A 57671-nucleotide genomic window follows, 5' to 3' on the forward strand; every position below is an offset into this window, starting at 1 on the left:
CTCAAAACGCCTACAACTTTCATTCCTGCATTTAATCCTGCTGTAACGCCCGAAAAAGAATCTTCGAAAACCACACAATCAGACGGAGAAACACCAACACGCTCTGCCGATTTTAGATAAACTTCGGGATTTGGTTTATGAAGTGTTACGTCTTCGCTGGACATCATCGAATCCATTTTGTCTGAGATTTTTAAAGCGTTTGCAATCAAATCCAGATTCGCACGCGGTGCCGATGTTGCAACAGCCGTTTTAAATCCGCGTGATTTTAATTCGCTTAAAAAATCCAAATAATGCGGAATCGTATCGACTTTATCTTTATAAATTTCGCGAAACATTCCTTCTTTTTCGTCTTCGAGTTTCAGCAATTCTTCTCCCGCAATTGGGCGCTTGAAGAAATGCGTCATGATGTAACTGTTATGTTTTCCGTACATATGTTCTTCGAATTCTTCATTTGTATAAGGAACATTATATTTATCGAAAAACGCCTCAAAAGCCTTCACATGATGCGGATTGGTGTGTGAAATCACGCCATCCATATCAAAAATTACACATTGCTTTTTCATTATTGTATTTTGTTTTTTTAACGGTTGCAAGATAGGGTAATAAAGGGTTATTTCACAGAGATTCTCGGAGGTTTTTCGCAGAGATTCGCTAAGAATTTTTTTTTGCTGCTTACTATTTGTCATTTCGACGGAGGAGAAATCACACTAGTGAATCTACAAAGAGAATCGCCAATCTTTGTCGAGCTTCTAGTGTGATTTCTCCTCCGTCGAAATGACATAAAATGCGGAAAAACTTGAAACCTGAAACTTGAAACAAAAAATCAGCCAATCCATATCTTACTTTTAACCAATGTCATAGTCTGTCTCAAATGCTGATTACACGCGATTAGAATAATCAAAACCACCAAACCGTAACCAACAATGGTATAAATCTCCATATCGGCTAATAAAGTCGCTTGTTTCGTAACTGTCCCGAAGACTTTTTTAAGTGCCAAAGTATTTGCTTTATCTGCAGAATATCCTTTTGCCATAAAACTTTGCGCTGTTGCAGTTATGGTTTGCTGTGCTTCGGGATTATCGCCTGTTACAAACTGACTTAATTTTAAAAAGTGCTTTTTGTTTAAAAATACAACTGCATTCTGCATCACGCAAAAACCAATTGTACTTCCCCAAAAACGTCCCGAAACACCAACAATTCCTGAAGAAACCGCCATTTTTGCCGGAACCGATGATGTGGTAAATAAGATGAGCGGAACAAATAAAAATCCAACACCGATTCCTTGCAAAATATACGGAATTATAATATCTGACAAAGCCACATCGGGCACAAAAAGAAACGTAAACCAAAAATGAAATAACGCAATAAGAGAAAATCCAATAATGAAAATAACTTTGGTCGAAACGGATTTCATCAGAAAATAGGCCGCTAAAATAAGTCCGATTACATTTCCTAGTCCGTTTATGTATTGCACGCCCGCCACTCGCGACGGATCCCAATTCCAAATCGAAAACATTGCCGAATGGCATAGACTCAGCGTTGCCCTGCTGATATAGAAAAGGAAAAATAATAAAAACCCTATTCGCAGATTGGCGTATTTAAAGACTTCAAAATCGAAAGTCGGTCTTTTTACCAAGCGTTCTTTAAAGATAAATAAACCTCCTGAAATCAGAGCAATCATTAACATAATAACCATTTGAGAAGAATCAAACCAATATTTTTTCTCTGCATAAACAAAAAAGTAAGCACCGCAAAGAATCGCAGTTAAAACCAAAAAATAACTCATCCAGTCGATTTGATACAACGGAATTTTCTTTGTGATTCGGTGCCCGCGAAAAGTAACTAAGATTAAAAAGACATTCAAAACCTGCAAGCCGCCCGAAACGTACAACATGTATTTCCAGTCGTAATGATCTAGAAACCAAACCGCAATATTCATAATAAAAGGCGTTGACAATAACAGCGAACCGTAGTAAAACGAAAAACCAATTATAATGGCATTTTTAGAATTAAACTGCTCAATCAACAATTGTCTGATTGTAATTACCGGAAGCGCCATTAAGATTCCCTCGGCAATTCTCAGCAATAAAAAAAGATAAAAATTGCTAATATACGCCGATGAAACAATCGTAATCCCGATTAAGGAATACACCGCCATCAAGTAATTTTTTGCAGGGAAAAAACTCGAAAATCGGCTTTCGATTAAAATTGTGGCGAGCAAAGTTCCGTACGTAACACACATCGCAAACTGCAAATCTTCTGGTTCGATGTCCAGAAAACTCGCTGCGTAGGTTACGTTTGAAGTATAAACTCCCAATAAAATCATGGAATGCAAAAGACAGACAAACAAAATAATAATGATTGCCCATTTTGGAACCCAGGATTTAAAAATACTTTTATCTTCCATTTTAGTGTGCCGCGATCACGGTGATATTCATTCCCGCTCTTAAAAAATCGGTTTGTTTGTCAGTGTCTTTTAACTGAATTCGAACTGGAATTCTTTGTTCGATTTTAACGAAGTTTCCGGTTGCATTATCTGGCGGAAGCAATGAAAATCTTGCCCCGCTCGCGGGCGATAAAGAAGCAATTGTACCTACGAAAGTTTTGTCGCTCAAAGCATCGGCTTTTATTTCGACTTCCTGCCCAACGGTTAAATACTGCAATTGCGTTTCTTTAAAATTGGCTGTAATCCATTTTTCTTTGCTCACGATTGAAAGCAGTGATTGCCCTTCTTTTACCAATTGTCCAGGCTGTAAAGTTCGTTTTCCAACCCAGCCGTCGTAAGGCGCTGTAATTATAGTGTACGAAAGAAATAATGCAGCATTATCTGCAACGGCTTGTTTAGATGCTATATTGGTCTGCGTTGTCGGAACATTGGCCTCGGCCACAGAAGTGCTTAAATCTGCAGAATGAATTCTGTTTTTCATTTCCTGAAAATGTGCCTGCGCCGATTCGTAATCTGCCCTAACTTTTTCTAATTGCTGAGACGTAGCGGCTTCCTCTTTTACCAAAGCCTGATATCTTTCGTATTCTAATTTGGTTTTCCAAAGATTCGATTTTGCACCGTCTAATTGCGATTCGGTTATCGCTGTTGCGCTTGCTGTGTTTACAGCATTTTTCTGAGCAACAACACTGTTTTGTTTCGCATTTTGAACATCGGCCAAAGCCACATTCAATTTTGATTGATATTCTCTGTTGTCAATTACAACCAAAGTATCGCCTTTATGCACAAACTGATTTTCATTAAAACGAACTTCCTGTACATAACCTGTAATTCTCGACATAATTGGCGTTACATATTGTTCTACTTGTGCGTCATTGGTTTCTTCGTGATTTCTGTTGAAAACGTAAAACCAAATTCCCAAAACAACCCCGCTGGCTACAAGCGCACACGCAATAACCGTTATTAGTATATGAAACGTTTTGTTTCTTCTAGTTTCATTTTTTATCTTAACCATAAACTCTATATCTTTTCTTGTCTATTTTCTATTATCACTCTTAAATCTTGCTTCTTTCTTCTAACTTCTAACTTCTAACTTTTCACATCTAACATCTAACATCTAACTCTGTGGCATAATCCCCGCTGTATGAAGCAATTCATAATGTTTCAGAACTGCATCCAATCGGGTAGAAATTTTGTTGTATTTCGCCTGAAGCAAAGCATTATCAGCATCGACCATTTCGGTTATTAAAACCAATTGGTTTAAGTATTTCAGCTTTACAATGCGATAATTTTCATTGGCCAGATCCAAAGCTTTGTCGACCACCACAAATTTTTCAAGGATTTCCTGATATTGTGTATGTTCTTTATATAGTTGATCTTTAATTTCATCTTTTATAATTTCAGACTGCATTTGCTGCCATTCGATTTTTTTATTCGCCTGTTCTACTTTGGTTTTATTTTTATACAAAGCCGAAATATCAAAACGCGCTTCGATTCCAACTTGTCCTAAAGTGTACAAATACGGATTTGGCGGAAAAAATTTGTAGTTAGGATAATAAAAACCATAATTTCCGAAGAAGTTTACCGTTGGCAGATAATTTCCTTTCACCAATTGCAATTCCGTTTTTTTGATGTTTAATTCCTGACTTGCAATACGCATTTCTTCATTCTGAGAAGCTTTTTCCAGATAAAAATCATACGGATCCAAACCATTCATTTCATCAATATTTGAAGCAGTATCAATCGCTATTTCTTCGTTTTCTGGAATCTGAATTAAAGTTTTCAAATCGTGAAGCGCAATTTTAATGTTTTTGGAGTTTGTAAGCGCATTCAATTCACGATCCGAAAGCTGCAATTCGGCACGAATAACCTCGTTCTTTGTAACCGTTCCGTGTTTTTGTAGCGACTGTACTTCTTTCAATCGGCTTTTTTCTTCTTTTATGTTTTCCTCAAAAATCTTTTGAAGTTCCATCATTTTATAAATCGAAAGATAATTGGCTACCACTTCGAGCTCAATATCATTTTCGGTTTTTTCGGTTTTTATTTTAGCAATTTCGCTTTCCTGATTCGCAATTTTGATGGCGTTATTGATTTTATTTCCCGCATAAATTGGCATTTTAAAAGTCGAATTCACCTGATAGATTTCAGGAATTGCTTTCGTTACTTCTTTTCCATTCAAGAAACCATTCCCTTTGAATTCGGTGATATTAGTAATTCTGGAATACTCGCCGTTTAATTCGATATCCGGCAGGCGGAGTTCTTTACTTTCTTTTATGTTTTGCTCTGAGAGCGTGATCTCCAATTGAGATCGAAGGATTTTTTTGTTGTTTTCTTTGGCCATTTTCACCGCTTCTTTTAACGAAATCGTGTGAATTTCCTGTGCTTGTAAACTAGTGAATGCCAATAAAATTAGCAATAGCACTAGTTTTTTGAGAAAACAATCGTCTGTAGAATTTGTTGTTTTAAGGAACATGAATACATAAATATTTTATGCTGCAAAGTTCCTTCATTTTTACGATGACTGATAATTCTAAAAAGTCAATAACATATTCATTTCGGACAAACGTTAAAATCTCGTTTTTCGAAAACGTTATATTAAAATACTGAAAAACAATTTAATACAAATTGTATTGGGTTTGTGATATTTCAAGCAGATTTAAAAAAACTACAGAATATCTTCTCCATTTAAGTAATCGGAAGGCCTTTGTCCTAAAATCTTGAAAAACGTATTGCTGAAAGTCGGAACGCTATTGTAACCCACTTCTAACGCTACTTCTTTTACAGAAAGTTTTCTTTCTAACAAAAGTTCGATTGCTTTTAAGATTCTTCGAATGGTATAATATTGAATAAAAGACATTTTGAGATCTTTTTGGAATAAGCGATACAAAGAGCGTTCGCTGTAACCAAATTCGTGAGCAACATCGGCAAACAGAATCGTTTCGCCTAGATTGTTTTCAATGAAACGCAGAATTTTACTAAGTCGTTTGTCTTTTGGCTGCGGTAATTCTAATGGCAAATTATTGGTGCAAATTTGTGGCAGAATCGCTTTTATTGCTTTGGCAATGGTAAAGTTGGGAGTTCCTTTTTTAAGATCGCCATTCCAACGATTGGTAAAAAGCATCATTTGCAACAATAAATTATTGACGGGATAAATACCTTCAACCTGATAAAATTCATCTTCTCCTTTTTCAACCGGAAAATATAAATTTCGCATCATCACATTTTCAGATTTCGGCTGAATACTGTGTTCCACTCCACTCGGAATCCATATAAAATGTCTTGCGGGCAGAAAATAGGTTTTGGTCTCCGTTGTTACAAAAACGACATTGCCTTCTGCATAAAGTAATTGGGCTTTATCATGTTTGTGTGTAGGAATAAACAATTCTCCCATCAAATCGTGGTGGCAGTAAATGCTTTTTTTATCAGCATCTACTTTCTTGATGTAATACTTATCTAGTTTCTGACCGGAATGTTCCATTGAAAATTGTTCTAGCCATTATTTCTAGGACAAATTAACGACTATTATTTAGCAGATAATCTAGTTTTAGATTTCTCATAGCTTTTAAATATTTCTCTATACATAATTAAGTGAGCTTCTTCATTTCCATGTATAGAATCTGAAATACAAAGATTCTTTTGCCACTTAAAACTATCTAAATCTGCAATGAAATTATAAATCTCTGTATATCTTTCTCCATAAATTTTTTCTAACTCCCTATTCAAATCATATAGCGCCTTTCTTCTCTCAAAAGGCAATGGATTCCTTGGTGCCGTGCTAGTTACAATATATTCTATTTTATTAGCAACACATAAATCAGTCATTATTTTCATATTACTAAGATATTCATCAATTGAGTACCCTGAAGCAATATCATTTGTAGTTATTGAAAATATAATAATCTTTGGAGATAATTTAATTGCAGCTTCAATATTATGTTCTTTGTCTGGAACTATATTTCTATAATTAGGTTCATTAGCCGGCAAAAAATGATATGTAGTACTGCCAAGGAAACTTAGATTAACAAGTGTGGTTGATTTTTCATTTTTCAACAATCCCGCCCACGAATCATTTATATTCTTTGGCCCTAAACCATATGCATTAGATGAGCCTAAAACTACCACTAAAGTTTTCTCCTCTATTTCGGGAAGATTTTTATCTTTTGTAGGCTCGCAGCTTTGTAGTAAAAAAATTAAAACACAGAAATAAGTAATATAATTTCCAACCTTATTTTTTAAAAACATATCCCGACATTGTTTTAGATTTAAAGCTAAGTTTAAAAAAAATTTGTTGAATTGCAAACGAAGTTATCAAAACAATTAAAAAATGTACAATATTATATAAATATTGAGAAGGATACTCGAAAATTATACTATTATTCTTAAAAAGAATTACCCAAGTCATTCTTAAAACAAATGGATGTATCAAATAAATGAAGTAAAAAGATATATCAATTGGTATAATAAAATTTGTCTTATTTAATAAAGTGTTCAATAGATAAAACAATGAGAAGGAATAGAGAATATTTCCAATTTTAAGTGTATTGACAAAATCATAGTTGCCATAAGTCATTATAAAAATAGATTCTAGATTCGATATAATATAAGATACTACACTTAATAAAATCAATTTTTTATAATTATTTACAATAGATAAATTCGATATTTTTTCGTTATAAATGTACATTAAGCGACCAAGAGTAAATATAAAGAAAAACCCAATAAACCATACTGTATGCGATGTAATTGCAAATTTTAAATAAATATTTAAATAAGCAATTATCCATATTGGAATAAATATAATAAGTGATTTAAAAAGATATTTAGTTTTAATGAAATAATTAATAATTAACGTTACAAATAGAGCTGGAACAAACCAATAATTAGTAAGAAAAATATTTTTAAATATCCTAACTGCAAAAATAGAAATAGTAAGATTTTCTTTCATTCCTATATTTGGCTCCACTAATCCAGTTATAATAATTGTAGGAATCACAAATATGATTAAATAAGGAAACAATAAGCTTTTTGCTTTCTTCTTAATAAATGTAGAAAAATTATTAAATTTTGAAAATTGCATTTCAAATAAAAATCCAGAAATAATAAAAAACAAAATAGTCCCTGGTTTAAATAAATTATTATAAAGAGCGTGCATTACTAATTGATTAAAATTTTCATGAAACGAATTATCTGTCATTTTCAAAGTAAAATCAACCAATCCAATATTACTTAATGAAGTATGAATTAAAAGAATAAATACAAGGGCGACAGTTCGAATATTATCAAAATTTTTACTATTAATCATTATTTGTGGTATTAAATATCATTTTTTCATAATATAGTTATGAAATCACTAATTATTAAAATAAAACGAAGCCTTTCCGTTAAGAAAGGCTTCTTGAAATATTGCGGTCTGGACGGGACTCGAACCCGCGACCCCATGCGTGACAGGCATGTATTCTAACCAACTGAACTACCAAACCCTGCGTTATTGTGAGTGCAAAAATACAATAGAACTTGGATTCTGCAAGGGTTTTTATGAATTAAAATCCATAAAATTATAATCATCTGATTTTAAATAAATTCCAATCTTTTATCCTGAAGCATCAGAACCAAATTCCAATTTTACAAGCTAAAAAACCAAAATTTAACAGCAAAGAACGCAAGGTTAAAAACGCAAAGTCCGTAAAGCTTTAAAAAAACTTTTCGGACTTTGCGTGTTCCGAGACTTAGAAATTTTGCGCTTTGCGATTAAACCAAAGTGTCTTAAATCAAAAAAGCCATCCACAAAAGTGGAAAGCTTTTCATTGGTCTAACTACTAAACCAGCTACGAGTTACAAAGTCGTAGCAAACAACACAACTAATCTTAGATACCGTATTTGGGCAAAAAAGCCTTTCTGTTAAGAAAGGCTTTTCCCAATATTGCGGTCTGGACGGGACTCGAACCCGCGACCCCATGCGTGACAGGCATGTATTCTAACCAACTGAACTACCAAACCTCTGCGTTATTGCGGTTGCAAAGATAGTACAGAATTTCATTTCTGCAAGTGTTTTTATAAAAAAAATAAATAATTATTTTAAATCTCTAGCCAAAGTTTTGTTTTTCAACCAAATATGTTGTCAATATTTTTTCAAAATTGTCGCCCACATTCACCGGAACGTACTTAATTTGGTTCTTTGCGCAGGTTAAAGCTAGTTTTTTAAAGTATGCTTCGGCCCTTTTTTCGTATTCAACTTTTACATTATCAGCAAAAATCGATACTTCTTCACCTGATTCTAAATCTATAAATTTTCTTGGTGTGTTGTCAAAGTCGAATTTCAGCTCTGTTCCATTATCAACAACGTGAAACAAAACGACTTTATGTTTGTTGTGTTTTAAATGCTGTAACGCATTAAAAAGCTTTTCATCATCTTCAGACTGAAACATATCTGTAAACAAAATAATCATCGAACGACGGTGCATTTTCTCTGCAATTTGATGCAAATACGTAATCGTATCTGTCGTTTTTTTGACTGTGGGCTGTACTAACAATTGTTCTAATTTATTGAGCAGCATTCTATGATGGCGATCGCTTCCTTTTTCGGGAGCGTAATATTCATAGCTGTCTGAAAAAACGCTTAAACCAACAGCATCGCGCTGTTTCTTTAAGATATTCATTAAAACTGCCGAAGCCAAAACAGCAAAACCAATCTTCTTTTCATAAAAAGGCTGATTCGATTTTAGTTCCGGATAATGCATAGAAGACGAATTATCTACAATAAGATGACAGCGTAAATTGGTTTCTTCCTCAAAACGTTTCGTGTACAAACGATCGGTTTTGGCAAATAATTTCCAATCAATGTGTTTGGTACTTTCTCCAGCATTATAGACTTTATGTTCGGCAAATTCAGCTGAAAACCCATGAAATGGACTTTTATGCATTCCAGATATAAAACCTTCAACAACTTGATTTGCCAACATTTCGAGATGCTGAAAACTGGAGACCTTCTCTATTTCCGATTCGATTTTCATTCGGTTTCTTTTTTAATATTTTGAGCACGGTACAAACCGTCTGTCGCCTGCAATAATTTTCTTTTTAATATCGGACTAAAATTAGGGTTTTCTTTTAAGAATCGCTGTACTTCATCAAAAGCAAATTTAGAAGAATATTTTCCAACCGTATTATTCAGCCAGTCTTTTGGAAAGAAAATATCTCCCGTACGCTGAATTTCTTCTACTAAATCTAATGAAAACCTGATATATTTTTGTGCACTTTCCTGACGCAGCGGATGATAAACATTTGACAAACCTACAGCAACCCAAGATTCTTTTTCTCTGTTTTTATCGTCTTTTAAAGATTCTATAAAAGCATTTCGAACCGATTCATCTTTAGATAATGACGGAAGCAAGAACTCAAAACGTCTTTGTTTGTCGGTATTTGTGATTGATGCTTTTGTTATATTTAAAATCTCGTCTGCTTTTTCATGTTTAAAAATAGCCAGATTCATAGCGATATTGGTATAATCATCTTCGTTTAATTTCAAATTCGGAATCACAATTTCTTTGTTCCAAATCTGATATAATTTGGCTTTCGCCGAATCTGAATAAGCAACCGAACTGAATAAATTAAACAAAGTCTTTTTGATATTACCTGGCAAAGCTGTCTGCAAACGCTCATATAAAATATCTTCAAGCTGTTTCTTTACTTTGGTTTGTTGTTTTTTTGTGAGGAATTTCCAGAAAACACTGCTCGTTTGATTGGCAATTATTTTTAGAACCAATTCGTTTTGCTCTTGCTGAATTCCTTTCAAAAAACAGTCAAAAGCTTTTATTGGAGCAACATTTCCAATTAAGGCATTTTCATAAATATTAATATAAGTCGAAGCTCTGGCAACCTCATCTTTTAAACTCAAAACAGATTCTATTGTATTCCCGTCAAGCGGAAAAACTCCGTAACCAAAACCGTTATAATTGTAAATGATGCTAAGCGGTTTTTCAAATCCGATTACCTCTTTCAGAAGAAGGTTTTTATCTTTAATATTAACATTTACAGCCTTCACATGATCTGAATAAACCAAACCAATCTGAAAAATTTGAGGCCAAATATTATTCGATTTGTCTTCTGCGTTTTGCAGGATTTCAAACTTTTTTATTCGGTTTTGAGCATCATATTCTACTTTATTGGTAAATATAGCTCTGCCCGATTTGTTTACCCAGACTTTACTCCATTTTTGCAAATCCATCGGCGTTTCAGCATCAAGAATTTCGACTAGATTGTTCCAATCAGCATTGTCGTTAGCGTATTTTTTAATGTATTTTTCGATTCCTTTTTGAAACGCTGCTTCGCCCATAGAAGCTTCTAATTGACGCATCATAATGGGTGCTTTGTTGTAAATAATAGCTCCGTAAAGCGATCCCGCATCTTTCAAATTAGACAGATTTTGTTTTATCGGATGTGTGCCAAGCGAGCGATCTTCCGCGTAAGCGTTAGCATAATGAGCGGTTAAAAATTGTAAATTATGATTGACTTTCGGAAAAATCGGATTCATGATTTTATCTGCCATAAAATTGGCAAAAACTTCTTTCATCCAGACATCATCAAACCATTTCATCGTTACCAAATCGCCAAACCACATGTGCGAAGTCTCATGTGCAATGAGTTTTGCGCGATCTAATTTTTCGCTGTCTGTTGCGCTGTTATCTAAAAACAATGTCGATTCTTTGTACTGAATTGCGCCCACATGCTCCATTCCGCCATATTGAAAAAACGGAATAGAAGCAAAATCTAACTTCTGAAAAGGAAATTTATAATTCGTATATTTTTCTAAAAAATCTAACGATTGCTGGTGCAGTTTAAAAATCGTATCTGTACTTACCTGAATCTTTTCGGGATTATTTTCGCGATACAGCATTGTCATTTCTAAACCCGGATTTTCTGTAATACTTTTAAATTTTCCGGCAACAAATGAAAATAAATATGTGCTCATTTTATTTGATTCTTCAAAAATGTAAGCTGTAAAATTCCCTTTTTCTGCTTTCTCTTTAACATCGGCTCCAGCCAAAACTGACCAATCTTTTGGGACAGTTAAGGATAATTTATAAGTTGCCTTAAGATCTGGCTGATCAAAACACGGGAAAAGTGTGCTGGCGCGATCTGGCACCAATAAAGTATACAGAAAATCATCGTTGCGGTTTAAAGATAAATTGCCTGCGATAAATGAAATTGCAATTGTATTTTTCCCTAAAGTTAAAACTTGTGTCGGAATTACAATATGTCCGTTTTCGTGAACAATTGGGGTATTTTTTCCGTTTGCCTCAACTGATTTTATGTTTGAAGATTTCTCTTTAAAATCTAAATACAAAGGCTTGCTCAAATCAGACAAATCAAGATTTAAAATCAAATTCGAAACAATATCCTGCTGTTTCTGTTCTGGAATTTCAAACGAAAGTCCGTACGTAACAATTGAGATTTGTTGTTTTCTAAAATGTGCCAAAGCTTCAGAAACGCCATTATCTAAAAGAGGCATTTCTTTTTGTTTTGATTGAGAAAAACCAATTGTCATCAACATAAAAAAACTAAGAAAGCTGTAGCAAATTTTCATTTTAGAGGAATATAAGATTCGTTAAAAATAAAAAATGTTTGCCATGAATTTCATTAATTTCGACTAATTATTTTGATACTGCTTAAAAAGTCATCCACAGATGAAATGATTCTCACAGATTAAAAAATCCATTTTAATTCTTTTAATCTGTGGAAAAAATTCTCAAACAAAAAAGGCTTGACCGCAGCCAAACCTTTTTCCAAACTTACTAATTCAAACTATATCCAAAAAAACAAATTACTCAGTTTGTTGAAATTTAAAAGTAATATCTCCAGCGTAATAGGTATTACGTGCATTTGTAGGGAAAATAGTTTCAGCCGCTGTACTCGATATATAAGCATACCCAGTGATTGTTATATTTCCAGCTACAATAGGATAAGTTGCTGCAGATCCGTCTGTTTTTGTTCTGTTAATCCAGTCATCGCTGTTTACTGTAAAGAAGTATTCTTTGTCTTTAGTCAAAGCGATTGGAGATATTGTTTTTTCTACTGTTACGTTTGCCGTTGCAACATTTAATGTTTCAGATTTTATAACTGTTTTTGTCGCGACATCCCATAACGTAATTCTTAATGCGCTGTTTACATCTGGAATTTTAACGATTAATGATTTTATTTTTCCTGTTACAGTTGGTTTAAAACTGAATCCGTATTCGTAAATTCCTGAGTTTTTTACATCTACTGCCTTTTGGCTAAATCCTGATGCGGCCATATAGGCATCTAACGGATTTTCTTCATTATAAGTAACTTTGTCTTTGTCGTCATCACTGCTGCACGAAAAAGTTACTAATGCAACTGTTAGAATGGTAAAAATGGTTTTAAAAGATTTCATAATAATTAGTTTTAAAAATGATTAAATGACTCTTGCTACTGAATATTAAAATGTGCACAAACTTCTTCGTAACTCATTTTAGAATAATCCAGTTTTGCTGTTTTTGCTGTTGCGGCTACACCTCCAGGAATCAAAATATAGCGCCAGCTAAGCGTTGTTGGAAGATTCACTGTTCCGCCTGCATCATGTCTGAATCTGAACAATTTGATTTTTTGCAAAGTCGAAATAGCTGTAATTGTATTGACAAATCCGCCAGCCGTTGATGTGTAAGGCAATGTGTAAGTACCTGATCCGAACGAAACATATACTAATATGGTTCCTTTTGCCAGAATATCTGCTGATAATTCAGGTGCATTAATAGTTGTTGACATTCCCGACGTACCATCTATTGTTTCTGCTGCTGCTGTTGGCGCTGTTATCCACGCACTGTAAATAACATTTGCTGATCCTGAAGGTCCTGTTGCTCCTGTTTGTCCGTCAACTCCGTCTGCCCCGTCATCGCTGCTGCATGAAACTGTAGAAATGGCAACTAATAAGATTGTAAAAATGGTTTTTGAAAATTTCATAGTAATTTGATTTTAATAATTCATTAAATGGTTAGTTTTTAATTCAATAACATTATTTTTGTAACAGTCAGAATACTTTATTTTTATCTGACGAATTAATTACATGGCAAATTTGCGGGATTAAAACGGGGCGAAAAACCACTAATAGACAAACAGCATTTTAAATAGACAGACGACATAAAACCAAATCAAATGATAAAAAAGTACACTTGTATTATTATTGACGATGACGAAATAGACAGACTGACGGTAGTTTCGTTTGCTAAAAAGTTTCCGATTTTAGATATTATAGGTGTTTTTGAGTCGGCTGAAGAAGCGCTTCCGTTTATCGAAAAAGAAAAAGTCGATATTTTATTTCTGGATATCGATATGCCTGGCTTAAACGGAATCGAGTTTAGAAAACAAGCATTAGAAATTCCCGTTTGTATTTTCATAACAGCACATCCAGAACATGCTGTAGAAAGTTTTGAAATTGAAACCTTGGATTTTATCGTAAAACCATTAAAACTCGATCGCTTTGCACAAACCGTAAGCCGTATTGAAGAATTTATGGAAATAAAACTCAAAGCATTGCTTTTTGAAGCCAGTATTGGCGGTGACACTATTTACATAAAAGAAGGACACGAACAGACCAAAGTAAAACTGCATGATATTTTATACCTCGAAGCTTTAAAAGACTACACGCTGATTATTACCAATAAAAAAAGACATTGTGTTTTATCGAGCATCGGAAATCTTTTGAAAGAAGATCATTTTCAATCTTTTATCAGAATTCACAGGAGTTTTGCAGTTCAGAAACAATTTATCCAAAAAATTAATTCTTCGGAAATTATATTGAACAATAACATTGCCATTCCTGTGGGAAGAAGTTATAAAGAAAATCTAAACCTGTTCTCATGAGAAAAATAGGTTTTTTGGTTTTTGTTTTTATCTCCTTTTCGGTTTTTGGACAACAAGAACCAAATTTAGCGCGTTATAAAACGACACATCAAAAACTTGTTGCCTGGGTTAAATATTGCAATGAAATTAAAAACATCGAAGCATATCCCAAACTTATCATTCAGGCTGACAAAGGAATAAATCTCTCTAAAAATCATCCAGCATTTTTGAGTAAATTCTATTATTTTAAAGGATTTGCATATGAGTTCAGCAATAACAAATATCAAAAAGCGGCTGATAATTACGAGTTATCTCTAAAATATGCCCAGAAAGCGAAACATCTTAAAATAGAAGTAAATACTTTAATGCGCCTCAGTTACATGTATTACGCCCTTAATGCAACTACAAAAAGGGTTCATTTAATTGATTACATCAAAAAAGTCGCAGATACCACAAAAAGCGTTTATGCCCACGCTGTTCTTTACGGAAGTGTGGCTGAATATTATCTCGATAATGGTGCTTATGAAACTTTTATTGGGTATCAGCTGAAGGCTATTGATTATAAAAAGAAAATTCAAAAAAGCCCGACCAATTACGAAAACATCGGAATTTCATACAGCCAGATTGCTGCTGCGTATACCAAAATGAAACAATACGATAAAGCGATCGATTATCTAAACGATGCAAAACCTTATGTAAAAAATTCTCCTTACGTAAGCGCTTTTTTATGCAATTACTACCTGCAATGTTTTGTGCCGTTAAAAAAACTCGACAGCATTCAGAAATATTATCGCTTGATTTATACCTATCCAACCAAACAAGATTCCTTATTTATTAATTTAAGTTTTGCCAACAGAAGCCTGTCTGACTATTATGTTGCGGAAGGAAAGACAGACATTGCTTACAGATATGCCAAAAAAGCGGTTTTATTGGGACAAAAATCTACTGACGAAGATATTATCATGGAAGCCAATACCGTAATGGGAAGGGTTTTATATGAAAAAGGAGAATATAAAAAGGCAATTGAAATCTTGACATTGGCCTCTAAAAATGCTTATACCTACGACAAGGAATCGTATGTGATGATCAATAAAAAGCTTTCGCAAAGTTATGCGGCGCTAGGACTTTGGAAAAAAGCTTATGATTTTAATGAAATTTACAGCAAGGCAAATGACGAAATGATGCTGGAATCAGCGAAACAAAGTATTGCGAATGCTGAAGCACGTTATCAAAATAAAGTTAAAGGTCAAGAAATTAAAACGCTTTCGACACAAAATACAATTAAAAACATTCAGATTGAAGAAGCAAAAAAACAGCGTTTCTTTTTAATTGCCGGCTTGATTTTGGTTGGCATAATTGTCTTATTGCTGTTTATGCAGAGCCGAAACCGCAAAAAAACCAATCAGAAATTACAGCTTTTGAATCAGGAATTAGATGATGCAAATAAGACAAAAGCACGTTTCTTTGGTATTTTGAACCATGATTTGCGAAGTCCGGTTTCGAACCTGATTCACTTTTTACATCTTCAAAAAGAGAACCCAGAATTAATTGATGAAGCCACAGCGCAGCGTATGCAAACGAAAGTTATTACTGGAGCGGAGAATTTATTATCTTCTATGGAAGATATTTTATTATGGAGCAAAGGACAGATGGAAAACTTCAAACCTAATGCGCACCAATTTTCGGTTGAGGGTTTATTCGAAGAAACTCTAAAACATTTTTCAAATATCGAAAACATAACGCTTTCATTTGAAGACCCAGAAAAGATCATTTTAAATACAGATGAAAATTATCTGAAAACCATAATGCGAAATCTTACCGGAAATGCTATCAAAGCGCTTGATAAAACTCCAAACGGAAAAATAATCTGGAAGGCTTGGCAAAAAAACAATCAAATTTATCTTTCGATAACGGATAACGGCCCGGGCGGCAGTCAGGAAAAATTCAAAGCCCTTTACGATGATTCTGAGGTTATCGGAATAAAATCCGGTTTAGGATTACATTTAATTCGGGATTTGGCAACCGCAATTAACTGCAAAATAGAAGTCGTTTCAAAACCTGATTTAGGAACCACTTTCCTGATCATATTTCAAAGAAATCATTTAAACACATAGAAACATAGATTTTGTAAACTTAAAAAAGGCATTTCATTTGTTTAAAAGTACATAGTTAAGTGTATTCCTGTAAGTGAAACGCCTTTTATATTCAAATAAAAAGCTATATTTCTATGTGTTTAAAAAATTAAAAGCAATAAAAAAGGCTTGACTTTCGCCAAACCTTCTTTATATAAATCATAATCTTACGATTACAACAAAGCGTCTAAACTATCTGCGTAGGTTTGTTTCGGAGCAACTCCTACTTGCTTTCCTACTACTTCACCGTTATGAAAAACCAAAACGGTTGGTATGTTGCGCACACCATATTTTGCAGCGAATTCTTGGTTTGCATCTACATCTACTTTACCAACAACTACTTTACCTGCGTACTCGTCGCTCAATTGGTCAATGATTGGACCAACCATTCTACAAGGACCGCACCATGCTGCCCAAAAATCTACCATTACTGGTTTATCTGATTTTAAAACTACTTCATCAAAAGTAGCATCTGTTATTGCTAATGCCATAATATCTTATATTTAAATTATCGTCTGAATAGTTAAAAGCTTCAAACTAGACTACAAATTTAAAAATTAAATACGAATCAAACACCATTCGCAAATTAGTTTTGATTATAAATGTATTGTCATTAATTATAAGACTAATAACTCTTTTATTGACAAGCTATTAATTACTAATAAATTGAAAATCATAATTTTAATTAAGAAAATTTTTTATCTTATCTTTAATGATTAAGAAAATTCGTCCAGATGAAAGAAACTTTATATAAAATAAAAGCCTTTTTGCAATCAGCACCTTTTAAAAAATACGCCAAACGTTTTGGCTTTTTTGTTTTAGGACTTGTTGCATTGCTTTTAATTGTCTGTGGCGCATTGTCGGTTTATTTTAATAGAAATAAAACCGAAATCATTGCCAAAATCAACACGAAGATTAATGAAAATATAAATGGAGAATTTCATGTTGGCGATTTTCAGTATAAATTTTTAACGGGTTTCCCGAATTTTACTCTTGCCCTAAAAGATGTCGAACTCAAAGACAAACAATGGAAAACACACCAGCATACTTTATTGAAAGCCAAAGAAATTGAAGCGAGATTGAATGTCTGGAGTTTAATACAAAACGAAATCAACATTCACAAAATACTCATCAACGACGCCGAAATTTATCTTTATAAAGCCGAAAACGGTTATTCGAATTCTGATATTTTTAAACCAAAAAAGAAAAAATCTCCAGAAAATACATCGGATAGAGAAACTACAATTGACCAAGTTGACCTCAGTAAAGTTCATTTTATTTTAGACAACAGAATTGGACATAAATTGTTTGATTTTGATGTGGCCAGTTTAAAAACGAAAGTAGATTATGATGGAGACGATTGGCAGACCAATGTATTTTTAGATACTCAAATTAAAAGTTTGGCTTTTAATACCGTTCACGGAAGTTTTGCCAAAGAAAAACAGCTCAAAGGAACTTTTGATGTTTCGTATTCGTCTGAAAAAGAAAAAATCGATGTAAAAACAGAAAATCTCAAAATTGGAACTGATGCTTTTGACATTGTTGCCTTTTTTAATTTAGCCAAAGGAAATGCGCTTTTCGGAATCAATATTGGAACCACTATTTTATGGAAAAATGCTTCGAATTTACTATCGGGAAACATCAGTTCTAAATTAAACCGATTTGATTTGAAAAAGGAAATTGATGTCAATTGCGACATCAAAGGTGATTTTAATGCCGAAGGAGACCCGAAAATTGTGGTTCAGGCGATAATTAAAAACAACGAATTAAGTATTCCTGACGGATTGCTGACAGACTGCAGTTTTAAAGGCATTTTTACCAATAATTTCAAGCCTTCTGCAGGTTTTAATGACGCAAATTCGGCTGTAATTATAACACACTTGTCCGGAAATTTCCAAAATATTCCCATTATTGTACCGCAAGTAACCATCAATAATCTCGAAAAACCCATTGCAACCGGTCTCGTAAATGCTGATTTTGACGTTACAAGACTCAACGAAATGAGCAATGACAAATGGATTCAGTTTTCAGAAGGACATGCCAAAGCAAATTTAAAATTCCAATTTGATATCGTCGATCTGTATATTACAAAACCCCGATTTATAGGAAATGTAAATGTAGAAAATACGTCTTTTTATTTTATACCGAAAGACATTCACGCTGAAAAAATCAATGTTCAGCTTGACTTTACTGAAAAAGCTTTACTGATTAAAAAAATTGCCTACAAACACAAAAACAACACTGTTTTTATGGAAGGCAAAATCGATAATTTCCTGAATTTATATTATGATGCTCCTGAAAAAATGGTTGTAAATTGGGATATTTATTGCCCAAATCTCGACATGAAACAATTCTTGAGTATTTTGTCGAGTTCGCAAAAAAAGAAAACAGCATCGAAACCTAAAAAAAGAGTTACCATGTCTGAACAACTGCGAAGTACGATCGAAAAATGCATTGTAGACATCAACTTTAAAGCCGACAAAATAGTATACAACCATTTGACGGCCAGCAACACAAAAGCCGAAATCATGATGATTGATTCTAAGCTGATCATCAAAAATGGTTCACTTAACACTTCTGGCGGAAGCATTACTTTTAATAGCGTTGTATCGCCCAATGGCAAGAATTTTAATTTCAGCTCAAACGCGCAGGTTACCCGCGTAGATATTTCTAGTTTTTTAAAATCGTTTAACAATTTCGGCATCACCTCTTTTAGTCCAAAAAACCTAAAAGGCAGGCTGAGCAGTCAGGCAAATGTTACCGGTTTTATTAACAGCCAAGGCGAATTAATTACCAATTCGATGCACGGAAATCTGACTTTCAATGTCAACCAAGGCGCTTTATTAAACTTTGAACCTATTGTAAAAGTGGGCAAATTTGCTTTTCCGTTTCGCGATGTCAAGAATATTACATTCAGCGATTTATCTGGAAATTTTAAATTGCGCGGCGAACAGGTCGATATTAATAATTTAACGATCAGTTCCAGCGTTTTAAATCTCGATGCCGAAGGTATTTACTCTTTCGGAAGCGGAACAAATCTGGCATTGACAATCCCACTCCGAAATTCTAAAAACGATGCTCAATTATCCAGCCAAGCCGAGCGCGATGCCGTCCGCGAAAAAGGAATTGTTTTGCATTTAGTAGCTGTGGATGATGCAGGTAAAATGAAAATTAAGTGGGGGAAGAAGGAGAAGTAGAAAGAAATTCTGTTACTACGCCGTTGATTGAGAGGATAAACCAAGAAATTTTAAATTTTTTATTGCCATGATCGTTGGAACAATTCCCCATTGAACAAAGAAACGAGTATGTATTTTTTTTGCATGTTGACGAGCACTACATAATTTGTTTCGCCAAAAACAAGAGGATTTAATTTAGAATTATTTTTTAAGATTTCAAAATAGATTCTTACTTTTTTAAAAAAGTAAGAATCTTAAACTATATTTACATTTCCCTGGCAGGTGATCTCCAGAAGCTTTATAGTTAAGTTTGAATTTTAAAAATAAAACCAATATTTAATGAATTTTTTCTCAGTTAGAACAAATGACCAAAATACTATTGGTCAAATATTAGATATGTCAACGATGGTAACTTTTGATAGGTTATCTTGGCATAAAGACGAGATTTCCATTAATGATATAGTTTTCATCGTTATCAGTGGTGATAATTCTAATAAGGTTCGTCCTTACACTAATGGCTTGAGAGCGATTGGTAAAGTTGTAAAACTCCCTCAAGATGAAGACGATAAAAAAAATTTTAACTTAGGAGTTGAAATATTTGAATTTCTCTCCAATACACTTACGAAAGATGATTTCTATGTTTACCCTTCATTAAAAGATGCTCCAAACATTGGACCTGACACAAAATCAATTGCCAATCAATCATTTAGAAAAATTACTTCTATAGTAGGACAATCAATCTTCCTTGCAATTCATGACTTATTAGGTGACGATTTTAATATATCAAAATACGATTTTCTTATTGGAGGTAACAAGCAAATAGAAAAACTTAAAATTGATAATGAATTTACGAAATTAGAAGTTGTAGATAATAATTTTATTCAGGATTCTTTTGTAGAATGGTTTAACAATCCTGTTAACTTTTTAAAATCTTATGATGGATTAGTGACTACAAAAGTTTTGAACTTTTGGAATGAAAATTATTTTGATGGATATTTATTTAAGATTGATCCTAAAAATCCTGATGATTCTGTCAATGAAATTGAAAAGCTGATTTCCTTAAAAAGCAACAAAGAAAACCATGAATGGAAAAGTTTTAGTTATGCCACAAATAGAGGGGCTCCAGAAGCCGTTTTAGGAAAGAGAAATTATATTAAATTTTTACGAGAGTTCATCTCGCAAGAAAGCAATTTAAAAAAGATTTCGGATTTAAAATTGAATACAAATGAAATCATAAATTTTTCTGGAAACGAATTATCTTATTATGTATTCTATAAAAAAACGCAAGAATCTAACCTCAATTTTTCATCCTCATTAATCCTTCGTTTCATCGCTTCATTAACTTCTAAACCTTTTCTAATTCTTAGTGGTTTATCAGGTTCTGGAAAAACCAAAATTGCACAAACTTTTGCACAATGGATTTGCGAAGATAATAATCAATATAAAATTGTTCCTGTAGGTGCAGATTGGACTAATCGAGAACCTTTACTTGGATATCCAAATGGTTTGGTTAGTAACGAATACATAACTCCTGACAGTGGTGTAATTCATTTATTATTAGACGCTATTAAACAAGAAAATAAAAACAAACCTTTCTTTTTAATTTTAGATGAGATGAATCTTAGTCATGTAGAACGTTATTTTGCAGACTTTTTAAGTATCATGGAATCTAAAGATACTATAAAATTATACACTGGCAATACAAGACAAAGCTTAGACGGTTTATCAATTCCTTCAGAAATATATTGGCCTAAAAATGTATTTATTATCGGTACAGTTAACATAGATGAAACCACTTATATGTTCAGTCCTAAAGTATTAGACAGGGCAAACGTAATTGAGTTTAGAATTACAGACGATGAAATAAAAGACTTTTTAGCAAGTCCGAGTACTCCAGATTTGCAAAAACTAAAAGGTCAAGGAGTTCCAATGGCAGAAAGTTTCTTGTCGATTTCTTCCCAAAATAGTATTGTTGAAAATGACAATATAGCAGAAGAGTTGGTATTATTTTTTAAACAATTGCAAGCAGTTGGTGCAGAATTTGGTTATCGTGCTGCAACAGAGATTTTGCAATTAGCAACAAAATTGAAAACCCTAGAACCATCAATTAAAAATAACGACTGTTTAGACATTGCAATTATGCAAAAATTGTTGCCAAAATTACACGGTTCTAGAAGTAAGCTGGTAAAAATATTAATTGCTTTGTTGAGTTTATGTTTGGAGGATATAAATAAAGAAGATTTTGAAAAGAAGTTTGATGATTTTTATAAAAACAACTTTGAAGGAATTTCTGCAAAATATCCTATTTCTTTTGAAAAACTAATTAGAATGTACAAAAATGTACTGGCTAATGGTTTTACTAGTTATGCAGAAGCATAAAGAAATATGGAAGAAATCAAAAAACATATTCAAATACCATTAACTTTTTTCAATGAAACTGGTTTTTTAGAAATCTATCCTGAAAATAAGGGGAGACTTTTTGAAATTTCAGAAGAGGAAGCAAACGAGAATGGAGAAAGCAACTTTCAAATCTTGGAAGGTAATTGTTATGAATATGCATTTACAAATAAAAATTATCGTCTAAATTGTAGTATTGATGGTATAGTCTCACAGTCAAAACGCGATCCCTCTTTAGGTAGAATTGTTACTAATATTTATGTGGGCACACTAACTTTATTTGTTACCGATATTACTCAAGAAAGCAAAGAATTTGAAGTTAATATTGAAGTTTTAGCAACTAAATTCGATACCGAGCTCGATAAAAGCTACCGTGAAAACTACCGTTTTATGTTAAAAGACATAACAGATAAGTGTACAGAGCTTTTAATGCAAATCAATTCTCCAGTTGAGCAAAATTTTGAAACAGACTTTTCAAGAGATAATGAAACAATCTACCAAAGATTTAGTTTTGTTAACTCTATCATTCAAAATAGAGATTTTGAAGAAGCTATATTAAAAATTATAGCTTCTCCAAAAACCAATTGGAATACTGAGGCAGAAACAATCGATATTCGTAAAGTAAAAAGATTTAATAACGCTGAAACGAAGCAAATTTCATCAGGCTCAAATAGAATCCCTTTACAAACATCGCATCCTTTATTTCGCGCAGGAATTCAATCGATCCCAAACAAAATAAATAGCTTTAGAAAAGTTGAACACACAGACACATCTGAAAATCGATTTGTAAAACATGCTTTGGATGTTTTTTTAAGATTTGCAGAAGATTGTCAACAATACTTTAAGGATAAAAAATATTCAAGACCACATATAGAAGCATCTAATTTGGTTACAAAACTTGATGGCTATTTAAGCCAATCTTTCTTTAAGGATATTTCCAGACCAAATTCGTTAAAATTAAATAGTCCTGTTTTACAACGAAAAAGTGGTTACCGTGAAGTTTTAAGCACATGGTTGCAATTTGATTTAGCTGCCAAATTAGTTTGGAAAGGTGGTGATGATGTATATAAAGCTGGTAAAAGAGATATTGCTACTTTATACGAATATTGGTTGTTTTTTACATTGTATGATCTATTCAAATCTAAATTTAAAATAAAAGATATCGAACACGAAGAGCAATCTTATAACCATTTGATAGAGCCAACTAAAGACGGTTTGAATGTAATGGTAAAACAAGGAAAACATACTGCTTTGTACGGTGATTTTATTACAGAAAATAGAGTATTAAAAGTAAAATTCTCATACAATCGTTCTTTTAAAGGAGGCACAAAATATACTGATGAGCAAACTGGTAGTTATACAACTACACTGCGTCCAGATTATACATTGTCAGTTTGGCCCACAATGCTAAAAGAAAAAGAAGCTGAAGAGAAGACCTTATCGTACATATTCATTTCGATGCAAAATATAAAATAACACAATTCCAAATTCAAACTTCTACAGATAATGATTTAATAGAACAAGAAGAAAACAACGAGAGAAAGGGAATATATAAAAATGCTGATTTGTTAAAGATGCACGCTTATAAAGATGCAATTAGAAGATCAGGAGGTGCTTATGTTTTGTATCCCGGAACAGAAAAAAAGGAAATAAGAGGCTTTCACGAAATCATTCCAGGATTAGGTGCTTTTTCTATCAATCCAACAGGGCCAAATAACGGCATTACAGAATTATCTAAGTTTATTGATCTGGTTATTGAGCATTTACTAGACCGAGCATCCCAACGGGAAAATATAAATCATAAAGCTCACAATATTCATCAAATTAGTAAAGAAGATAACAATCTACTCCATGAACCAATTCCTGAATATTTAAATGGCTCAAAATTAATACCAGACGAAACTTTTGTGTTAGTGGGGTATTCAAAAACAGCTAAACGATTTGATTGGTATAATGAAAATAAAAAGTATTTTTTCCGAATGAATGATACTATTGGTTCATTAGAATTAACAAATGAAGTTGTAAGTGCGAAATACCTTTTATTAAGGAGAAATGGACAAGAAACAGCTTTCGATTTATATGAAATAAAAAGTAACGGTATACAAGTTTATTCAAAAAATAGAATTATTGAACTCAATTTTCCACAAGCAAATGATTTAAAAGAACATTATTTAAAAATAGATATTGAAAAAGTAACTGATTTAGAATTTGAAAATGTAAGCTGGAATTTTAAAAAATTAGATGAATACAAAAAAAATTTAGAAACAAACAAGAATGTTTACACACAGGCAGGAATGCCTTTTACTGTATCATTAACTAAATTGATGAAGACAAAGGAAATTAAATAATGAATAATCTCCAATGTAAATTATAAAACATTCCCCACACCAACCTATAACCCATTAAATACCACTAATTATTAAATTTAAACACCTTAATAATTATTCATTATGGATTGTTTTACGCCGGAACAGCGCTCCAAAAACATGCGTGCGATAAAAAGCAAGGACACCAAAGAAGAAATCACTTTGGCAAAAGCGTTATGGAATATAGGCTTGCGTTATCGGAAAAACAACAAAAAAGTCTTTGGTTGTCCAGATTTAACTTTTACTCCTCTTAAAATTGCCATTTTTGTTGATGGTGAATTCTTCCACGGAAAAGACTGGGAAACCAAAAAAAAACCAAAAAACAATTCAGAATATTGGATCAAAAAAATTGAACGGAATATGCAAAGAGACATTGAAGTCAATGCCTATTTAGAATCTCACAATTGGAAAGTACTGCGTTTTTGGAGCAACGATATCAAAAAGAATCTAGGCTCTTGCATTATGGAAATTCTAAATATGATTAATTTTAGGAGAGAGCAATTATCAAAAATTCCTCCTTTATGGGAATGACAAAAAATCCCGAAATTTTTCATAATGTTTTATTAACTCGCTTGTCTTTTCATTCTAATTGAGATAGCTTTGAGAAACTATCATTAAATATATACCTTATGAAAATTCAAATCAATACAGATAAAAACATTGACGGACACGAAAGATTAGAAGCTTATTTTTCTGCAGAATTAGAAAAAGGCTTAGCTCGCTTTGAGGAAAAAATTACCCGAGTTGAAGTTCATTTTGGAGATGAAAATGGAGAGAAATTCAGCTTAAACGATAAAAAATGCGTGATCGAAGTGCGCACTGCAAAATTACAGCCTTTAACGGTTACAGAGCATGCTGATACAATCGAAAAAGCTTTTAGCGGTGCTTTAAGCAAAGTAAAAAAATCACTTACTACAACTTTCGAAAAACTGAAAGCGCACTAGGGGAAAAAGGTGCAAAGGTACATAGGCTCAGAGTTTTTCTTTGCGCCTATGTACCTTTATCACTTTGCTACTTTGAACCTTTGTCACTTTGAACCTTTGTACCTTTATCACTTTGCACCTTTGCCACTTTGCCACTTTGTACCTCTAAAATTATGATTTCGGCAACGGAGCTCCAACTGCAATATCGCAACGGTGACCTGGTTTTCCGTGTGCGGGGTTCATTCCGTCTGCTGTTGCTACTGGTTCTTCTGTACTTAATAAAGCTGGAACAGCATTTCCTGCTGGTGGTGTTACCGTAAAGGTTTGTGAAGTGCTTCCTCCTTGTGTTGGAATTGCAGCAACTGGTTTTGCAACTGGAGAATTTAGAGGTGCTCCAACCGGAATATCACATCTGTGACCTGGCTGTCCGTGCGACGGATTCATTCCTTTCCCTACTTTTACCGGCTGCGCAACAGTTGTTGTTGTCGTAATTCTATTTTGCTGATTCGGATTTACTTGAACAGTTTGAACAGGCTGCGCTGTTTGTCCTTGCGCCGGTGCCGAATTCAATGGTGCGCCAACTGCAATATCGCAACGGTGACCTGGCTGTCCGTGAGCGGGATTCAAACCTTTGGTTTCTCCTAAAACTGTATTCGGGTTTGTGGCTGGTGCCTGTACTACAGATTGAACTTTTGCCGTATCTTTTACTAATCCTAATTTAATTAATTCAGAAGTAGGCGTACTTTGTTGTGGTTCTAATTCTTTTTTGCAGGACACAAAAAGCAAAGAAGAAATAACGATCGAACTTATAATGGTTTTCGGATTCATGTTTGTGGTATTTTAGAGCACTCAAATATAAAAAATTAAACTATATAAGTAATGTAAGATCTTTTAAGTTTTTGATTTACTTTATGATTAAATCTCGCAAAAACGGTAAGGCGGGAAGTTTTTTTCTCGCAGATTTTAAACTGAATGAAATATTAGACTATCTGTCTAAATCTGCTAAATCTGGGTGAAACCTTTTATCCTTTAAAAATCATTCCTACCTTTAAACTCAAATAACTTAACTCATGAAAAAATCAATTCTACTCCTTCTATTCGTTACATTTTTTGCAAATGCACAAACTTCTGATAAAGAGAAAATCAATCAAACACTAGACACTTGGCATAAAGCTGCTGCCGATGTGAAGTTCGATGCTTATTTTGATTTAATGGCTGATGATGCCATTTTTATAGGAACAGATGCAACTGAAAACTGGACTAAAAAGAATTTCAAAATTTGGGCGAAACCATTTTTTGACAAAGGAAAAACTTGGAATTTTACTGCTTTAGAACGCAATATCTTTTTTGACAAAACTGGAACCATTGCTTGGTTTGATGAATTGCTAAATACGCAAATGAAAATCTGCCGCGGTTCAGGCGTTTTAGTCAAAATAGGAAACGAATGGAAAATCCAGCATTATGTGTTATCCATGACGATTCCGAATGACGAAGTTGATGCCGTAACTAAAGCTAAAGCGCCGATCGAAGATGTTCTGATTGCAAAACTTAAGAAGAAATAAAACATTTTAGAACTTTCTTATTATAATCCTAACTTTTCTAGCACTTTAGCAAACCTATTGTCAATTTAATTATAATACAATTGATAAAATTCTTTGTAATTTAGAAGTTCAAAATAAGATTGTCTCAAAAAAAAGACCTGTATTTTACAAAATCGACTAAAATAAAAGACTAGCCTCTATTTTTAAAGCCTTAAAAATCAAAATATCTATTTTTTTTTAACTTTGACCCCAAAAAAAATAGGGTTCAATAAAGTATTTGAAAAATGAAAATAGAAAGACGCTGGATCATCTCCTTTATTATTATAAGTATTGTTTGTATTACGGGGGCATTTTGGCCAACAGTTACTAAAAACAGTTATGTATTGTCTAAGTTTGGTACAATAGACCATATCGTTCCTGCAGATGTCGCTTGGATGCTGACTTCCTGCTGTCTTGTTTTAATCATGACGCCGGGATTATCTTTTTTCTATGGCGGTATGGTAGGCAAGAAAAATGTTATTTCAACCATGCTGCAAAGTTTCATTTGTTTGGGCGTGGTAACACTTTTATGGGTTGTTGTCGGATTTAGCTTGGCTTTTGGAGAACCAGTAGGTTTTGGTTCTGGAGATCACTTTTACAGCTTCTTCGGAAATCCGACTACTTTTGCTTTTATGGATTATGTGGGCGTTTTGCCTCATAAACAATTGGCCAGCACAATTCCGTTTATGCTGTTTGCGCTGTTTCAAATGAAATTTGCCATAATTGCTCCGGCAATTATCACTGGTTCATTTGCAGAACGTGTTCGCTTTATATCGTATTTATTATTCATCAGTTTGTTTACTATATTTATTTATGCGCCTTTGTGTCATTCTGTTTGGTATCCAACAGGTGTTTTAGGAAGTTATTTCGGCGTTAAAGATTTCGCTGGCGGAACGGTAGTTCACATGAGTTCTGGATTTGCTGCTTTGGCCGGTGTTTTAGTTCTCGGAAAAAGAAAAAATAGTCAGCATATTCCAACCAATATTCCGTTTGTATTATTAGGAACTGGAATGTTATGGTTTGGCTGGTTCGGTTTCAACGCTGGTTCAGCTCTTGCTGCAAACGGAACTGCCGCAATGGCTTTTGCAACGACAACAACTTCATCGGCAGCAGCCATGTTAACTTGGGTTTTCTTTGATAGAATGAACGGCAGAAAAGTTTCGGCATTAGGCGCTTGTATTGGAGCTGTTGTTGGATTGGTTGCCATAACTCCGGCAGCAGGTTATATTTCTGTTCCTGAAAGTATGTTCTTCGGGTTTATTACTGCTTTGGTTTCAAACTCCGTTGTTAACTGCAGTTTCTCAAAAAGATTCGATGACACTCTTGATGTTTTTGCTTGTCACGGCGTTGGCGGTATTATGGGAATGATCCTTACTGCGATCTTCGCACACGGAGAAAATGCGAGTTTATTACACGGTGGCTGGAACGTTTTTGCGCATCATATGATGGCTTTAGTTTTAGTATCGATATTTACTTTCTTCGGAGCTTATTTCTTGTTTAAAGTAACCAACTTTATTATTCCGCTTCGTGTTTCTGAAGAAAACGAACACATCGGACTTGATTTATCGCAGCACGACGAAACATTAGATCCAAAATCAAAACCCATTACAGAACCGCATTACGGTTGAAAATATACCACAGATTTAGCAAATTAAAATGATTTTTAATTAAATAATTAATCTTTCTAATTTGCGAAATCTATTGTAAAAACTTTTAAAACCTAATTGCACTATTTTCATTCGTTTATATTCCTTAATTTTGCGGAAAATTTTTGTACAAGTGGGAAGTAAAAATAAACTAAAAAGATTCAGAGAAAACGAAACATTTGAAAACGTTTTTCAACCAACAAGAGAAGAAGTTGTAGGCGATTTAATGCCTCTGAAAGGAAAATGGAATTCTGATTTCTTTAAAAATGACAATCCATTAGTTTTAGAATTAGGATGTGGAAAAGGAGAATATTCTGTTGGATTGGCAGAAAGATATCCGAACAAAAATTTTATCGGAATTGATATTAAAGGAGCTCGTTTCTGGAGAGGTGCAAAAACCGCTGTTGAAAACGGACTATATAACGTTGCATTTGTTCGAACTCAAATCGAATTGATCAATCATATTTTTGCTGATAATGAAGTAGATGAAATCTGGATTACATTTCCGGATCCGCAAATCAAATACAAAAGAACAAAACACAGAATGACAAATTCTGAATTTTTGAAATTGTATAAAAAAATCCTTAAAAAAGACGGTGTCGTAAACCTAAAAACCGACAGCGAATTTATGCACGGATATACGCTTGGATTGCTTCACGGCGAAGGACATGAGGTTTTATACGCCAATCATAATGTCTATAAAAATGAAGGAAGTCCAGAAGAAGTTACTGCTTTTCAAACTTTCTATGAAAAACAATATTTAGAAATTAACAAGGCAATTACGTATATTCGTTTCAAAATTAAAGATTAATTTAATTTTGAAAACAGTTTTTTTCTAACCCATCAAATAATTGAATGGCATTACTTACTCCATTACTTTCAGGTTTTATTGCAGCAGTTATAGGGATTATTCCGCCAGGTTTAATCAACATGACAGCAGCGAAAATAAATCTGAAAGAAGGGAAAAAGAATGCAATGTGGTTTGTAATTGGCGCTGTTTTAGTCATTTTTTTTCAGGTTTATGTAGCGGTTTTATTTGCTCAGGTAATTGACAATCGGCCAGATGTGGTTACTCTACTGCGTGAAGTTGGATTCGGTATTTTTTCGGTCTTGACGATATACTTTTTGTTTATCGCCAAAGAACCCAAAGCAAAGAAATCGAAGATTAAAAAAAGCAGTAAAAAAAGCCGTTTCTTTTTAGGAATGCTGCTTTCGGGATTGAACTTTTTTCCAATTCCGTATTATGTTTTGGTAAGTGTTACTTTGGCATCTTACCAACTTTTTGTTTTTGAGAGCAACATCATTTTTACTTTTGTTTTAGGTTCTGTTTTAGGTTCGTTTGTTGTTTTGTACAGCTACATTGCCTTTTTTGGAAGAATAGAAAAGAAAACGGATTATTTGATGCGAAACATGAACACTATTATTGGCAGCATTACGGGTTTAGTTGCTATCCTTACACTTTTTAATATTTTGAATTACTACTTTGGGTAAAACATAAACCACAGATTTGGCAGATTATTTTTGCCACAAATTAAAGTTTTTTGATTTAATTTTAATCCGCTTAATCTGCAAAATCTGCGAGAAACAATTTTAAAAATCAAATTATGACCGAAGATAATTTTTTCGAAAAAGTGTATGCGGTTGCCAGGCAAATTCCGTACGGAAAAGTAACTTCTTATGGCGCAATTGCAAAAGCTTTAGGAACCGCACGTTCTGCACGAATGGTTGGCTGGGCGATGAATGCGTGTCATAATATGGACGATATTCCCGCGCATCGCGTTGTAAACAGAAAAGGACTTTTGACTGGAAAACATCACTTCGACGGAACCAATTTAATGCAGCAATTACTAGAAAGCGAAGGCATTAAAATTGTCGACAATCAAATTATAGATCTCGAAAAACATTTCTGGGAACCGGAAATTTCCACCTTATAAATGATATAAGTTCATTTTAAGTTTGCTTTACTTTATCAATTAATCGCGCAAAGACGCAGAGTCGCTAAGTTTTTCTTTTTTAAGTTTTTCTTTGCGACTCGGCTTCTTTGCGTGATTAAATACAAACAGCTTTGCGTCAAATTTTATACGCAACATTTAAATGAACTTAAATCACTTATATGGTGAGGAAAAAAATCAAATCAAACAAATAACAAAACTCGTTTTATCTTCATCGGTTTGATAGCTTAGATAACCGCCGTGCGCTTCTATAATATTTTTTGAAAGCGTTAAGCCAATTCCCGCGCCGTCTTTTCTAGTGGTAAAAAATGGAAGAAATACTTTGTCCCGAATTTCCGGATCGATTCCTTTTCCGTTATCAGAGAGCGTGATAAAAAAGCGATTGTTTTCTGTATAGCTGGAAAGAATCAGTTTCTTTTCTGTTTTATCTTTTAAAGCGTGAATACTATTGGTAATCAAATTTATAATTACCTGTTCCATTTGGTTTTTATCTATTAAAATAGAACGCGAACTATTAATTTCATTCATCAATTCGATGCCTTCAGCTTTCAAAATCGGATTCATAATGCGCAAACAATCTTCAAACAATCCGTTAATGGGCGTCATCTGCTTATTTGGTGTCGGCAACATGGCCAGTTTTCTGTAATTTTCAACAAAAACCTGCAAATGGTCGCTTCTGTTTATAATCGTAGAAATACTGCTTTTAATGTCATCAAAATCATCTTCTTCGAGTTTTTCCTGATCGACAATTTGGAGTAAGTTCTGCGAAAGCGCACGAATTGGCGTTAAAGAATTCATTAATTCATGCGAAATAATTTTCATCAAATTAATCCAGGCTTCTTTTTCTTTTTTCTCAATAACGCGCTGAATACTATCTAATAAAATAATAAAATATTCTTTGTTATAGGTTTTTGTAAGCGAAGTCTGCAACATAAAAGTCTGCAAATCCTGCTCTTCGATTTTAATAGAAATTGCCGATTTTAACTCGGTAAAACCAACAGTTTCAATTTCGGCACAAAGCGAAGGCAAATAATTTTTAAGGTATTTCCATTGACTGACTTTTGGCACTTTAAACAAAGTCGAAAAACAATCGTTCATCAAAAAAATATCCCAATCCTCATTTTCTCTTTCTAGGATTAAAGTGGCGGTATCAATACTGTTCAAAATCGATTTATAAACTAATTCTTTTGAAGTTTGTTCTTGTTGCTGTACTTTTAAAGTTTCGTACAAAAGGTATAAATTTTCAAAATGGCCTTTTTTGTTCTCCTCTGGAAAATTGGATGAAAAATCATTTTTTAAAATAGAAAGCAAAGTTCTGTCGTAAAAAAGCAGTCGGTTTTTAACATAAAAATACATTTCTGACAACAATATAACGACAAAAACACCAACTACAAGAGCGTTATAATAAAACATATTATAAATTAGAAAAACGCAAAAGAAAAAGAGAATCATAATAAATAAGACTCTCACAAATAAGGCGTTATAGAACTTCCAGTTTTTCATTTTGTTTTTTTTATTGTCAAAGTTTACAAGATTAAAATTTTTAGTTCCTGTAATCTTTCGGAGATTGGGCAGATTGTAAATTAAAAATCATTTTTATCTGCAAGAAAAAAATTAACCTATATTTTTTAAATCGTATTTCTCAATTCTTCTGTATAAGGCTGCTCTTGACAAACCGAGTTCTTCAGCTGTTTTACTAATGTTTCCGTGATGTTTGAATAATGCCTTTTCGATAGCATTTTTTTCCATTTCAGATAACGCATTGTCATCATTTTCCTGAACATCGTCAAATGCTAAAATATCTAAATCGTGAACTGAAATGGTATTATTATCGGCTAAGATTAAAGCACGTTCGATCTTATTTTCCATTTCGCGAATATTTCCTTTCCATGGATATTTTTCTAAATATGGTGCAGCATTCTCTTCAAAATGCCATGCCGAAGCTTCGGGACCATGATTGTATTTTTGGGCAATCTGATCGAGAATAAAATTGGCCATAGGAACAATATCATCTTTTCGTTCGCGTAGTGATGGAAGATGAATTTCCATCGTATTAATTCGGTACAGCAAATCTTCGCGGAAAGTTTTGTTTTTTACCTCCGCTTTAATATCAATATTTGTTGCCGCAATTATGCGGACATTTAAAGGCCGAGGTTTGCTTTCGCCCAAACGCGTAACGGTTTTAGTCTGTAAAACATGTAATAATTTTGATTGCAGATGAAACGGAATATTACCAATTTCATCTAAAAAAATAGTTCCGTTCTGGGCCATTTCGAACCTTCCGGGCGTATCTGTTTTTGCATCTGTAAAAGCGCCTTTTGCATATCCAAAAAGTTCGCTTTCGAATAAATTATCACTTAATGATCCCAAATCTACATGTACAAAAGGTTCGTCTTTTCGTTGTGAATTTTGGTGAATGAATTCGGCAAAAACATATTTTCCTGTTCCATTTTCACCTAAAATCAAAACATTTGCATCCGTTTTAGCCACTCTTTCGGCAATAGAATACGCGTGTTTTATTTTTTGAGAAGTACCAACAAAATACCTTTTTTCTGCTTTTTCAACTACTGTTTTTTTGCTGTTTTTTCGGCTTTCGGCGACAGCCTTATCAATTGTTTCCAGTAGTTTTTCGTTGTGCCAAGGTTTTAAAACATAATCAAAAGCACCTATTTTTATACCTTCGACAGCGGTATCAATTTTGCCAAAAGCAGTCATTAAAATAACTACTGTCTGTGGCGAAAGTGTCTTTATTTCTTTAAGCCAATGAATTCCTTCGCGTCCGTCTTCAAAACCAATTCGGTAATTCATGTCTAGCAAAACCACATTTATTTCATTTTCGCTCAAAAGTGAAATGATTTTTTTAGGGCTGTTTGTGGTAAAAATGGTTTCAAAATGTTTTTTGAGAATCATTTTTGCCGAAAAAAGAATTTCTTCCTGATCGTCAACAATTAATATTTGGGCTTGTTTTTTTCGCATGCTGTCTTTTTTTGTCCGCTTTTGAACGGTCAACTGTTCATTATCGAACAGTCCTTTTTTGGATTCGTTTTTAAAGTTTCTTTAAAATCAATGCTTTACAAATAACAAATTTATTGGCACAGTATTTACCTATTGGTAATCAGTAAATTATTTAAAAAATGGACACGATAATTCCTCGTAAAAATAGAAAATTTAGATATCTGACAATAGCAATTGCTGTTTTTTTAGTTTTGGGCGCCATCATCTTTTTTTCTTTTAATACCAAAAGAAGTCTGAATGTTAAGGCAGAAGAGATAACGGTTCAGAAAATTGAGAAAGCCTTTTTTGAAGATTTCGTTGTTTTTCAAGCCAAAGTCGAACCACTGAACGTAATGCTTGTAAATGTTACAGAAGGAGGATCTGTAAAAGAGATATTTGTAGAAAATGGCGCAATGGTAACCAAAGGGCAATCACTTGCACGTTTGTACAACCCAAATACAGAGTTGAATTATCTAACTCAGGAAACGGCTATTATTGAGCAGATTAATAATTTGAACAGCGGAAAACTAAACATTAGAAATCAAGAGCTGAATTTAAACAAAGACTTGGTTTTGATCGAACACGATTATAATGATGCCAAAAGATTATACGATATGAATTCGAAATTGTTTGAAAAAGAGGTGATTTCTAAAAATGACTGGAATACTTTTAAGGAAAGCCTGCGTTTTCAGGAAGAAAGAAAAAGAACCATTCAGCAAAGTATTCAAAAAGAAAAACAATCGAATCAAGTACAGATTTCTCAAATCAACCGTTCTATCCAGACCATGGAAAAAAGTTTGGATATTTTGAGAAACAACAAAAAGAACTTTTTGATCACTGCTCCAGAATCTGGCCGATTAACTTCATTCGAACCAGTTTTAGGAAAAACATTTCAAGCAGGAGAAAGCATAGGAAAAATTGACTCCAAACAAGGATACAAATTGACTGCTGATGTTGATGAGTTTTATTTAGAAAAGGTTCGCGAAGGCTTAAAAGGGCAAGTAGAATTTAAAGGAAAAACACTTGAAGTTTTAGTAACCAAAGTAATTCCGGAGGTAAAAAGTGGTCATTTTACTGTAGAATTGGCTTTTACCTCTAAAGAACAAATCGTTTTGCAAGACGGACTTAGTTTTGGCGTAAAGCTGATTTTATCGGAGAAAAATAAAACCCTAGTAGTTTCTAAAGGAAGCTTTAATCAAGAAACGGCAGGAAAATGGATTTTTGTAGTAAAAGGAAATAAAGCAGAAAGAAGAAACATAAAACTAGGAAGAGAAAATCCTTCTTATTATGAAATTCTAGAAGGCTTAAAAGAAGGAGAATCTGTTATAACATCATCTTACACAGATTATAAAGATGTTGAGGAATTATCGATTAATTTTCAGTAACAGTTCTCAGTTCTCAGTTTACAGTCACATTTTACATTTTACATCTTACATTTTACATCTTACATTTTACAATTCACAATTAAAAAAAGTTTCAATCATCAATCAAAAAACATTTTAACAACATTTAATTCCAAAACAATATGATAACAATTCAAAATTTAACCAAAGTTTTTAGAACGGAAGAAGTAGAAACATCAGCGTTAAGCGGTATTTCTTTAGAAATTAAAAAAGGTGATTTTTTAACTATCATGGGACCTTCAGGTTGCGGAAAATCTACTTTATTAAACATTATTGGCCTTTTAGACAGTGCTACTGATGGAAGTTACAAATTATTAGACCAAGAAATGATTAGTCTAAAAGAAAAAGGAAGAGCTCAGGTTCGCAAAGAAAATATCGGATTCATTTTTCAGAATTTCAATTTGATCGACGAACTAAATGTTTATGACAATATCGAACTGCCTTTGCTTTACAACAATGTAAAAGCATCAGACAGAAAACAAAAAATTGAGGCTATTGCTGAAAAATTAAATATCTCGCACCGTTTAAAACATTATCCACAGCAGCTTTCTGGAGGACAACAGCAGAGAGTTGCCGTTGCCAGAGCTTTGGTTAATGATCCAAAGATCATTTTAGCCGATGAACCAACCGGAAACCTGGACAGTAAAAATGGTAATGAAGTAATGGAACTTTTAACTGATCTGCACGCAAAAGGCGCGACAATTTTAATGGTGACTCACTCTGATTATGATGCTTCGTTTTCGCAAAGAACGATTCATATGAAAGATGGCGTTATATTTTCTGAAAAACTAAATCAGAGAAATGTTGATGTTTTTATGGACGCTAAATAATTTCAAAATGATAAAATTTATTATAACCGCAATCACAATCCTAATTGGATTTGTTTGCAAAATATTAGCAATGATCTAAAAATCTGTTAGGTACAGAAACCTTTTAGATCTTATTAAAAAAACTAACAATTATAAAAAAATACACCATGATTTTTAACTGGTTTAAAATATTTGTTTATCATTTAAAGCAAAATAAACTGTTTTCGTTTTTAAATGTATTAGGATTAAGCATTGGCGTTGCCGGAGTAATTTTTGCAATTTTATACTGGAACAACGAAAACGCCTACGATCAATGGAATCCTGAAAAAGAGAATGTATATCAATCGCTGAATAAAATTGGTACAACTGGCGATACTTGGGCTACCAATTCAATTCCGTTTGGAGAAACCTGCAAGGCCACGATTCCTGAAATCGAGACTATTTCTTTCTTCAATAATTGGTACAATGAAGCGCCTATAAAATATCAGAATCAAAAAGTAATGGATAAAAAAATTACTGTTTCTGACAATGGCTTTTTTGATGTCTTCCCGTTCCCGATTATAAAAGGAGCTAAAACTAACATTTTAAAGGAGAAAAATAGCGTTGCCTTATCTGAAGAAGCTGCAAAATTGCTTTTTAAAGACGAAGATCCAATTGGTAAATCAATCAACTACAATAGTAAATTTTACATTGTCAAGTCGGTTTATCGCTTAATTCGACCATCGTCTATCGAACCAAATTACGTTTTTGGCGACGTTAAACGCGAACAGGATCAAAACAGCTGGGGAAATTTTAATTATGCCATGATGATTAAAATTAAAAAAAATGCCGATGCTGTAGCAGTTTTAAAGAAAATGCAAAATGTAGATTTTGTCAACAGAACCTTAAAAGATGCCAAAGAAAACGGACAAACTGCAGAAGAATATATTAAAGAAAACGGACAAACGACTGTAATAATAGACCAACTTAAGACGGCCCGTCTATATGGTACAAAATCGTCGGGAGGACGCAATTTTCCAGAAGGAAGAGGTAATTTGCAATTGCTTTATATCATGGTTGGATTGTCCATTCTAATTTTAGCCCTTTCTCTGGTTAATTACATCAATCTGGCGACGGCCTCTGCTATCAAACGCGCTAAAGAAGTTGGTGTACGCAAAATTGTAGGTGCTACTAAAAAACAAATTATTGCTCAGTTTATATTTGAAACAGCCATAATTGTCATTTTAGCTATCATCTTTGCATTAGCAATTGTAGAGCTTTCAATACCGTATTACAACAACTTTTTGAAAAAGAACCTGACTATGAATGGCGGTGAATTTTACCTGCAGCTTATTTTTATATTTGGATTAGTGATCGTTCTTGCGGGTATTTTTCCTGCTATTTATATTTCAAATTTTGAAACTTTAAAAGTTTTAAAAGGTAATTTCTCAAGAAGCAAAAGCGGTATCTGGATTCGAAATTCGATGTTGATTTTTCAGTTTGGAATTGCTGCATTTTTTATAATTGGTGCGTTAATTGTAAACTCACAGGTTAATTATATGATGAATAAAGACCTTGGTTTTAGTGGTGATCAGATTATTAGAATTCCTTATAACCTAACTGATTTCCGTACGAAAACAGCTAAATATCAAGTTGCAAAACAAGAAATTGGTAAAATTGCAGGAGTAAAAGGAGTGACAACTTTTGCCGGAAGTTTTGGAAACAGCACCAACTCAAGCTCAGGATTTACACACAATAGTATTTTTGTACAGCCTCGAAATGTAGAAATGGATTTTGGTTTTCTTGAAATGATGAAAATTAAAATTGTACAGGGTCGTGATTTGTCGCCTAAGTTTGCTTCAGACACTATAGACAACTGGTTAATAAACGAAACGCTTGCTAAAAAATTAAACCTAAAAAACCCAATTAATACAATTATCACATCAGGTTGGGGAAATGAAAAAGGAAACATGAAATTTAAAATAGTAGGAGTTGTAAAAGATTTTCACATTACCGGTTTGCAGGATAAAGTGCCTCCAATGGTTTTCATCAACCTTAAAACTTTAAAATGGAATAACTTTGACAATATTTATGTTAAGGTTTCTCCAAACAATTTAAGTGAAACATTGGCCGGTTTAAAAGCGTACTGGGAGAAAAATGTAAATCCGGATTATCCTTTTGATTATGAATTTGTAAATAAAGGTTTTGCCAAGACATATCAGGAACAGGTAAAACAAAAAGACTTGTTTTTTATCTTGAATCTAGTTGTAATAATTATCGCTATATTTGGACTGTTTGCTTTAGCCTCTTTCTCTATGGAAAGACGTTTGAAAGAAATAGCTATCAGAAAAACATTAGGTGCCGAAACTGATATTTTATTGAAAGAATTATCAAAACAATATATCATTTTCTGTTTTATGGGATTTGCAGTCGGAATTATTCCAGCTTATATCCTATTGCAAAAATGGCTTGAAGATTTTGCTTTCAGAATCAATATTTCAGTTATTCCGTTTAGTGTCGCTTTAGTTTCTTTATTGGTTCTGACACTGCTTATAGTGCTGGCAAAAGCCTATCAGGTAACTAAAATTGATGTTTTAAAATATTTAAAATACGAATAAGCTTGTAGACCATTTTTTTTGAAGAAACCCGCGATTACCGAAGCTTCAGTAGTGGCGGGTTTCTCTTTTATAAATAATTGTCGTGTGTGTATTATTGCATGGCAACTGAATCAGAAAACAGTAATTTATCTAAACGCTGATCTCTTTCATAAACATCTTTATAAAAACCTATTTCACCATTTTCATTTACCCAAGCTGTAAAATAACCTATAAATATTGGCACTTTATTTTTAAGTATACAAGGCGTTTCTTTTTCACCGCTCATAGATTCGTCAATTTTAGATTTTGACCATTCTTGATCTTCTTCTAACATAGCAACTGCTAATCCTTTTGCATCTTTAATATTAATACATCCGTGGCTGAAAGTACGTTTTTCAAAATCAAATAAACTTTTTGCTGGAGTATCGTGAAGATATATATCATTAGGATTTGGGAATAAGAATTTTACTAAGCCTAAAGAATTTTTAGGTCCTGGTTTTTGTCTCACTGCTCCATCATTCCACTCCATATTATTTTCTGCCAAATAATTTTCATCGGCAGCCATTTTTTGTTTCAATTCATTATTGACAATACTTGCCGGAACATTCCAATATGGGCTAAATACAATTCGATCAATGTTACCGCTAAAAATAAAAGTCTCTGTCAATCTTGATCCCACAAAAACGTCAGATGTCAATCTGTTTTTTCCATTTTTTATATAATTCAATCTGTAAGCTGGAATATTAACCATTACATATTCAGCTGCCTGACCCAATTTTGCAGGAATCCATCTGCAGCGTTCCATATTCAGCATTATTGTTTTTATGCTGTTTTCGATTGGTTCATTCATTTGGTTAATATGCTCTAATGTAAGAGTATAGTTTAATTTAAGACCGTATCTTTTTTTATAATTTAAAACTCCTGCCATCATTTCTTCATCATAGACATTTCTTTTTGAATCTTGTTTTAAATCACCAATAACAAACAAGCGTTCTCTAATTTGTTTTACGGCAACTGACGAATCAAAAGGTTTTAAATCTTTATAATTTTCAGTATCGATATCAATTCTTTTCCAAAGATTGTTTTTCTCAATGTCACGATATTTTTTCAACATCGCCTGAAGTTTATAATATTGAGTGTTTAAAAGATTAGTATCTTTATTAATTTGAACCGGATTAGTGGCAAGTGAATCTAAAACAGTGTCGTAAGAAACATTTTTAGAAGGCAAAACCCATTCTATTTTTTTCAGCGTTTCTGCATCAACACCAGAATTGTTTGAATAAAAGAAATACATGCTTGAAAGCAAAAGTTCTCCCTCCGTTTTAGAAAGTTTATTTGAAGCTTTATCATCAAAAGCACTTTCAATAACATTCATATAAGCCATATTCGCTTTAATTCCCTGTTCGTTTAAAACACTGACTTTTTGATATAACAAAATTCCATATTCATTAATCGCTGCATCATCGTACCAAATAGAGTTGTATTCTCTTTTTTGATAAAGATCTGAAACCTCATTTTGATATTTTTTTAATTTGGTATACTTTTTAAAAAATTTGTCAATCAACACGCTGTCGAGAGCAACTGCAGAGAACCCTATTTTATTTACTAAAGTACTCTCAACTTCAATTTCATTTGTTTTTACTTTACTTTCATTCGCAATAGAATTAAAAGAAAAAGTTGTAAAACTCACCACAATACTCAAGGTTAAAAAGATAAAACGTTGCATTTTTTTGTTTTTTAATTATTTAGTACAAAATTACTTTTGCAGGTTTATAAAATTATTTATGCATTTTTCAAAATGCTTTAAATCAGAAATTTAGGGTAGTCAAATTTACTTCAGAGGCACGCAAAACTTATTATCATATTACTTTGTAATCTATTAAAATTCGCACGTGGGAATGTTGAAACATCTCGATGTTCTGATTTAAGATTGAAAACCAGCAGGTCTAAAAAACAAGAGTATCATTTTGAATAATTTAGATATCAATAAATACGATTCAAAAAGAGAAGAAATCCAAACATAATCAGTTATCTTTGCAGTCTGAAATGAGTTTAAATTAACATAGTTCTTTAACAACGTTTCATCAATAGAAAAATACCTTATTAAAATGAAATTAGACAGAAAAGAAATTCTTAAAGCTTTAGAAACTATTACTATAGCTGGAGAAGGAAAAAATATGGTTGAAAGTGGTGCTGTTGCCAATGTCCTTACTTTCGGAGACGAAGTTGTAGTAGATTTAGTACTGCATACACCAGCAATGCACATTAAAAAAAGAGCTGAAGATGATATCAAAAAAACGATTCACGAATTGATATCTGCTGATGCAAAAATTAAAGTAAACATTAAGGTAGAAACTCCTGAGAAAAACGAAATTAAAGGTCGTGCAATTCCAGGAATCAAAAATATTATTGCTGTTGCTTCTGGTAAAGGAGGAGTAGGAAAATCAACTGTAACAGCAAATCTTGCTGTTACATTGGCAAAAATGGGTTTTGCTGTTGGCGTTTTAGATGCTGATATATACGGGCCTTCGATGCCAATTATGTTTGATGTCGAAAACGAAAAGCCGGTTTCAATTACTGTTGACGGAAAGTCTAAAATGAAACCAATTGAAAGTTATGAAATCAAAATACTTTCTATCGGTTTCTTTACGGCACCAAGTCAAGCTGTAATCTGGAGAGGTCCAATGGCTGCTAAAGCTTTAAACCAAATGATTTTTGATGCAGATTGGGGAGAATTAGATTTTATGCTAATCGATTTGCCTCCGGGAACTGGAGACATACACCTTTCGATCATGCAATCGCTGCCAATAACTGGAGCAGTAGTCGTAAGTACTCCTCAGGCTGTGGCACTTGCTGATGCAAAAAAAGGAGTTGCCATGTTTATGCAAGACAATATTAATGTTCCTGTTTTGGGAATTATTGAAAATATGGCGTACTTTACACCTGAAGAATTGCCTGATAATAAATATTATATCTTTGGAAAAGAGGGTGCTAAAAACCTTGCTGAAGATTTGAATGTTCCATTTTTAGGAGAAGTTCCAATTGTACAATCAATTCGTGAAGCCGGAGATTACGGTCGTCCAGCTGCTTTACAAACAGCTTCTGCAATCGAAACTGTTTTTGAAGAAATTACTAGAAATGTAGTACAAGAAACTGTAAATAGAAACGATAGTCTACCTGCAACAGAAGCTATTAAAATTACGACAATGGCAGGTTGTTCAGCAGTAAAAAAATAATTAGATAATTGAGATAAGACTAATGAGATAATTTGATAATTAGATAATGAGATAATTTTTACTTCAAAGTGAATTTTTTACTTATCTAATTGACTAATTTTCTAATTGATAAAATATTATGACAACAGAAGAATTAACTAGCAATGTATTACTTGCATTAGACGAAATCAGACCTTTTTTAAATTCTGATGGAGGCGATATTACACTTATCTCTATAGATGATGATAAGCATGTTAAAGTTCGTCTCGAAGGAGCGTGCATAAGCTGCAGTGTAAACCAAATGACTCTAAAAGCTGGAGTTGAAACAACAATAAAAAAATATGCTCCACAGATTGAAACTGTGGTAAACATTATGTAAAAGAAATGTTCTTCTCATTTTAGACCTTTAGATTATTAACAAGAATAATAGCTCTTTTGCTTGTTTGTTTTAAAAATCTTAAGAAAAATGTTCAGAATAAGCGTAAACATTGAAGATTTAACAAAAAAGGATATAAAGTTTTAAGAGTTTAAGTTAAGGAATTATTATATAATTAGCCTAAATTTGTAAAATAACCCTTTAATCCTAAATTATGAAGAACTATTACGCTCTATTTTTACTGCTGTTTTTCGTGTCAGCCAATTACGCACAGCAAACACAGACTCTTATTGTTGATAAAGCTTGGGTAAGTGAATCAGAAGAATGGTCCGATTTTGAATATTCAGGACAAATTGTTTTTAACACTACTGCAAATAGTGAAGAAGGCACTTTAAGAATTGGAAATTATGATTTCTTATATGATTTTGCCGAAGGAAAAGCAAAATTTTCAAACAAGGCAACTTATAGTACAGCTGAATTTACACATCCAAGAAAACTTTCTGCGACTACAGATAAACAAGGAGTTGTTAATTCAACTTACGAAGGAACATTAATCTTTCAGGCCAATAAAGATTATTATTCTGTTATTGCTGTTGTTACGTTGTTAGAAAAAGGAGGCAACATACTTGGTGTAAAAATGCACCTGAAAGAAAACAAAAGAAAAGAATTCGCATTTAGCATAAAACCAACCAGTTAATAAAAACAAGGGTTTTTTCACGTTATTAAATCCTAACCCATAAAATTCCAAATAATTAAAATGGATGTATTAATAAAGATTAAGGATCGAGAAGGAGTTATACACGAATTACAGGCTCCAACTGATATGGCAATGAATATAATGGAGTTATGCAAAGCATACGAACTTCCTGTTGAAGGAACCTGTGGCGGAATGGCCATGTGTGCCTCTTGCCAGTGTTATGTTCTGAATGACGTTGCATTACCAGAAATGGGAGATGAAGAAGAAGCCATGCTTTCGGAAGCATTTTATGTTAAATCTAATAGTCGTTTAGGCTGTCAGATTCCAATTACTACAGAATTAGAAGGACTGGAATTAGAACTGGCTCCGGAATATTAAAAATAAAAAAAGCGAGAATTTAAAAGTTCTCGCTTTTTTTATATCCTATAATTAATACTCTTTTTTAATCAAATTATCCAACGAAAACGCTCTTAATAACTTATCCAAATATTTTCCTCTACTGCTTAATTCTCGCTGATAAGGCGCAAAATTACTTGTCGCTTTATTAAATTCGGCGTTGAGTTTTTCGAGCTCAATTTTTTCATCATTTGATAAAGACGCTGATTTCTTTTCTATGAAATCCAAAATTCTCTTTATGGCAATTTCCTTTTCAATAATGTCATTTTCATTATTATTCAAAGTGCAGATTCCGTAGATTCCCTGGCAGAAATAATTCCATTCTTCCTCAAGAGCAATATTTGCTTTTTGTTCATTTAGCTTCCCGTTTTCCTCAAAAACATTTCCATATGCAAATGTTTTGTAAGCATGGTTTTTCAAATTTGTCAACAAATTTTCCTTGAATGTCATTTTGAAACTTTCAGGATTCAGATTCTCATTATCTTTTATAAGCTGTAAAACACTTGGATGAAAATACTTTCTTTCAATAGTAACTTTAAAACTGTCATTTAAGGAAGAACGAATTGTAATATCTGAATTTATACTATATGAAGCCTCCGGAATAAGTTTATTTTCAATTAACTCATTCAGCTTTTCTGAAGAGATATTTGCTTCTCTAATTACTTCTTCAAACTCAATATAATTCGTTGCTATATATTCTAGGTCTATATGTTTCATTTCTTTAAGTCAAATTCAAATCAAATATACCATAAAAAAGTGCATAAAAACTGTAATTCCATTACTGCATCTTCGAAAGCTTAATTCTTTAAAACTACCCTATCGTATCATTATTATGTCTTTTAAGACTAGCCTTGTTTATAAGTACAAAATACTTTTGCAAAATTTTAAAGAGAATTTATTTCTCTAGCTAATCCATAATATCTTAAATAAAATGAACAAATTCCTAAACTACATCAGTATTACCTTAATGGCTGTCGCCTTATTCTCGTGCAATAAAAATGAATGGACACCAGAAAAAGAAACCGAATTCAAAAAAGCTTTTAAAGACAGTTTACAAAGCGCAGGAAAAGGTATATTCTCTGAAGATCAGATCGTTTATGTTTCTGATTGTGTTCTTGAGAAAATGAAAAGTAAAAATTTAAAACCGAATGACGCGCAAACACCCGAAACTTCGATAATGGTTATGCACATGGGAAAAGAATGTGCACAAGAATCATTCGTAAAATGCAAAACGCTATCTAAATCTGAAGTAAAAAATAGCTGGGATTCAAATACTGAAGAAAAATATAAAGCAATTTTAAAAGATGGTTTTGTTCGTACTGGTCTAAGCAACGAAAAAGCTTCTTTTATTGCAGATTGTGCTATTTCTAAATTGAAAGAACAAAATATCGGCCCTGCAGATTTACAAGATCCAAAAAATGGTGATTTGGTTCAAAAAATTGGAAAGAATTGCGCAGAAGAATTAATGAAAAAGAAATAGGTTTAACTCAATTAAAATCAAAAAAGCCGTAATTACATTTCTGCAATTACGGCTTTTTCTTTATAACAATTTTCTTTAATCTCTAATTATACTAAACCAGCTTTAATCAAATATTCAGCTATTTGAATAGTGTTTGTTGCAGCACCTTTTCTTAGGTTATCAGCAACAATCCACATGTTTAGGGTATTTGGCTGGCTTTCGTCACGACGAATTCTTCCAACAAAAACATCATTTTTACCTTCTGCGTATAATGGCATTGGATAAGTAAAGGTATCTAAATTATCTTGCACCACCACTCCATCTGTATGGTGTAGAATTTCGCGAACTTCATTTACATCAAAATCATTTGTAAACTCAACATTCACAGCTTCGCTATGTCCGCCTACAACTGGCACACGAACTGCAGTAGCTGTAACTCTAATCGTGTTATCACCTAGAATTTTTTGAGTTTCACGAACTAATTTCATTTCTTCTTTAGTGTATCCGTTTTCTTCAAAACTGTCACATTGTGGAATTGCATTTCTGTGAATTGGATATTTATAAGCCATTTCTCCCTGAATTCCAGCATATTCGTTTTCTAACTGTCTAACCGCCTTTACACCAGTTCCAGTAATTGACTGATAAGTAGAAACAATAATTCTTTTGATATTGTATTTTCTGTGCAAAGGAGCCAATGTCAAGACCATCTGAATAGTTGAACAGTTTGGATTTGCAATAATTTTATCAGCACTTGTAAGAGTATCAGCATTGATTTCTGGAACGATTAATTTTTTAGTCGGATCCATTCTCCACGCAGATGAGTTATCAATAACTGTTGTTCCGGCTGCAGCAAATTTTGGAGCCCATTCTAATGACGTATCACCGCCCGCTGAGAAAACCGCAATATCAGCTTTTAAATCAACTGCTGTTTGTAACCCAACTACTTTATATTTTTGACCTTTAAATTCAATTTCTTTTCCTACTGATTTTTCAGAAGCAACAGGAATCAACTCTGTTACAGGGAAATTTCTTTCCGCTAAAACTTTAAGCATTATCTCGCCAACCATACCAGTGGCACCTACAACCGCTATTCTCATTTTTATATTTTTAGTATGAATTAATCTAAATTACTCTGCAAAAGTATACATAATAAAAATCAAAACAAGACGATTCACAAAAAATAACAAAATGTTACAAAACAAACAAAAATAAAAAAAACCGCCTCATTCAAGAAGCGGTTAAGTTAGACTTAGTGCAGCGGTATATTATATTATTGTTTATTTTTTAAAAGATCTCTAATCTGGATCAATAATTCTTCCTGTGTTGGTCCTGCCGGCGCAGCAGGTGGCGGCACTTCTTTCTTTTTAAGATTGTTTATTCCTTTAATGATTAAGAACAAAACAAAAGCCACAATTATAAAGTTAATTACAGCCGAAATAAATAAGCCATATTTAACACCTCCAAAAGCGGTAAGATCTTCGATTTTTGATAAGTGAGCAGCATCTAATGCCGGCTTCAATATCAATGGTGTAATTACATTCTCAATTAATGAGGTTACAATTTTACCAAAAGCAGCTCCAATAATTACACCGACAGCCAAATCGACTACGTTGCCTTTCATTGCAAATTCCTTAAATTCCGAAAGTATACTCATAATTGTTTCTTTTAGATTAAATTTATTTTATCGAAAATAAGAAATTTTCTCTATAATTTCTAAAGAATTACCTAAAAAATACCCGTTTTACTCGTTGTGAGATACTCGTCATAATTTCATACGGAATGGTTTTTAGCGCCTCGGCCATTTCAATTACCGTTGGGCTTTCGCCGAAAATAATTACTGAATCACCTTCTTTACAATCAATATTACTGACATCAACCATCAGCATATCCATACAAACACTTCCTACGATAAAAGCTTTCTTATTTTTAATCGTTACAAAACCAACCTGATTCCCCCATAATCTCGATATTCCATCCGCATAACCAATTGGAATTGTCGCAATTTTAGTTTCTTTTTCAGCGATAAACCTTCGTCCATAACCCACACTGTCTCCAGACGGAATTGTACGAACCTGCGAAATTATTGATTTTAATGTTCCAACATTTTCCAAATATTTTTGCTCCAATGGATCATTCGAAACTCCATATAAACCAATTCCTAAACGCACCATATTATATTGTGCGCTCGGAAAATTACTAATTCCAGATGTATTTAAAATATGACGAATCGGATTAATATTTAACTCAGAGATTAGTTTTGAAGATAATTTTTCAAATAGATTAATCTGAGAAATTACAAAATCATAATGATTCAAATCATCACTTGTAGCCAAATGCGACAAAACACTTTTTACCTTAACCGTCGTATTGTCTCTTAAAGTTTTAATTAATTCTTCAATTGTATTTTCTTCAAAACCCAAACGATGCATTCCGGTATCAAGTTTAATATGAATCGGAAAATCTTTCAGATTCTTTTCTCTCGCAATTTTCAAAAAGGCATTTAATCCTTTTATACTGTAAATTTCCGGTTCTAATTGGTATTGAATAATAGAAGGAAAACTTGTCGATTCTGGATTCAGCACCATAATAGGCAATTTTATTCCGCCATTTTTCAGCAAGATTCCTTCATCGGCGAAAGCCACACCCAAATAATCTACTTTATGATGTTCGAGTAATTTTGCAATTTCCAAACCTCCATTTCCGTATCCAAAAGCTTTCACCATAACCATGATTTTTACATCATTGGCCAATTTTGATTTGTAGTAATTTAAATTATGACTTATAGAATCTAAGTTGATTTCGAGAACGGTTTCATGTGTTTTTTCTTCAAGCAAAGCAACAATTTCTTCAAACTGAAATGACCTTGCTCCTTTTATCAAAATTGTCTCGTTATTAAAATTTAAGCTTTCTATTTGGCTTATAAATTCGGCAGTATTCTGAAACATTATACTGTTCGAAAATTTAGCTTTGAAAGAAGAAATAGTAGCTCCAATACCTATTATGCGGTTTATTTTATTATCAGAAATTAACTGTGCCACCTTAGAATACAATTCTTCATTTGAAAAGCCACTCTGAAAAATATCCGACAAAATCACGGTTTTAGTGGCATTCTTTTTCTGCTGGCTTTCCAGAAAATCCAGAGCAATTTTAAGTGATTGAAAATCAGAACTGTAACTGTCATCAATAATACTGCAATTGTTGATTCCGTTCTTCACTTCTAAACGCATTTGTACCGGATACAACATTTGTACACGATTTTGAATCGTCGCAAAATCATATTTAAAATGAAGCAAAACCATCAAACACGAAATAGCATTTTCTACCGAAGCCGAATCGCTAAACGGAATTTCTAAACTAAAAATCTCCTCTTTATATTGATATTGAATAGTCGTTGTTTCATTTTTAGTTTCTTTATTCAGAATAAAAACATCTGCAGATTCATCTGTAAAACTCCATGAAAAAAGTTTGCGCGGATGCATCATATATTCTGCTGTAAACTGAGACAAACAGGAGTTGACAACTTCGTTTTTTTGATAGATAATTATCGGGCAATCTTTAAACAAAAGTATTTTTTCATCAATCTTTTGTACTAAATTTAAAAACCCTTCGTCATGTGCACTTCCAATGTTAGTAAGCACGCCTATGGTAGGTTTTATGATTTTTTCAAGCTTGTCCATTTCATTAACCGTCGAAATTCCAGCCTCAAAAATTCCTAAATTATGTTTTTCATTTATTGCAATTACAGATAGTGGTACTCCCACTTGAGAGTTATAGCTTTTTGGACTTCTGATAATATTATAATCTGGGCTGAGCAAAAAGTTAAGCCATTCTTTTACAATCGTTTTGCCATTGCTTCCGGTCAAGCCGATGATAGGAAAATCGAATAAATTACGATAATAGCTAGCAAATTGCTGCAAGGCATTCAAAGTGTTTTTAACGACTAAAAAATTAGCTTTTCCCTTAGCATTTTCAGGAATGTATTGAACGACAAAGTTTTGAACTCCTTTTTCAATCAGTTCATCAATATACAAATGAGCATCATTATTAACACCAGACAGGGCAATAAACAAAGTTTTTGATCCGTTTTGCAATGAACGGCTGTCGATCGAAATATGATCTACAAAAATATCAGTGTTAGAGCCAATCCATTCGGCATTAAGAACCGAGATAAGGCTTTTTAAATTTATGCTCATTTAGAATTTCTTTTTGTCAAATTTAAAAAAAGGTTTGCCAAGAATTGCACAAATTTTCACTAATTAATTTTTATTCATTATAGATTGAACTCAAAAATATTTGCCCTCAATTAAACAGTTCTCACAGATTAAAAAAAAAAATTAATTTGTGCCAAGAAAACTGAAATTCGTGGCAAAAAAATAATTCATTATATTTGTTGAATACCACAAAATAAAGCGTTTTGAAAAAAATACTTCCCTTATTCTCCTATATCCTGCATCCGATTTTTATCTCGATGTATGCCACTTTATTTTATCTTTTTGTTAAAGAGGATGTTTTTACCAATCAAGAAAAATACTTTGTTTTATTTCAAATTCTGATTATTACGATTTTAGTTCCGGTGCTGTTTTTTCTTTTGCTAAAATCTACTGGGCATTTAAGTTCTGTAATGGTTCCGGAAACTTCTCAACGAAAAATCCCGCTCATTTTGCAGTGTTTTTTATATATTTTATTGGTAAAAAGAAGCATTATAATTAGCCGCTATCCTGAACTGCATTTTTTCTTTTTAGGAGCTTTATTCAGTACAATTTTAGCTTTGATCTGTTCTTTATTTAAGATAAAAGCAAGTCTTCATATGTTGGCAATCAGTAGTTTTGCCATTTTTGTAATTGGATTAAATGTTCATTTACAAATGAAAAATCCGTATTGGCCGGCGTTTTTAATTTTAATGACGGGTGTCGTGGCTTCATCTCGATTAGAAATGAATGCTCATACTGCAAAAGAAATCATGCTTGGCTTATTAATTGGCGTTCTGCCGCAAGTGCTGTTTTTGTATTTGTGGTTATAAAATGTAAAAAATCAATCCGATATTCATTGTAGTCACATCTAATTTTTCTCCAGAAACTGTTTTTACATCCTTAAACAACGGATTCAAACCATAATACATATACACATTCCAGGTATTATAACCTGCTGAAATATAAGCACCGTATTGAAATTTATTGATGTCTGGGTTATTTACAATTTTGTATGTTGTCTCGCCATCATTCAAAAGAGATTTGCTTGAAATCACATAACTTAGTTTTACACCGCCATAGATTCGCCAGAATTTATAACTGTCAAAAGTAGAATTTCTCCATCTAAACTCAATTGGCACATCTACTAAATATTGCCTGTATTTATTCGAGACAAACTCATTATAATCGTTTACACCATAAATTATGGCTCCCGCTTGATCTTTAGAAATCGTAATATTTTGAAAGAAATTCTGATAGCTTAATCCCAAACCTGTAGCAACAGCAACTGTTCTTTTTTTATTGATTGGCATATCGCGAAGAAAACCTGCAGAAAGTCCTGCAGAAAATTTATCTTGTTTAAGTCCTTTAGGAATCTGAGCCAAAAGATTATAGGTAACCGTAAAATAAAATTGATCTTCACGATACAACGAATCGATTTTTACAATCGGTTCTATTTTAGGTTTTGTTTCTTCTTGTGCGAACACATTAAAAAACGAAACTAAAAACAAACAACTAAAAAGTAATCGCATATCGTATTTTGGTTTTAAGGAGGTTTTCAAGTAAACGTTTTTTGGAGTTGATTTATTTCACTTACAAATATAATATAATGCCAGTTCAAGATTAGATTTGAAAGTAATTATTCTGTTTTTCATGACGAATAAAAGCATTCGTTGCATTTTTTTCAAGAAATGTGCAACAGAATCAAAAAAATGAATCAATTTTTCATTGCTCTTTTATACCTTTGCCAAGTATGAAAAGAAAGCAACTCATAATAAGTGTTTCTCTGGCCGTAACGGTATTGTTCTCAATATTGTTTCAGTCGATACACAGTTATGAGCACATTGTAAAACAGCTTTCAGAAAAACAATGTCATCACGATTATAATGATCCGAGCGGTGAAATAACGCATCAGCATCATAATTATGATCTTTGTTACGTTTGTAATTTTGTCTTTGGAAGTTATATTGTTCCTGAGAATTTTTCTTTTCAATTTTATACTTTTCATAGTGAAATTCCATATTTCATTGCTTTTTCAGAAAACATCAAGTCATTTTCTGGAAGCGCCTATTTATTGCGCGGACCACCAGCTGCTATAGTTTCTTAAATTTCGAATTACTCGAAAATCAAAATCATTCAAATCTAATTCAGAAAATTAGTCTGTTTTTCCATCTTGAACAACAAGATCGGAAGGCTTTGTTAGTTTTTTAGTTTTTGTTTTGAAGAAAAAATCAATTAACTATAGCATCATTTTCAAATGAAAAAAATAATACTAGCCCTTATTTTAGGGTTTTCAAGTCTGCTTTCAGCCCAAAATTCTGTTTCAGGAACTGTAACCGATCTTCAAAACCAGCCTTTGTCAGGCGTTTCTGTTTATGCGCCAGAATTACATAAAGGAACAACAACCGACGCAAACGGAAAATACGAATTTACGAATCTTCCAAACGGAAGTTTCCGCCTTGCTTTTACCTTCGTTGGATATACCACTCAGAATAAAACTATTTTTAAATTATTAAAAGAAAACACTTTAGACGCAAAGCTTTCAGAATCTGTTTTTGAAATGGATGAAGTTGTGGTTTCAACACCTTTTAACAAACTGCAATCGCAAAACGTAATGAAAGTCGAGCACGAAAGCATCAAAACATTACAGCAAAAAGGAACCTCAACCTTGATTGAAGGTTTGGCTACTATTCCTGGAGTTTCTCAAATTTCTACCGGAACTTCTATCGGAAAACCAGTAATCCGAGGTCTTAGCGGGAATCGTGTTTTGGTTTATTCTCAAGGTGTGCGTATCGAAAACCAACAATTTGGAGACGAGCACGGTTTAGGATTAAATGATGCCGGAATCGAAAGTGTTGAAGTTATAAAAGGTCCTGCTTCTTTACTTTATGGATCTGATGCTTTGGGCGGTGTTTTGTATTTCAATCCAGAAAAGTTTGCTGATGCGAATACTTTTAAAGCAAATTTCAGTCAAAAATATTTTACGAATACACAAGGAAGCAATTCTTCGATTGGCTTAAAAACATCTACGGATAATTGGAAATTTTTAGCGCGAGGCAGTTTCAACACGCATTCTGATTATAAAATTGCTGATGGCGATCGCGTAACAAATTCACGTTATAACGAAACCGATTTTAAAACCGGAATTGGATACAGCAATTCTAGTTTTTCAAGTGTTTTAAGATACAATTACAATAAACTGGATATTGGAATTCCAGAAGACGGAATTGCAGAACAATCTTCCAGCAAAAACACGATGTTTCCAAGACAGGGAATTTTCAATCATTTATTAAGTCTTAACAATGTGATCTTTTTTGAAAACTCAAAATTAGATGTTGATTTGGGATATATAGCCAATGACAGAAGCGAGTTTGAAGACAGCAACAACGCCTCTTTAAGAATGAAATTGAATACTTTCAATTACAACGCAAAATATCATTTCGCCAAAATGGGCAAAATTGAAACAATTTTAGGCGTTCAGGGAATGCATCAAACTAATAGCAATTTTGGAGAAGAATATTTAATTCCGAATGCAACAACGAATGATTTTGGTGTTTTTGGAACTGCAAATTACGAATGGAACAGTAGTGTTCTGCAAGCGGGATTGCGTTTTGACAATAGAAATATAACTTCTGAAGCACACGGAATTGTAGATGAAGAAGGTTATTTTCTCCCTTTAAACAAATCATTTGACAGCTTTAATGCTTCTTTAGGTTATAAAACAAAACTTGCTGAACCCTTGACACTTCGTTTGAATGTGGCCACTGGATTTAGAGCGCCAAATTTAGCCGAATTAACTTCGAACGGAGTTCATGAAGGAACAAATCGATATGAAATTGGAAATACTGATTTAAAAACAGAACAAAACGTTCAAACCGATTTGAATTTAGAATACAAAAACACGCATTTTGAGTTTTTTATAAACGGATTTTACAATCACGTAAACAATTATATCTACACTTCGCCAACGGGAGAAACTCGTGACGATAATGATGTTTTTGCTTATGTTCAGGATAATGCAAAATTGTATGGTGGAGAAGTTGGTTTTCACTTTCATCCTCATCCTTTAGATTGGCTTCATTTTGAAACCAGTTTTGAAACTGTAACTGGTAAAAAAGATAACGATGATTATTTGCCTTTAATTCCGGCAAATAACTGGAATAACACTTTAAGAACGGAGTTTAACATCAAAGATTGGTTTAAAGAAGGTTATGCTTCTCTAAACGTTTCTTCGACTTTTAGCCAAGACAATGTAAGCGGTTTCGAAACGGCTTCAAAAGGATATACGTTAGTAAATTTAGGTTTTGGAGGAACTGTAAAATTAGGAAAAACTGCTTTTGATGTAAACTTAAACGGAAACAATTTATTCGATAAAAGTTATATTGCTCACCTTTCAAGATTAAAAACAGATGGCATCCCGAACATTGGAAGAAACATCGTTTTAGGTGTGAATTTCAACTTGTAAAAATTTTAACCGCAAAGTACGCTAAGATTCCGCAAGGTTCGCAAAGTTATTTCACACAGCTTTGCGAACTTTGTGTTTTTATAAAGGCTGCTTAATTAAAAAACTTTGCGTGCTTTGCGGTAAATTTATATTCAACTAAAAGTGGTATTTTTGCTATAACCGTTAAACAAAAACTATGAAAAAAACATTTCTAATAATGGCAATTACAACTGCAGGAATTTCATTTGGACAAAACAAAATTCAGTATCCAGAAACAAAAAAAGGCGAGACTGTTGATGTTTATTTTGACACAAAAGTAAGCGATCCCTATCGTTGGCTTGAAGACGATAAATCTGCTGAAACTGGTGCTTGGGTTAAAGCTGAGAACCAAGTTACTTATGGTTATTTAGATAAAATTCCATTTCGTGATGCACTTAAAAAACGTATGGAACAACTTTGGAACTTCGAGAAAATAAGTGCCCCGTTTGTAGAAGGAAAATTTACTTATTATACTAAAAATAACGGACTTCAAAATCAATCTGTTGTTTATAGAAAAGGACAAGATGGGAAAGAAGAAGTTTTCTTAGATCCAAATACTTTTTCTAAAGACGGAACAACTTCACTAGGCGGTTTAGATTTTTCTAAAGACGGAAACAAAGCTGCATATTCTATTTCTGAAGGCGGAAGCGACTGGAGAAAAGTGATTATAATTGATGCTCTTTCTAAAAAAGTTTTAGAAGATACTTTAGTTGATGTAAAATTCAGCGGTGTTTCCTGGCACGGAAATGAAGGCTTTTATTATTCGAGTTATGAAAAACCAAAAGGAAGCGAATTATCGGCAAAAACAGATCAGCATAAATTATACTTTCACAAACTGGGAACTTCTCAAAAAGAAGACAAAGTTATTTTTGGAGCAGATCAAAAACGAAGATATGTTGGGGGTTATGTTACTGAAGACGATCATTATTTAGTAATTTCTGCTTCGAATTCTACTTACGGAAATGAGCTTTATATTAAAGATTTAAAAGTGCCAAATAGTCCGATAATTACGGTTGTTGACAATTTTAACAGCGACAATTCTATTATCGAAAACGAAGGAACAAAATTGTTTATTGAAACCGATTTGAATGCGCCAAACAAGCGTGTTGTTACGGTTGATTTTAGCAATCCGAAACCAGAAAACTGGAAAGATTTCATTAAGGAAACTCAAAATATTCTATCTCCTTCAACAGGCGGAGGTTTCTTTTTTGCTAATTATACTAAAGATGCTGTTTCGTTTGTACAGCAATACGATTATAGCGGTAAATTAGTTCGTGAAATTAAACTTCCAGCAGTAGGAACTGCAGGCGGATTTGGAGGAAAAAAACTGGATAAAACTTTATATTATAATTTTACCAATTATACAACTCCAGGAACGATTTATTCATTAGAACCAAAATCTGGCAAATCAGCAATTTATCAAAAACCTAAAGTAGATTTCAAAAGTGAAGAGTACGAATCAAAACAAGTATTCTACACTTCAAAAGACGGAACAAAAATCCCGATGATTATTACGTATAAAAAAGGATTAAAACTGAACGGTAAAAACCCAACAATCCTTTATGGTTATGGTGGCTTCAATATTAGTTTGACACCAAGTTTCAGTATCGCAAATGCAGTTTGGATGGAAAATGGAGGTGTTTACGCAGTTGCTAATTTAAGAGGCGGCGGTGAATACGGGAAAAAATGGCATGACGCCGGAACGAAATTGCAAAAGCAAAATGTATTTGACGATTTTATTGCTGCAGGCGAATATCTGATTGCTCAAAAATATACTTCATCAGACTTTTTAGCGATTCGCGGCGGTTCTAACGGAGGTTTATTAGTGGGTGCAACAATGACACAGCGTCCTGATTTAATGAAAGTAGCATTACCTGCTGTTGGTGTTATGGACATGCTGCGTTACCATACTTTTACAGCCGGTGCAGGTTGGGCGTACGATTACGGAACAGCTCAGGACAATAAAGAAATGTTTGAATATCTTAAAGGATATTCTCCTGTACAAAATGTAAAAGCAGGCATTAAATATCCTGCAACAATGGTAACAACAGGAGATCATGATGACCGTGTGGTTCCTGCTCACAGTTTTAAATTCGCTGCTGAATTGCAGGAAAAACAAGCTGGCGACAATCCAGTTTTAATTCGTATTGATGTAAAAGCAGGACACGGAGCAGGAAAATCAGTTGCAGCTTCAATTCAGGAAAATGTAGACGTTCAAGCGTTTACACTTTATAATATGGGCTTTACAGCTTTACCTAAACAGTAAAATTTTAAGCACTTAACTTATTTTTAGCCACGAATTCACGAATTAATTTTGTGAATTCGTGGCTTTTTGTTTCACGCAGATTTTGCAGATTTAAGCAGATCGTTTATTAAGAATCTGCTTCATCTGCTAAAATCTTTTTAAATCTGCGTGAAAAAATAATTCGTGAATCGTTTTTTAAAAATCAGTTTCAAAAGAAAATTCGTTGTAATTCGTGTAATTCATGGCAAACGTTTTTTAAATTTGAGAAACTAAAAAACCAAACGATGAAAATTATAAAATGGGGAATTATAGGCTGTGGGAATGTAACAGAAGTTAAAAGCGGACCTGCCTTTCAAAAAACTCCAAATTCAGCATTAGTTGCCGTTATGCGAAGAGATGCAGCTTTAGCCGAAGATTATGCCAAACGTCATAATGTTCCGAAATGGTATTCGAATGCGATTGATTTAATTAATGATCCAGAAGTAGATGCTGTTTATATTGCCACTCCTCCATCTTCTCATAAAGAATATACCATTTTATGCGCTAAAGCCAGAAAACCAGTTTATGTTGAAAAACCAATGGCTTTGACATTTGAAGAATGCAATGAAATGATCAGCGTTTGCAAAGAACACAATGTACCTTTATTTGTAGCCTATTACAGAAGAAGCTTGCCAAGATTTTTAAAAATTAAGGAACTAATCGATCAAAATAAAATTGGAACTGTTAGACACGTAAATTGCGTTTTATATCATCCGTTTGAAGAACGCTATGATGACGAAATTAATTTGCCTTGGACAGTTTTGCCACATATTTCAGGAGGAGGAATTTTTGTTGATTTGGCTTGCCATACTTTAGATTTTCTAGATTTTGTTTTGGGTCCTATTAAGTCCGTGCGAGGGCATGCGAGTTCTCAATTAAAAGCTTATCCAGCAGAAGATGCTGTTTCAATGTCTTTTCTATTTGAAAATGGAATTCACGGAACTGGTTTATGGAATTTCGCCAGTTTTGAACGATATGACAATACCGAAATTGTAGGCGATAAAGGCAAAATCTCTTTTTCTACTTTTGGAAATGATCCAATTCATATTCAATATACAAACGGAGAAAAAGAAAGCATAACAATTGAAAATCCGCTTCATATTCAGCAGCCATTTATCGAAACTGTAGTTTCAGAGCTTTTAGGTAATGAAGGTGCTTCTCCATCAAAAGGAAGCTCAGCGTCAAGAACAACTTGGGTTATTGATGAAGTTTTAAAGGAATTCAGAAACTCTAAGTAATAATTTTACACATTTTTGTCATTTCGATCCCGAAGCCTCGGGATCGAAATGACAAAACAAAAAAAGAGGATATTCAGAAATGAATATCCTCTTTTTTATAAAACTATAAATTGTTTTAGAATTATAGGCTGTATTTAAGACCTAAAGTCAAACCTAAACCTGAAATTCCAACATAAGAACTTAATTCGTCCATTGGTTTTGTAGTATCTACACCATTTGGATTAGTTAAAGCATTATTAGAATTAACGTCTAATTTATCAACATAATTTGTATGAGTTGCAGCAGTTGAAGCAGCTCTGAAAGAAGTTGTAGTATTTAATTTATCAACTCCATTTTCAGTATACTCAGTAGTTTCTTTAGTTTTTCCGTGTACAGTAAAGTTACGGTATTCTAACTCAGCAAAAGCAGAGATGTGTTTTCCTAATTTATAAGATGTACCTAAAGCGGCCATAAAACCTATTGTTGCATTTGGTTTTACAACATCTTTTGAATAAGCTTGAGTTTCAGCAACTTTGTTAGCTCCTGCAAAACTTACATAATCTCTATTTGTTTTAATGTCTAATGTACCGTGAATTGGAACAATAACTCCAACTTTAGTATATGGTTCAAAACCATGAGCTTCACCTAAAAACATTACAATCGCTGGTGCTAAATCAAAAGCTTTGATTTCTCCTTCAGCTGTAAAGCTTACATAAGTAGCAACAGTTGTCTGTGGGTTATAAGAAGCAAGCCTATTTGTTGTTTGAGCCATCGTTTTTTCATTACTTACATAGTAATTTGCAGACATCTCAACTCCTAAACGTGTAGAAAAACGGTAACCAGCTGTAATACCGCTTCTGAAACCTTGTCCAAAAGAACCTGTAACACTTTCTCTTGAAATTAATTTATTAGCAGTTAATGTACCTGCATAAACATCTCTGTTTGGCAATTGACCTCCAACTACTGGAAATTCTGTTGAAGCTGTTTGATTAAAATAAGATCCAGCTAATTTAAAATACCAGCTTTCTGGTTTATCTGCTTTTTCTGTTTGCGCCATTGTGGCCATAGAGCAAACTAATAATCCTAATAAAAATAGGTTCTTTTTCA

Annotated in this window: 48 protein-coding genes and 2 tRNA genes (2 of these 50 cut by a window edge); 26 read left to right on the forward strand and 24 right to left on the reverse strand. The window is 33.1% G+C overall.

All coding sequences use genetic code 11. The features are described from left to right. From IR010_RS06200 to IR010_RS06260, 13 genes are all read right to left on the reverse strand, one after another. A protein-coding gene (locus IR010_RS06200) for an HAD family hydrolase (RefSeq protein ID WP_194602531.1) crosses the window boundary here: on the reverse strand, positions 1-563 show its 5' portion. The gene continues 97 nt to the left of window position 1, outside the view; the window shows 563 of its 660 coding nt (coding positions 1-563); the start codon lies at positions 561-563; its stop codon lies beyond the left edge, outside the window. A gap of 260 nt (positions 564-823) precedes the next feature. Then, positions 824-2407 carry an MFS transporter gene (locus tag IR010_RS06205; RefSeq protein ID WP_194602533.1) on the reverse strand — a complete coding sequence of 528 codons (1584 nt, stop codon included), beginning with the start codon at positions 2405-2407 and terminating at the stop codon, positions 824-826. 1 nt (position 2408) lies between these two features. Further along, positions 2409-3458: an HlyD family secretion protein gene (locus IR010_RS06210; protein WP_194602535.1), complete on the reverse strand. Its 1050-nt coding sequence runs from the start codon at positions 3456-3458 to the stop codon at positions 2409-2411. Between the two features lie 102 nt (positions 3459-3560). Further along, the gene (locus IR010_RS06215) at positions 3561-4865 is read right to left on the reverse strand and encodes a TolC family protein (protein WP_317174443.1); all 1305 of its coding nucleotides are present in this window, start codon (positions 4863-4865) and stop codon (positions 3561-3563) included. Between the two features lie 243 nt (positions 4866-5108). Further along, positions 5109-5921: a helix-turn-helix domain-containing protein gene (locus IR010_RS06220; protein WP_194602538.1), complete on the reverse strand. Its 813-nt coding sequence runs from the start codon at positions 5919-5921 to the stop codon at positions 5109-5111. A 44-nt stretch (positions 5922-5965) separates the two neighbouring features. Next, positions 5966-6685: an SGNH/GDSL hydrolase family protein gene (locus tag IR010_RS06225; protein WP_194602540.1), complete on the reverse strand. Its 720-nt coding sequence runs from the start codon at positions 6683-6685 to the stop codon at positions 5966-5968. Further along, complete coding sequence (locus IR010_RS06230; RefSeq protein ID WP_194602543.1) at positions 6669-7745, reverse strand: acyltransferase family protein; 1077 nt, start codon at positions 7743-7745, stop codon at positions 6669-6671. The genes IR010_RS06225 and IR010_RS06230 overlap by 17 nt, the downstream gene beginning before the upstream one ends. A 104-nt stretch (positions 7746-7849) precedes the next feature. Next, positions 7850-7923 (reverse strand) — tRNA-Asp (locus IR010_RS06235). Between the two features lie 443 nt (positions 7924-8366). After that, positions 8367-8440, reverse strand: a tRNA-Asp gene (locus IR010_RS06240). 86 nt (positions 8441-8526) lie between these two features. Further along, on the reverse strand, positions 8527-9453 hold the full coding sequence (locus IR010_RS06245; RefSeq protein WP_194602546.1) for a DUF58 domain-containing protein: 927 nt from the start codon (positions 9451-9453) through the stop codon (positions 8527-8529). After that, positions 9450-12023, reverse strand: a complete 2574-nt coding sequence (locus IR010_RS06250) for a M1 family metallopeptidase (protein ID WP_194602548.1) — start codon at positions 12021-12023, stop codon at positions 9450-9452. Before IR010_RS06250 ends, IR010_RS06245 begins: the two co-directional genes overlap by 4 nt. A 237-nt stretch (positions 12024-12260) precedes the next feature. Then, positions 12261-12851, reverse strand: coding sequence for a DUF4082 domain-containing protein (locus IR010_RS06255; protein WP_194602550.1), 591 nt, complete (start codon positions 12849-12851; stop codon positions 12261-12263). A gap of 35 nt (positions 12852-12886) precedes the next feature. Continuing rightward, positions 12887-13417 carry a hypothetical protein gene (locus tag IR010_RS06260; protein WP_194602553.1) on the reverse strand — a complete coding sequence of 177 codons (531 nt, stop codon included), beginning with the start codon at positions 13415-13417 and terminating at the stop codon, positions 12887-12889. A gap of 192 nt (positions 13418-13609) precedes the next feature. Here IR010_RS06260 and IR010_RS06265 point away from each other — a divergent pair, with 192 nt between their 5' ends. Continuing rightward, complete coding sequence (locus tag IR010_RS06265) at positions 13610-14317, forward strand: LytR/AlgR family response regulator transcription factor (protein WP_194602556.1); 708 nt, start codon at positions 13610-13612, stop codon at positions 14315-14317. Continuing rightward, the gene (locus IR010_RS06270; protein WP_194602559.1) at positions 14314-16410 is read left to right on the forward strand and encodes an ATP-binding protein; all 2097 of its coding nucleotides are present in this window, start codon (positions 14314-14316) and stop codon (positions 16408-16410) included. The genes IR010_RS06265 and IR010_RS06270 overlap by 4 nt, the downstream gene beginning before the upstream one ends. Positions 16411-16601: 191 nt before the next feature. Here the strand turns inward: IR010_RS06270 and trxA are convergent, their stop codons facing one another. After that, complete coding sequence (gene trxA / locus IR010_RS06275) at positions 16602-16919, reverse strand: thioredoxin (protein ID WP_012023423.1); 318 nt, start codon at positions 16917-16919, stop codon at positions 16602-16604. Between the two features lie 243 nt (positions 16920-17162). On the opposite strand from trxA, the gene IR010_RS06280 reads away from it, so the two are divergent. The 6 genes from IR010_RS06280 (at position 17163) to IR010_RS06305 (ending at position 25311) form a co-directional block, all read left to right on the forward strand. Then, entirely contained in the window at positions 17163-19625 is a 2463-nt protein-coding gene (locus tag IR010_RS06280) for an AsmA family protein (protein WP_194602562.1), read from the forward strand. Positions 19626-19943: 318 nt separating this feature from the next. Then, complete coding sequence (locus tag IR010_RS06285; RefSeq protein WP_194602565.1) at positions 19944-21983, forward strand: McrB family protein; 2040 nt, start codon at positions 19944-19946, stop codon at positions 21981-21983. Positions 21984-21989: 6 nt separating this feature from the next. After that, positions 21990-23477, forward strand: coding sequence for a DUF2357 domain-containing protein (locus tag IR010_RS20205; protein ID WP_194602568.1), 1488 nt, complete (start codon positions 21990-21992; stop codon positions 23475-23477). An 11-nt stretch (positions 23478-23488) separates the two neighbouring features. Beyond that, positions 23489-24349: a nuclease domain-containing protein gene (locus IR010_RS20210; RefSeq protein ID WP_317174444.1), complete on the forward strand. Its 861-nt coding sequence runs from the start codon at positions 23489-23491 to the stop codon at positions 24347-24349. Positions 24350-24451: 102 nt separating this feature from the next. Further along, on the forward strand, positions 24452-24898 hold the full coding sequence (locus IR010_RS06300; protein ID WP_194602571.1) for a very short patch repair endonuclease: 447 nt from the start codon (positions 24452-24454) through the stop codon (positions 24896-24898). A gap of 98 nt (positions 24899-24996) precedes the next feature. Further along, positions 24997-25311: an HPF/RaiA family ribosome-associated protein gene (locus tag IR010_RS06305; protein WP_194567929.1), complete on the forward strand. Its 315-nt coding sequence runs from the start codon at positions 24997-24999 to the stop codon at positions 25309-25311. Positions 25312-25461: 150 nt separating this feature from the next. Here IR010_RS06305 and IR010_RS06310 read toward each other — a convergent pair whose 3' ends face one another. Next, complete coding sequence (locus tag IR010_RS06310; protein WP_194602573.1) at positions 25462-26118, reverse strand: hypothetical protein; 657 nt, start codon at positions 26116-26118, stop codon at positions 25462-25464. A 242-nt stretch (positions 26119-26360) separates the two neighbouring features. Between IR010_RS06310 and IR010_RS06315 the strand changes: the two genes are divergently transcribed. From IR010_RS06315 to IR010_RS06335, 5 genes are all read left to right on the forward strand, one after another. Then, the gene (locus tag IR010_RS06315; protein ID WP_194602576.1) at positions 26361-26852 is read left to right on the forward strand and encodes a nuclear transport factor 2 family protein; all 492 of its coding nucleotides are present in this window, start codon (positions 26361-26363) and stop codon (positions 26850-26852) included. Between the two features lie 263 nt (positions 26853-27115). Beyond that, complete coding sequence (locus IR010_RS06320; protein ID WP_029271660.1) at positions 27116-28498, forward strand: ammonium transporter; 1383 nt, start codon at positions 27116-27118, stop codon at positions 28496-28498. Positions 28499-28649: 151 nt separating this feature from the next. Beyond that, complete coding sequence (trmB, locus tag IR010_RS06325; RefSeq protein WP_194602579.1) at positions 28650-29327, forward strand: tRNA (guanosine(46)-N7)-methyltransferase TrmB; 678 nt, start codon at positions 28650-28652, stop codon at positions 29325-29327. Between the two features lie 44 nt (positions 29328-29371). Further along, a complete protein-coding gene (locus IR010_RS06330) occupies positions 29372-30007 on the forward strand; it encodes a LysE family transporter (protein WP_029271658.1) in 636 nt (211 codons plus the stop codon). A 113-nt stretch (positions 30008-30120) separates the two neighbouring features. After that, positions 30121-30450, forward strand: coding sequence for an MGMT family protein (locus IR010_RS06335; RefSeq protein WP_194567921.1), 330 nt, complete (start codon positions 30121-30123; stop codon positions 30448-30450). 195 nt (positions 30451-30645) lie between these two features. Here IR010_RS06335 and IR010_RS06340 read toward each other — a convergent pair whose 3' ends face one another. Both IR010_RS06340 and IR010_RS06345 read right to left on the reverse strand, forming a co-directional pair. Beyond that, entirely contained in the window at positions 30646-31971 is a 1326-nt protein-coding gene (locus tag IR010_RS06340) for a sensor histidine kinase (protein WP_194567919.1), read from the reverse strand. 111 nt (positions 31972-32082) lie between these two features. Then, positions 32083-33444: a sigma-54-dependent transcriptional regulator gene (locus IR010_RS06345; protein WP_194602583.1), complete on the reverse strand. Its 1362-nt coding sequence runs from the start codon at positions 33442-33444 to the stop codon at positions 32083-32085. A gap of 158 nt (positions 33445-33602) precedes the next feature. Here IR010_RS06345 and IR010_RS06350 point away from each other — a divergent pair, with 158 nt between their 5' ends. The 3 genes from IR010_RS06350 to IR010_RS06360 all read left to right on the forward strand — a co-directional run bounded on the left by IR010_RS06350 (position 33603) and on the right by IR010_RS06360 (position 38271). After that, positions 33603-34847 (forward strand): efflux RND transporter periplasmic adaptor subunit, encoded by a 1245-nt coding sequence (locus IR010_RS06350; protein WP_194602586.1) that lies wholly within the window; start codon positions 33603-33605, stop codon positions 34845-34847. 140 nt (positions 34848-34987) lie between these two features. Next, entirely contained in the window at positions 34988-35695 is a 708-nt protein-coding gene (locus tag IR010_RS06355) for an ABC transporter ATP-binding protein (protein WP_029271653.1), read from the forward strand. Positions 35696-35841: 146 nt separating this feature from the next. Next, positions 35842-38271 (forward strand): ABC transporter permease, encoded by a 2430-nt coding sequence (locus IR010_RS06360; protein WP_194602589.1) that lies wholly within the window; start codon positions 35842-35844, stop codon positions 38269-38271. A gap of 91 nt (positions 38272-38362) precedes the next feature. On the opposite strand, the gene IR010_RS06365 is transcribed toward IR010_RS06360, so the two are convergent. Further along, the gene (locus tag IR010_RS06365) at positions 38363-39976 is read right to left on the reverse strand and encodes a murein L,D-transpeptidase (protein WP_194602591.1); all 1614 of its coding nucleotides are present in this window, start codon (positions 39974-39976) and stop codon (positions 38363-38365) included. A 382-nt stretch (positions 39977-40358) separates the two neighbouring features. On the opposite strand from IR010_RS06365, the gene IR010_RS06370 reads away from it, so the two are divergent. From IR010_RS06370 to IR010_RS06385, 4 genes are all read left to right on the forward strand, one after another. Next, complete coding sequence (locus IR010_RS06370; protein WP_029271649.1) at positions 40359-41486, forward strand: Mrp/NBP35 family ATP-binding protein; 1128 nt, start codon at positions 40359-40361, stop codon at positions 41484-41486. Between the two features lie 118 nt (positions 41487-41604). After that, positions 41605-41844 carry a NifU family protein gene (locus tag IR010_RS06375; protein ID WP_026982674.1) on the forward strand — a complete coding sequence of 80 codons (240 nt, stop codon included), beginning with the start codon at positions 41605-41607 and terminating at the stop codon, positions 41842-41844. Positions 41845-42055: 211 nt separating this feature from the next. After that, positions 42056-42538 carry a hypothetical protein gene (locus IR010_RS06380; protein ID WP_029271647.1) on the forward strand — a complete coding sequence of 161 codons (483 nt, stop codon included), beginning with the start codon at positions 42056-42058 and terminating at the stop codon, positions 42536-42538. Positions 42539-42598: 60 nt separating this feature from the next. Beyond that, the gene (locus IR010_RS06385) at positions 42599-42916 is read left to right on the forward strand and encodes a 2Fe-2S iron-sulfur cluster-binding protein (protein ID WP_026982672.1); all 318 of its coding nucleotides are present in this window, start codon (positions 42599-42601) and stop codon (positions 42914-42916) included. Positions 42917-42967: 51 nt separating this feature from the next. Here IR010_RS06385 and IR010_RS06390 read toward each other — a convergent pair whose 3' ends face one another. After that, positions 42968-43651 carry a DUF6058 family natural product biosynthesis protein gene (locus tag IR010_RS06390; RefSeq protein WP_194567911.1) on the reverse strand — a complete coding sequence of 228 codons (684 nt, stop codon included), beginning with the start codon at positions 43649-43651 and terminating at the stop codon, positions 42968-42970. Positions 43652-43865: 214 nt separating this feature from the next. Between IR010_RS06390 and IR010_RS06395 the strand changes: the two genes are divergently transcribed. Then, positions 43866-44414 carry a hypothetical protein gene (locus tag IR010_RS06395; protein ID WP_194602594.1) on the forward strand — a complete coding sequence of 183 codons (549 nt, stop codon included), beginning with the start codon at positions 43866-43868 and terminating at the stop codon, positions 44412-44414. Between the two features lie 86 nt (positions 44415-44500). Here the strand turns inward: IR010_RS06395 and IR010_RS06400 are convergent, their stop codons facing one another. The 3 genes from IR010_RS06400 to IR010_RS06410 all read right to left on the reverse strand — a co-directional run bounded on the left by IR010_RS06400 (position 44501) and on the right by IR010_RS06410 (position 48586). Beyond that, positions 44501-45490, reverse strand: coding sequence for an aspartate-semialdehyde dehydrogenase (locus tag IR010_RS06400; RefSeq protein WP_029271640.1), 990 nt, complete (start codon positions 45488-45490; stop codon positions 44501-44503). Between the two features lie 173 nt (positions 45491-45663). Continuing rightward, positions 45664-46047, reverse strand: a complete 384-nt coding sequence (mscL, locus tag IR010_RS06405; protein WP_029271638.1) for a large conductance mechanosensitive channel protein MscL — start codon at positions 46045-46047, stop codon at positions 45664-45666. Between the two features lie 67 nt (positions 46048-46114). Then, positions 46115-48586, reverse strand: coding sequence for a bifunctional UDP-N-acetylmuramoyl-tripeptide:D-alanyl-D-alanine ligase/alanine racemase (locus IR010_RS06410; RefSeq protein WP_194602596.1), 2472 nt, complete (start codon positions 48584-48586; stop codon positions 46115-46117). Positions 48587-48807: 221 nt separating this feature from the next. Between IR010_RS06410 and IR010_RS06415 the strand changes: the two genes are divergently transcribed. Continuing rightward, entirely contained in the window at positions 48808-49413 is a 606-nt protein-coding gene (locus tag IR010_RS06415; protein WP_029271636.1) for a hypothetical protein, read from the forward strand. Here IR010_RS06415 and IR010_RS06420 read toward each other — a convergent pair. After that, positions 49408-50142, reverse strand: coding sequence for a porin family protein (locus IR010_RS06420; RefSeq protein ID WP_317174431.1), 735 nt, complete (start codon positions 50140-50142; stop codon positions 49408-49410). The genes IR010_RS06415 and IR010_RS06420 overlap by 6 nt on opposite strands. A gap of 191 nt (positions 50143-50333) precedes the next feature. On the opposite strand from IR010_RS06420, the gene IR010_RS06425 reads away from it, so the two are divergent. The 4 genes from IR010_RS06425 (at position 50334) to IR010_RS06440 (ending at position 56585) form a co-directional block, all read left to right on the forward strand. Then, entirely contained in the window at positions 50334-50687 is a 354-nt protein-coding gene (locus tag IR010_RS06425; protein ID WP_029271634.1) for a hypothetical protein, read from the forward strand. 150 nt (positions 50688-50837) lie between these two features. Next, the gene (locus tag IR010_RS06430; protein WP_194602598.1) at positions 50838-53045 is read left to right on the forward strand and encodes a TonB-dependent receptor; all 2208 of its coding nucleotides are present in this window, start codon (positions 50838-50840) and stop codon (positions 53043-53045) included. 175 nt (positions 53046-53220) lie between these two features. Next, positions 53221-55329: a prolyl oligopeptidase family serine peptidase gene (locus tag IR010_RS06435; protein ID WP_194602600.1), complete on the forward strand. Its 2109-nt coding sequence runs from the start codon at positions 53221-53223 to the stop codon at positions 55327-55329. Between the two features lie 263 nt (positions 55330-55592). After that, positions 55593-56585 (forward strand): Gfo/Idh/MocA family protein, encoded by a 993-nt coding sequence (locus IR010_RS06440; protein ID WP_029271631.1) that lies wholly within the window; start codon positions 55593-55595, stop codon positions 56583-56585. Positions 56586-56706: 121 nt separating this feature from the next. Here the strand turns inward: IR010_RS06440 and IR010_RS06445 are convergent, their stop codons facing one another. Beyond that, positions 56707-57671: the 3' portion of an outer membrane beta-barrel protein gene (locus IR010_RS06445; RefSeq protein ID WP_194602602.1), read on the reverse strand. Its footprint extends 1 nt past the window's final position; the window shows 965 of its 966 coding nt (coding positions 2-966); the start codon is cut by the window's right edge — 2 of its three bases fall inside, at positions 57670-57671; it ends in the stop codon at positions 56707-56709.

Source organism: Flavobacterium sp. MR2016-29 (genome assembly GCF_015350695.1).
Classification (GTDB): Bacteria; Bacteroidota; Bacteroidia; order Flavobacteriales; family Flavobacteriaceae; genus Flavobacterium.

What these genes read in the sequence shown, in the direction of transcription:
- IR010_RS06335 (WP_194567921.1), top strand. Translation starts at nt 30,121, where the DNA reads ATGACCGAAGATAATTTTTTCGAAAAAGTGTATGCGGTTGCCAGGCAA.
- IR010_RS06400 (WP_029271640.1), bottom strand. Translation starts at nt 45,490, where the DNA reads ATGAGAATAGCGGTTGTAGGTGCCACTGGTATGGTTGGCGAGATAATG.
- IR010_RS06265 (WP_194602556.1), top strand. Translation starts at nt 13,610, where the DNA reads ATGATAAAAAAGTACACTTGTATTATTATTGACGATGACGAAATAGAC.
- IR010_RS06230 (WP_194602543.1), bottom strand. Translation starts at nt 7,745, where the DNA reads ATGATTAATAGTAAAAATTTTGATAATATTCGAACTGTCGCCCTTGTA.
- IR010_RS06350 (WP_194602586.1), top strand. Translation starts at nt 33,603, where the DNA reads ATGGACACGATAATTCCTCGTAAAAATAGAAAATTTAGATATCTGACA.
- IR010_RS06250 (WP_194602548.1), bottom strand. Translation starts at nt 12,023, where the DNA reads ATGAAAATTTGCTACAGCTTTCTTAGTTTTTTTATGTTGATGACAATT.
- trxA (WP_012023423.1), bottom strand. Translation starts at nt 16,919, where the DNA reads ATGGCATTAGCAATAACAGATGCTACTTTTGATGAAGTAGTTTTAAAA.
- IR010_RS06430 (WP_194602598.1), top strand. Translation starts at nt 50,838, where the DNA reads ATGAAAAAAATAATACTAGCCCTTATTTTAGGGTTTTCAAGTCTGCTT.
- IR010_RS06255 (WP_194602550.1), bottom strand. Translation starts at nt 12,851, where the DNA reads ATGAAATCTTTTAAAACCATTTTTACCATTCTAACAGTTGCATTAGTA.
- IR010_RS06285 (WP_194602565.1), top strand. Translation starts at nt 19,944, where the DNA reads ATGAATTTTTTCTCAGTTAGAACAAATGACCAAAATACTATTGGTCAA.
- IR010_RS06220 (WP_194602538.1), bottom strand. Translation starts at nt 5,921, where the DNA reads ATGGAACATTCCGGTCAGAAACTAGATAAGTATTACATCAAGAAAGTA.
- IR010_RS06315 (WP_194602576.1), top strand. Translation starts at nt 26,361, where the DNA reads ATGAAAAAATCAATTCTACTCCTTCTATTCGTTACATTTTTTGCAAAT.
- IR010_RS06245 (WP_194602546.1), bottom strand. Translation starts at nt 9,453, where the DNA reads ATGAAAATCGAATCGGAAATAGAGAAGGTCTCCAGTTTTCAGCATCTC.
- IR010_RS06365 (WP_194602591.1), bottom strand. Translation starts at nt 39,976, where the DNA reads ATGCAACGTTTTATCTTTTTAACCTTGAGTATTGTGGTGAGTTTTACA.
- IR010_RS06305 (WP_194567929.1), top strand. Translation starts at nt 24,997, where the DNA reads ATGAAAATTCAAATCAATACAGATAAAAACATTGACGGACACGAAAGA.
- IR010_RS06395 (WP_194602594.1), top strand. Translation starts at nt 43,866, where the DNA reads ATGAACAAATTCCTAAACTACATCAGTATTACCTTAATGGCTGTCGCC.
- IR010_RS06280 (WP_194602562.1), top strand. Translation starts at nt 17,163, where the DNA reads ATGAAAGAAACTTTATATAAAATAAAAGCCTTTTTGCAATCAGCACCT.
- IR010_RS06360 (WP_194602589.1), top strand. Translation starts at nt 35,842, where the DNA reads ATGATTTTTAACTGGTTTAAAATATTTGTTTATCATTTAAAGCAAAAT.
- IR010_RS06435 (WP_194602600.1), top strand. Translation starts at nt 53,221, where the DNA reads ATGAAAAAAACATTTCTAATAATGGCAATTACAACTGCAGGAATTTCA.
- IR010_RS06380 (WP_029271647.1), top strand. Translation starts at nt 42,056, where the DNA reads ATGAAGAACTATTACGCTCTATTTTTACTGCTGTTTTTCGTGTCAGCC.
- IR010_RS06260 (WP_194602553.1), bottom strand. Translation starts at nt 13,417, where the DNA reads ATGAAATTTTCAAAAACCATTTTTACAATCTTATTAGTTGCCATTTCT.
- IR010_RS06320 (WP_029271660.1), top strand. Translation starts at nt 27,116, where the DNA reads ATGAAAATAGAAAGACGCTGGATCATCTCCTTTATTATTATAAGTATT.
- IR010_RS06345 (WP_194602583.1), bottom strand. Translation starts at nt 33,444, where the DNA reads ATGCGAAAAAAACAAGCCCAAATATTAATTGTTGACGATCAGGAAGAA.
- IR010_RS06225 (WP_194602540.1), bottom strand. Translation starts at nt 6,685, where the DNA reads ATGTTTTTAAAAAATAAGGTTGGAAATTATATTACTTATTTCTGTGTT.
- IR010_RS06270 (WP_194602559.1), top strand. Translation starts at nt 14,314, where the DNA reads ATGAGAAAAATAGGTTTTTTGGTTTTTGTTTTTATCTCCTTTTCGGTT.
- IR010_RS06340 (WP_194567919.1), bottom strand. Translation starts at nt 31,971, where the DNA reads ATGAAAAACTGGAAGTTCTATAACGCCTTATTTGTGAGAGTCTTATTT.
- IR010_RS06425 (WP_029271634.1), top strand. Translation starts at nt 50,334, where the DNA reads ATGAAAAGAAAGCAACTCATAATAAGTGTTTCTCTGGCCGTAACGGTA.
- IR010_RS06355 (WP_029271653.1), top strand. Translation starts at nt 34,988, where the DNA reads ATGATAACAATTCAAAATTTAACCAAAGTTTTTAGAACGGAAGAAGTA.
- IR010_RS20205 (WP_194602568.1), top strand. Translation starts at nt 21,990, where the DNA reads ATGGAAGAAATCAAAAAACATATTCAAATACCATTAACTTTTTTCAAT.
- IR010_RS06410 (WP_194602596.1), bottom strand. Translation starts at nt 48,586, where the DNA reads ATGAGCATAAATTTAAAAAGCCTTATCTCGGTTCTTAATGCCGAATGG.
- IR010_RS06370 (WP_029271649.1), top strand. Translation starts at nt 40,359, where the DNA reads ATGAAATTAGACAGAAAAGAAATTCTTAAAGCTTTAGAAACTATTACT.
- IR010_RS06210 (WP_194602535.1), bottom strand. Translation starts at nt 3,458, where the DNA reads ATGGTTAAGATAAAAAATGAAACTAGAAGAAACAAAACGTTTCATATA.
- IR010_RS06375 (WP_026982674.1), top strand. Translation starts at nt 41,605, where the DNA reads ATGACAACAGAAGAATTAACTAGCAATGTATTACTTGCATTAGACGAA.
- IR010_RS06385 (WP_026982672.1), top strand. Translation starts at nt 42,599, where the DNA reads ATGGATGTATTAATAAAGATTAAGGATCGAGAAGGAGTTATACACGAA.
- IR010_RS06440 (WP_029271631.1), top strand. Translation starts at nt 55,593, where the DNA reads ATGAAAATTATAAAATGGGGAATTATAGGCTGTGGGAATGTAACAGAA.
- IR010_RS06310 (WP_194602573.1), bottom strand. Translation starts at nt 26,118, where the DNA reads ATGAATCCGAAAACCATTATAAGTTCGATCGTTATTTCTTCTTTGCTT.
- IR010_RS06330 (WP_029271658.1), top strand. Translation starts at nt 29,372, where the DNA reads ATGGCATTACTTACTCCATTACTTTCAGGTTTTATTGCAGCAGTTATA.
- mscL (WP_029271638.1), bottom strand. Translation starts at nt 46,047, where the DNA reads ATGAGTATACTTTCGGAATTTAAGGAATTTGCAATGAAAGGCAACGTA.
- IR010_RS06390 (WP_194567911.1), bottom strand. Translation starts at nt 43,651, where the DNA reads ATGAAACATATAGACCTAGAATATATAGCAACGAATTATATTGAGTTT.
- IR010_RS06205 (WP_194602533.1), bottom strand. Translation starts at nt 2,407, where the DNA reads ATGGAAGATAAAAGTATTTTTAAATCCTGGGTTCCAAAATGGGCAATC.
- IR010_RS06300 (WP_194602571.1), top strand. Translation starts at nt 24,452, where the DNA reads ATGGATTGTTTTACGCCGGAACAGCGCTCCAAAAACATGCGTGCGATA.